Raw genomic sequence first — 57,671 nt, forward strand, 5'->3', positions numbered from 1 at the left:
GGATACTTTTTCGAGAGTTTTCGCGAAGATCTTTTGGAAAGCGCCAGTAGAAGATTCCATTGGGTCCAAGACAACGAATCAAAGTCAAACAAAGGTGTTTTACGCGGATTGCATTATCAACTCCCTCCATTTGCTCAAACAAAATTGGTGCGAGTGATCAAGGGTAGGGTTTTGGATGTAGCCGTGGATATTCGAAAAGATTCAAAGCAATTTGGAAAACATGTCTCAATTGAACTTTCTGAAGAAAATAAGAAACAATTGCTGATTCCAAGGGGTTTTGCACACGGCTTTTTAGTGTTAAGCGAAGAAGCTATATTCTCTTATAAAGTCGACAATTATTATTCAAAGGAATCGGAGAGGTCCATTATTTGGAACGATCCTTCCATTGGAATCGATTGGCAGATACCTGATACCGACTTGATTCTTTCTGATAAAGATAAAATTGGAAAAACTATTCAAGAGGCGGACGTATTTTTGACGAGTCACCTTTATGATTAAAGTATTAGTTACTGGAGCTAGCGGTCAACTGGGCTCTGAAATTAGAGAAGTTTCATCCAGATTTCGAGACCAAATTGAGATTGTTTATTTGAAACGCGAGGATTTGTCTCTCGATGATGAATCATCTGTCTCTGCATTCTTAAAGGAAAACCAAATCCAAACTATCATTAATGCGGCCGCATACACTGCTGTCGATTTAGCAGAAAAGGAAATAGAGAGTGCAGAACTAGGGAATGCATTGATACCAGAAGTTTTGGCAAAGGTATGTGCTAAACTTAACTTAAGACTCATTCATATCTCGACTGATTTTGTATTCAACGGTGAGTCAAACAGACCGTTAAAAGAAACAGAGAAAATTTCGCCAGTTTCCATCTATGGCAAAAGCAAAGCCAAGGGTGAGGAGTTAGTTTTAGCACATCTATCAAATGCAGTTGTCATAAGAACGTCTTGGCTCTATTCCAAATTTGGCAATAATTTTATGAAAACCATGATGCGGCTTTCTAAGGAAAGAAAAGAATTAAGAGTTATTTATGACCAAATTGGTACACCCACTTGGGCTCGTGATTTAGCGGTTGTTTGTTTATGTGTAGTAGTTAATCCTGCAGTATCAGGGATTTATCATTATTCTAATGAAGGAGTAGCAAGTTGGTATGATTTTGCATTCGATATTGTGCAAGCTGTTAACCCTTCTGTGAAAGTTTTCCCTATTGAAACAAAAGACTATCCAACTCCCGCTAGAAGACCAGCTTATTCAGTTTTAGATAAGTCAAAAATTAAAGAGCACTTAAAGATAGAAATTCCTCATTGGCGTAAGAGTTTAGAACTCTGTTTGAAAGAAATAAATTGATTTGAGGGAAAGGATAAAGTTTTTGTGAGTTCTTATTATTCGCTTAAAAAAAGAAAAAATCCTAACTTACTAAGCCTAGTAATTCCTTGTTACAATGAAGAGAAAGCTCTACCTTTTTTAAGGAGTTCTTTAGAGAAAGTAATTCCTACCTTTCCGTGTAAGTCAGAAATAATTTTAATCAATGACGGAAGTACGGATCGTACGATTGAAGAGCTCGTAAAATGGGCATCTAGTGATAAGAAGGTCAAAATAATAAATTTTGCCAGAAATTTTGGACATCAAATTGCTGTTACAGCGGGAATGGATTTTGCTACAGGAGATGCTGTTGTGATCATGGATGCTGACCTCCAGGATCCTCCTGAAGTCATTTGGGAGATGTTGGCAAAATACCGTGAAGGTTTTGATGTAGTTTATGGAAAAAGAGAAGAGAGAGTCGGCGAGTCGTGGTTTAAGTTAGCGAGTGCCTGGTTGTTCTATCGCTTGATGAAGATCCTTGTCCATAAAGATCTTCCACTAGATTCAGGAGACTTCCGTTTGATTTCGAGACCCTGCCTTGATGCAATCAAACTTATGCGCGAAAAACATCGGTTTTTAAGAGGTATGGGCGCATGGGTGGGATTTCCCCAAACACCTGTTATCTACAAACGAGCTGCCAGATCAGCTGGTGAAACCAAATATCCTCTTAGAAAAATGTTGACCCTGGCAATGAATGCTGCTATATCCTTTTCTCCGCTTCCTTTGAGACTTAGTCTATCGCTTGGTATTATAATTGCAATCACCGGCTTTATAATTGGATTAACTGCTGTGATAAAGGCTTGGATGCACTACTCTGGATTATATCCTAATTTAGTCTACAATCCTGGGTGGGCAACAATTGTAGCCCTCTTATGTATTATTGGAGGTTCGATTCTTATCTCCATTGGTATATTAGGTGAATACATCGCAAGGATTTTCGAAGAAGTAAAAAGTCGGCCACTGTATATAATCGAATCTACTTATAATTTTAATCAAAGAAAGGAAAAGAAGTAATGCCTCAAGTCATATTAGTAACGGGTGGAGCAGGATTCATCGGATCAAATTTTATTCCCTATTTTCTAGAAACTAATCCAGAAACACACCTAATAAATCTGGATCTACTAACCTACGCAGGTAAGATAGAAAATTTAGCTGAAATAAAGAATCATCCCAGATATACTTTTGTGCAAGGCGATATAAAAGATAAATCTCTAGTCGCAAAACTGTTTTCCGAATATGATATCAAAGGTGTGATCCATTTCGCAGCAGAGAGTCATGTCGACAATTCTATTGCAGACCCAGAAATATTTTTACAAACAAACGTTATAGGTACATTTGTTTTGATACACCAGGCCTATATTCATTGGATGGAAAAACCTTTTCATATAAAGAAAGGTTATGAGTCAAGCCGGTTCCACCATGTCTCTACAGATGAGGTTTATGGTAGTTTGGGAGAAACTGGTTTGTTCGAGGAAACTACGCCTTACGCACCAAATTCCCCCTATAGTGCCAGTAAGGCAGGAAGTGATTTTGTTGTGAGAAGTTACCACCACACTTATGGTATGAATACAATAATTACGAATTGTTCCAACAACTATGGACCAAAACAACATGCTGAAAAGTTGATTCCTACCATAATGCGAAAATCCTTAGCTGAAGAACCAATCCCAATCTATGGTCAAGGTACAAACGTTAGAGACTGGCTTTATGTTTTAGATCACGCAAAAGGGATCGATCTTGCTTTCCGAAAAGGACGATCCGGCGAGACATATAACATAGGTGGTCGTAACGAGCGAAACAATAATTATATTGTGAATAAAATATGTGAGATTCTTGATAAAAAGAAACCTCGATCAAATGGAAAGTCATACAAAGATTTGATAACTTATGTAGCTGATCGACCTGGGCATGATAAACGATACGCGATTGATGCAAATAAAATCGAAACAGAGTTAAGCTGGAAAGCAGAAGAGAATTTTGAAACGGGAATTGAAAAGACCATCGATTGGTATTTAGAAAGACTTAAATAAATAGGTATAGTTTTATATAAAAGGTTTCCCAAACGCCTTGCCGGATTGATTTAAGATTTCATAGAGGATGAATATTCTTTCTTGTTCAATGACTTATTTTGCAATTATTAATATTAAATTTCGAATAACTATAATTTTCCCCAAAAAAAATCTAAGATTCGCGAGTATCGTTTTACCGTGACATTGCGATTTTTAACTGTACCCGTGATTGAAGATAAAAAATACAGAATACTAAAACTATTAGAGGAAAATCCTTATCTTTCGCAAAGGGAGGTTTCCGATTTGATGGGCTTGAGTTTAGGGAAAACCAATTATGTAATCAATGCCCTCATCGAAAAAGGTTTACTCAAGATAAAGAATTTTAGGAATAACAAGAATAAAATTGCCTATGCTTATCTATTAACGCCTCAAGGGCTTGAAGAAAAAGCGAGATTGACCCTTGAATTCTTTGAAGTGAAGAAAAGGGAGTATGAAGAGTTGAAAAATGAAGTAGAAAATATTAGAAAAAATAAACAAAACTTTGAAACAGGAATAGGACCTCATGAAACTGATTTCTGATATTCATGATTTCTTTCTGTTTCTTGCAGATCTTGTTAAGAATAGAAATCTTATTTTTGAATTGGCAAGACAAGACTTTAAGCAAAGATTTGCGAGCAACATACTTGGCGTAATCTGGGCGTTCGTCAATCCGTTGATTCAAGTATCGATCCTCTGGTTTGTGTTTAGCCTTGGCTTTAGGGCGCAACCAGTGGAGGATATACCTTATATATACTGGCTATTGGCTGGTTTTTTTCCTTGGTTGCATTTAAGCGAACTGATATTGTATGGAACAAACTCCATCGTGGAAAAGCCGTATCTAGTTAAGAAGATCGTATTTCGAGTCAGCACCCTTCCCATTATTAAGATAATCTCCATTTCTTTCATTCATTTATTTTTTATTACATTTCTTAGTTTGCTCTTTGTCTGGATTAATGCGGGCGATAATCACATTTATAAAATACAAATAATATATTTCATTTTTTGCACGATGGTTTTTAGTTTAGCTATTATCTGGATAACCTCGGCCGTAGTTGTGTTTGTGAGAGATATGAGTCAAATTGTTGCAATTTCTATACAATTTGGCTTTTGGATTACGCCAATATTTTGGAGCCAAAAAATTTTACCTGAGAAATACCAATTCATCATTAGTTTAAATCCGGCAGCCTATATAGTCCAAGGCTATCGCGATTCTCTAATAGGCAGTGTATGGTTTTTTGAAAGGCAATTTGAAACCGTTTTTTTCTGGGGAATTACTTCCGTTTTACTCATCTTCGGTATGATTTTATTCAGAAGGATGAGAACTCACTTTGCGGATGTTATGTAAATGCAAGAAGTTATAAAAATCGAAAATATATCAAAGATGTTCAAGTTGTATCTTTCCAACTTGGATAGACTCAAAGAATCCTTAAATATATTTGGTAAAAAATATCACAAAGAATTCTTTGCTTTAAATGATATAAACCTTTCCATCAAAAAGGGAGAAGCCGTTGCCATTATAGGTCAAAATGGTAGTGGTAAATCTACTCTCCTGAAGATTATCACTGGCATACTCTCGCCGAGTGCTGGCAATGTATCCGTAAAAGGACGTATATCCTCTCTTCTTGAACTCGGAACTGGATTTAATCCGGATTTAACAGGCCGAGAAAACATTTATTTTTATGGTACGATAAACGGTATACCGAAAGATAAAATGTCCGAAAAAATAAATGATATTATTGAGTTTGCGGATATCGGAAAGTTCTTAGACCAGCCCGTTCGTTCCTATTCAAGTGGAATGTTTGTTAGATTGGCTTTTGCCTGTGCGATTCAAATAGATCCAGAGATTTTAATTGTAGATGAGGCTCTGGCAGTAGGTGATATGCGATTCGTTCAAAAATGTTTTCGAAAAATGCTTAGTTTCAAGGAGCGTGAGAAAACATTGATCTTAGTTACACATGATATGCCTTCAGTGATCGCCTTTTCATCGCGCGTTATATGGATCGAAGATGGAAAGATAATTAAAGATGGAGAGCCGAACTTAGTTGTAAGAGATTATGTGTCCAAAATGAGTTACTCACAAAAGTCAAATGTTGAGAATTCATTGATAAATGTGCATGGAGATCTTAAAATTGAGGAGTGTGAGTCATTTGGAGAAAAAGGAGCTGTCTTCACTTATGTTCATTTGGAGTTTGGTGATAGACCATACGATAGTCTAACAGAAGGTAATGAAATACTAAGATTTAGATTAAAATTGAAATCGCATAGTGAGCTTCCGAATCCTGGGATAGGTATACTTCTAAAAGATGAAAAAGGATATCCAGTCTTTGGAGTTAACAATTATGTTTACAATAGAAAAATCAGTCCGCTTAAAAATGGTGATGAAATAGAAGTAGTTTATGAAGTATTGCTTCCTCGACTGAGAGTGGGTAAATATAGTTTTACGATAGCTCTATCAGATGGCGACCAGGAAAACCACGTTCAACATCACTTCATACATGATCTAATCACAATCAATTATATTTCCAAAGAGGATAGATACAAATTGGGAAGTTTACTTATACTCTCAGATGATGATTTTAGGATTAAGGTAGAGAAAAAATGAAATATGATCTTACAGCTATAAATATTATCCCAAAAAGATTAGTTAGTCCTGAATCATGGGTTAAACATCTACCCTTTGCTTATTATCTGATGCAACACGTCAGACCAGGTGTCCTTGTGGAGCTTGGAGTTCATACAGGAAATTCATTTTGTGCCTTCGCCGAAGCAGCAAGGATCTTTAACATAGATACAAAGTTTTACGGTGTCGATACTTTTGAAGGTGAAAAGCATGCAGGATTTTATGATACTTCCGTTTACGATGAGCTCAGCCATTATACAAAGCTAAACTTCAATGAATCAGTGTCCCTATTGAAAATGAGATTTGAAGAGGCTGTCCATTATTTTACAGACAAATCTATCGATGTGCTTCATATCGATGGTCTGCATACTTATGAGGCGGTAAAATCTGATTTTGATACTTGGTTACCAAAAATGAAACCCAATGGGATCATTTTATTTCATGATACACTTGTGAGAAGAGATGAATTTGGAGTCTGGAAACTTTGGTCCGAAATCAAAGATAATTATTACCATTCCTATGAATTTTCTTTCGGACACGGCTTAGGTGTTCTATTTTTGGGAGAAATACCCTTCGCGGATCATCTAAAAGAATTGGATAGAGATTTGAATATTCAAAATCTTTTTTTGCCAGCTGGTGAACGGAATGAATGGCATTTTCAATTTAAAAGGTGTGACATATTATACAAGGATCTCAAAAGAGAACACGAACAATTAAGGGATGTTGAACATGTCGAGGTAAGGGCCCAAAGAGATGAGGCGCAGGCAGTGATTAAGGAATTAAGAAGTCGCATATCATTTAAGATATACTATATTCCATTTATTATTTCCGCAAAGGTAAAGAAATTTTTCGGACTCAAGTAACTCCTAGTTGGCTTTTAAGATGTTAAAGATAGTTAAGAAATTATTTGCCTTCATATTTAAGTTGGGTTTTTTGAAATCGCTTTGGTTTCGTTTGAGCGATTTAATGGCATCTAATGTAAGTTATCATAGTAGACAACATCTTGATTTGAATGCAGTCGTTTTTCAGAGTTATGATGTCTTTGAGCAGTTCATTAAAAAGGTATTCTTCCCAGAGCATAAGAATATTTTATTTAATTTAAAACCCTTTTTTTTAAATCTAATCGGTATCTATTCTAGGGAAGCGAAGAGTCCACTTCAATTGCATAAAGATTTAGTAAGTCTATTGCTTGGAAACGAATCCAAAATTGGGAAGAAATTTTCAATTCCTGATGTGGTGACATCTGATCCAGTGAAGAGAAAGAAGATTCTCTTTGTCTCCAATATGTTTCCTTCTGTGTTACATGGTGGAGGCCTAAGAATCTTCGATATCATTTTCCACCTATCAAAGGATCACGACATCTATTTGCTCTCTAGCTTTTTCCCGGAAAACGATAAAGAATCATTTTCATATATCAAAGATAAGCTCAAAGGCCACTTTTTCTTTCATATTGGAGACATTAAAGTTGAGTATTTTCGAAAATGGGTAAAACAGAATCCCAATGAGATCAAAGATTTTGACGCAATTTTTTTAGAGTATCATAAATCTTTAGATCTACTAGAGACCTTAAGACCTTACGGAAAACGGATCATATTTACTTATATGGAGTGTTTATCGTTATCGTACTATTTAAGGTTCGTGCAAACAGAAAATTGGTCAAAACGTTACTTTGCAGATGATTTAGAATTGTTTATTCGGTATGCCCTGCTTGAGAAGTATGCACTTGAGGTCTGTGACGAAGCCATTGCAGTAACGGACCATGATGCCGATTTTATTGCAAAATTTTCTCCCTTACGTCCCAAGGTAATAAATCATTGCGTTTCCGATTTTTCGATTTGGAATCGATTGGAGACTGCGAAGTTTACACCAATAAATAATTCTGTCTTATTTTTAGGAAATTTCTTTCATCCTCCAAATGTAGACGGAATTTTTTGGTATATACAGAATGTCCATCCAATTGTAAAAAGATATATACCCGATTATAAGCTGTTAGTCGTCGGTGCTGGTAAAATTGAAAACTTAGCTGAAAAATGTAAAGATGATGCGTCTATTAAATTTACAGGTTATGTTGAGGATATCGTTCCAGAGATACTTTCATCCACAATTTGTATCTCACCTCTTATTTCCGGTGCAGGCTTGCGTGGAAAGGTAAACCAATATTCAGCATGCAAAAAAGCTTCGGTCAATACTTCTATAGGATTGAAAGGTCTGCCATATACTCATAATAAGGATACGCTCATGGCCGATACCCCAGATGATTTTGCAAAGGGAGTTGTGAAACTGCTGAGCGATGCTGATTTCAGAATATTTATCCAGACCCATGCATACAAAATCGCGAAAGAACACTTTTCATGGGAGAGTAAAATCCGAGAAATAGAGAGCTTAATTTCGTAATGAGTATTTACGGAATTTATTTGCAATATGCAAATAAAAACAAAGAGTCGGGTGAGGATATTTTTCGAAATCTCTTATACAAGATTACTGGCTCAGTCGTTCCAGTTATAGTCGTCGATAACCAGCTAACGAAATCAAGTAAAGATTTTCGAATAATTAAAGGAAATAATAAATTTCGAGAGTTTTCTGGTTACCAAGTCGGATTAGAATACTTAAGATCAGAAAACCGTCTCAATGATGAGACGGTTTTATTTTTTGCGAATGATACTTTTAATGTTAATTATTCAGGCTCAGAGTATTTGAATTTGTTTCTGCATAAAAGTAGCATAAGAAGCTGTCTACGAGGTGATTTTGTCGGTTACGTTGACAGACTGGATCAAGATGTTGCCATCGGAGAATGGAAAGGAAAGTATTGGGTTCGAACGAGTCTTTTTTCCATTGGCTATCAAAATCTTAAGAAAATTTTACCATTTGGTAAAGGGTTCATGATAGAAAACGTATTTTCTCTGAAAAACCTAGAGTTTTTTTCAGAGAACAAAACCATATCAGAGAATTATAAAAAGTTTTTGTTGAGATGGTTGTTTGGTGAGGAAACTGATTTTCCATTTCAGGACAAATGGCACTCTGCAAAAAGATTAAATAAAGAGAACAAGGCCGCTTTTATAGAAAAGGCTAAATGTATTTTTTCTGAATTTATTTTAACTCAAAATGCAAAGGCTATGGGTGTTCCAATATGGGACATCAGAAGTATTTCGAAATAGTATATGTTATTTAGCTCAATTTACTTTTTGTTCAGGTATTTGCCGATCGTCGTATTCTTTTATTTTACAACGAAGAAATCGTTTCAGAATATTTTTCTTTTGTTGGCAAGTCTCTTTTTTTATGCTTGGGGTGGGCCAAAATTTGCACTCTTGATGGTTGCATCCATTGTAGGAAATTACTTTTTTGGTTTGTTGCTTGGTCGAAAAAAAAGCAGAGCAATTCTTATTCTGGCGGTCGCTACAAATTTGTTATTACTTTTCTTCTTTAAATACCTAAGCTTTTTTACATCCCAATTAAATTCGCTGATACCTCTCCCAGATAGATTTTATGCATTTAGCCAAGCAATTATTTTACCCATAGGAATTTCATTTTTTACATTCCAAGCAATGTCGTATTGCATCGACATTTACCAAGACAAAGTAGTACCGCAGAAAAATTTCATCAACTTGGCTCTTTATATTTCGTTTTTTCCTCAGTTGATCGCAGGTCCAATCGTCCGATACATAGATATTAACAAAGAGATAGAGGAAAGAGAGGAGACGTTCAAAGATTTTCAAGAAGGCTTAGAACGATTTATCATCGGTCTCTCGAAAAAAGTTTTGATTGCGAATGTATTTGCAAAGGTAGCAGATAGAGCCTTCGGAATACCTCTTGGAGAGCAAGAATTTCTCTATTCTTTAATAGGGGCCTTTGCTTATACTTTTCAGATATTTTTTGATTTTTCAGGTTACTCAGATATGGCGATCGGCTTAGGCCGGATGTTCGGTTTTCATTTTCAAGAGAACTTTCGTTATCCTTATTCTGCTTTAAGCATGAAGGAATTTTGGAGAAGATGGCACATTTCGCTGTCTACCTGGTTTAGAGATTACCTCTACATTCCCTTAGGTGGAAATCGCGGAAATATAGTTTCTACAGGTTTTAATCTGCTATTAGTCTTTACACTTTGCGGTTTATGGCACGGTGCAAATTGGACCTTCCTCATATGGGGTCTTTGGCACGGTTTGTTTTTAGTTCTGGAGAGATCTACTTTTGGTGAGCTAATCACGAGAGCACCATTTTTTATCCAAAAAGTTTATACTATGTTTGTTATTGTCGTTGGTTGGATTTTCTTTAGAGCAGAGTCATTAAGGTTGGCCATGGACTTTTTCTCTTCTTTTGGAATTTTCTCCAATAGTAGTTCAAGTTATACTCTCAGATATTTAGTTAGCAATGAAGTTGTGTTTATTTTTTTGATTTCAGTTTGTATATCAAGTGAAAGAATTGTGGAGAAAATACGAACGATTCTGGCAACTAGATTGAGCGAATCTCTGGCATCCTTCTTAAGGTCAGCTTTTTTACTTGTACTATTATATCTTTCCTCAGCAAAACTAGCATTGGGAACTTATAATCCATTTATTTATTTTAGATTTTAAGTCTAACTTTATGATTCAGAAATTCTTTGTTACTCTTGTTTGTGCATTTTTGACGTTGCCGTTGATCAATGAATTTATAAGCATTGAGCCTCAGATTGTGCTTACTGAAAATAGACAAACGGCGGATGTACCCAAATTTAACGGAAGCTATACTCAGTATATTCGAGAAATTGAATCTTATTATAATGATCATTTCGGATTTCGTAATTTTTTGGTTTTCTCAGCAAATCTGATAACCTTAAAAGTTTTTAACGAATCTTCGACTGATAAAGTAATCATTGGTAAATCTGGTTGGATTTTTTTTGCAGGAGAGCAGGAAGAATTTCACAAAAAAGAGAAAATTATAAATATTGAAAACATTTTACAAGGTTTGCTTCACTGGAAAAATAAATTCGAAAATCTTAATATTCCTTTTATTTTCTTCATTGCTCCAGACAAACAAACAGTGTATCCAGAGTATCTGAAGTATCCTCAAGCAGAGTGGAAACAAGTAAAAAGTTTAGAAATCTATAATACCCAAATCCAAAAAGAGCTTGGAAGCACGTTTATAAACACACTTCCCTTGTTGAATGATGCAAAAGGAAAGGGAAAAAAATTATATTTCAAAGCTGATTCCCACTGGAATGATATTGCAGCATTCGAGGTATACGAGAGAGTCATGGATGCCTTATTGTTAGATAAAAACCTAGCAAATATTCAAAAACTCAAGTTGCAGGATTGTAAAGTAGAGAGAAGATTGTACACAGGTGATCTTGTTCGCATTTTTTGGGGAATTGGAAGGCTTTATGATGAATTTGAATTCTTTATTGATGTGCCATCTAAAGATTTCATTAAAGTTACTCCTTTTATTGATCACTACAAAGATGTTCCCATTACAAAAGAATTCTATGTAGCGGAGAATCATTCGAAATTAAATACACGAAACCAAAAAACACTATTGGCGGTTAGAGACTCCCAATTTATCCCCATGATTCCCTTGTTTGCTGAATCGTTTTCAAAGGTTATACTCATCAATGTGTGGGAAGACAATGCATCGATAGAAAGAATAATAGCATTGGAAAAGCCAGATGCAGTACTGTTTGAAAGCGTAGAGAGAGGTCTTATACCTTTCCTAAAAAAGTTATAAGTTTAAATTTTTGATTCAACCATGAGCTTTAGTAAAAATATCTTAAATCAAAGGGTTTCCCTGATCTTACTTGGAATTTTCCTTTTTGGTATGATCATTAAGTTATTTTTACTTTTAGATTTTCCTGGTCCTTTTATCATGCAAGATGAGTTTGAATTTAAACAAAATGCTTTTCTTTTATTTTCGAAATGGTCTTACTTTGATTTTCACCTAACTCCATTTTATTCTATTTTTCTTATCCCATCTTTCTTATTTAATAACTTTTACCTTGTAATGAAAATAAGTAATATTTTCATTACATCTCTCGTTGTATATCCAGTATATTCGATTGCCAACCAAGTAGGAACCCGGAATAGCGCAATTTTAACAGCATTTTTATCACAGTGTTTACCATTTCAATTTGTCTTCCCTAATTTGATAATGAGTGAAAATCTCTTTTTGTTTCTTTTTTTGTTAACAGTCTACTTTTTGCTGAAATCAATTGAAAACGATCTAATTTTGTATGATATCATATTCGCTTTTTTATTAGGATTTTGTTACTTAACACGTTACTTTGCGATAGTGCTTTTCCCTGTTTTCCTTTTAGCCTGGTGGTTGAGGGTATATCCCTTTGACTTCGACAATTTAAAAAGTTTGGAATTCTGGAAACCGAGATTACTTAGATTTTCTTTAGTTTGTTTTATCTCTTTTAGTTTTTTTCTATTTTGGACTGTCATATCGTTCAGGGAAATTTCCTATTTAGCAAAGGATTATTTTAACCCTGCTCTCTTAAGTCAGGCGAGACATTTAACGATTCATCCCTTGTTGAATTTATCTGCCTGGTTTCTAAGATATTTTCTTTATTTCGTTTTAATGGTTCTTCCATTCGGCACACTAATTTTGATGCAACTTTTCACAAAACATAAAAGTCCTCAGCACAAACGTTTCCTTTTTTTAATCCTATTGATTTCCTTCGGAATGATTGGGTTGGCCACCTGGCACATGCGAGAGACAAATTTAGAAACCTCTGGTTTGAGAGGGAGGTATATCATTTATTTATCTTTTCTGTGGCTTCTGTATGCGTTTTCAGGAGAGGTTTTTAAATCTAAGGTTTTTGGATTAAAAATAGGATTACCTATCACCATTATTTTGTTATTCCTAATGTTTCAGCAATTAATACTCGTTAAAGGTAAGTGGTTCGCAATCGATTCTGGAGTATTCTTTCAATCATTCAATGTGCCAGAATTGTATCTTTTTTACTCCTTTCCCAACTTATATCCAACTCTCGTAATATTTGCAAATTTATGGATCTTCCTCCCTATCGCGAGACAGAAGTTTGGAGTTGCACTGATCACCTTACCCGCACTAATCTTTTCATCTTTAGGTCTCGTGGGATCAATGGATATCTTCTTGAACAAGACTTACATAGCAAATTTAGATGTTTTTAGAAGAATAGAAAAAGTGGAATCTGGACTCATCCGAATTTATAACAATTCATCTGATATGAACCATCGTTTTTTTATCGAAAGGTATTTCCCCTTCTTCAATATTTCTTCTGATCGTGCTGAAATTGTGGAAATAAACGATGTATATAATGTAAAGAAAGCCGGTTTTCTAGTGAGCGAGTTGAGATTTCCCAACCAGAAAGAATTATTGACAACTCATGGTCGTTTTGTTTATTCTCTTCCGTTCCCAAAAGAAAAAGAAACTCCCTTCATTGATTTGTATTCGAAATTTCCTGAGGCAAAACTCTACGGTTTAAAAGACTTTGAAGCTCCCTGGGGAAAGTCAATATTCCAATTGCCAAACCGAATTTTATTTATGAGTCCAGAAACTAAAATTGAATATCAACTCAACTTTCCAAAGAGAAAAATGATAGAGTTTGAAAGTTTTGTAGAATACCATACTCTTTCCAAAAATTGGAATGTTAGTGATGGAGCATTTGTAAAGGTTCTGATCAAGAAGAATAAAGAAATCTTACTTGAAAGATCAATAGAGATAAAACCAGAAGATAACTCTAGGAAATTCAGCTTCGCATTTCAGAATGAAACATCTAGTAGCTTAACTTTTAGCATAGAAACGACAAACTTGCCTGGAAAGAATACTGATGGCGACTGGATTATGGTTCGAGAACCCATGATTCGATAGATATGTTTTCTTTCCTTATTTAATTATTTTTAAAGTTAAAAGAAAAAGTTTAGGATTTTTCCAATGAATCAATACCAAGAAAAATTATTTCAAAAAATCGAATCTTCTGAATTGGCTATTTCCGTAATTGGACTTGGCTATGTAGGCTTACCATTAGCTCTTCGATTTTTAGAAGTAGGTTTCCAGGTGTACGGTATAGACTCGGATGAGAGAAAGATACAGGCGATATCAACTGGAAAGACTTATATAAAACATATCCCAAGCGATAAATATGATGTTTATCGCAAGAATGGTAAATTCCAAGCTACTTCAAATTATGAATTTGTCGGAAAATCGGATGTTATCATAATCTGTGTTCCAACACCTCTGACTCTTTATCGAGAACCTGACCTTACATATATTCTTCAGACTATGGAATCTTTATTTCCCCATCTGAAAAAAGGGCAATTTATTTGTTTAGAAAGTACTACATATCCTGGTACTACCGAAGAGGTGCTACAACCATATTTAACCAAGTCCAAACTCACCTGTGGGTTGGATGCATTTTTGGCATTTTCACCAGAAAGAGAAGATCCTGGAAACCAAAAGTTTACTACACAAAACATTCCTAAGGTTGTTAGTGGAGTTACAAGCAGCTGTAGAGAAATAGCAGCCCGATTGTACACTAAAATTGTTGACCAAGTTGTTGAAGTTTCATCCACAAGAACTGCAGAGATGACTAAACTTTTGGAAAATATACATAGAGCCGTAAATATTGGTTTAGTGAATGAAATGAAAGTTGTCGCTGATAAAATGGGTATAGATATCTATGAAGTGATTCGTGCTGCTGCAACGAAACCATTTGGTTTTGTGCCGTATTATCCTGGTCCCGGTTTAGGAGGACATTGTATTCCCATAGACCCTTTTTATCTTACTTGGAAGGCGAGAGAGTATGGTGTTCATACAAAGTTTATTGAGCTTGCCGGAGATATTAATAGTTCGATGCCAAATTATGTAATTGAAAAGATAATTTATGGATTGAACAAGTCTGAAAAATCATTAAAGAAAAGCAAGATCATCGTTATCGGTGTTGCTTATAAAAAAAATATAGATGATTTGCGTGAATCCCCGTCACTTTTCGTTATACAAAAATTATTAGAATTGGGGGCAGAGGTATTTTATCATGATCCTTATATTTCTGAATTTAATGAACATGGCATTCAGTTAAAAAATTCTGATTTAAGTACCCAATTGATTGATGAATCCGATTGTGTAGTAGTAATCACGGATCATGATTCAATTGACTATAATCTTTTACTAGAAAGATCAAAGTTGATTATCGATACCCGTGGTAGGTATAAGTCAGCTTTAGAAAAGGTTATCAGGGCGTAAATATGTTAAACGGTAAACTTGTCGCGGTTGTCATTCCAGCTTATAACGAAGAAACACAAATTGTAGGTGTCCTAAATACGATGCCTAAATTCGTAGATAATATTTTAGTAATTAATGATTGTTCTACTGATAAAACAAAAGACGTAGTCCAAAATTATATAAAAAATAAAAAATTACCTGACAACTCAAATCGATTGAATGCCAAAATTGGCGATCTTGTTATGAGTAATGAGGAGATTCATCGGTTTGTACCGTTTGAATTAATTTTCGAGCCCAAACAAAAGGTAATTCTTGTTAACTTAAAGAAAAATTCCGGTGCAGGTGCTGCAGTGGGATTAGGTTATAAAATTTCCGCTATTTTAGGCTTTTCCTGTGTAGGGAAAATGGACGGTGACGGTCAGATGGATCCTTCTGAGCTAGAATCTCTATGTCTTCCCATAGTAAATGGAGAGGTAGATTTTGTAAAAGGGAACCGACTAATTCATAGCAGTGCGTGGTTGATTATTCCGAAAATTAGGTATATAGGAAACTCAATTCTATCAATTCTTACCAAAATTGCATCAGGATATTGGCATGTCTCGGATACCCAGACAGGTTATGTGGCGATTTCCGAAAAGGCACTGAAATCTCTCAGATTGTTTGATATATACCCTAGATATGGTTACCCTAATGATCTATTAGTCAAATTGAATATTGCTTTCTGTAAAATTAGAGAAGTTGAGATTCGACCCGTCTACAATGTCGGTGAAAAATCAAAAATGAAAATTCATAAAGTGATTCCCAAAATTAGTATATTATTGATCCGTTCTTTTTTTAAGAGATTATGGTTGAAATACTTTTTTCGAGATTTTCATCCATTGTTTTTGCTATATCATTTCTCCTTTTTCTTGGCAATTATGGATATCCCATTTATCTACAGAATTGTTAAGGCAGTTATCTACGGAGAGGAATGGTCTTTTGGGACTTTATTATTTTTCACCTTCTTATCTATAAGTTCTTTTCAATCTCTATTGTTTGCGATGTGGATGGATATACAAGACAATGAGAGACTTTATAAATAAATGGAGACTCGATGAGTTTTTTTCAACGATTTTGGGGTCAAATTCCAATCAGTGAAAAATCAAAAGGACTAAAAATCTTTCGAGCATTTTTCAATCGTGTTTTACATCAATTTGCTCGGCTAGTTCCTTTAACACCTGGGCTTAGAGTTTTCATTCATCGATTGCGTGGAGTGAAGATTGGAAAAAATGTATTCATTGGAACTGATGTTTTTATCGATGATGCAGAGCCTGATCTAGTCATCATTGAAGACGAAGTAACCATCATTGCTCAAACTACAATTTTAGCTCATTCCTATTATCCATTTCATCTTCAGAGATTTCTGACGAGTGCATCACAAAAGAAAGGCGTTCGTTTAGAGAAGGGATGTTATCTAGGCTTAAGATCCACTGTATTGCCAGGGATTGTCATTGGAAGCAATGCAATAGTAGCAGCTGGAAGTGTTGTTACGAAAGATGTGAAACCTGGCACTTTAGTAGCGGGTGTTCCTGCAAAGCAGATTAAACGTTTTTAATAAGATCAATCTGCCTGGTGTTTAAAAATAAGATTTAATATTTTTTATCTAAGGAAAATTAAAAGTAAAAAGCGTATGAAAGTATTGGTAACAGGTGCTGAAGGATTTATTGGCTCTCATTTGGTAGAGGGGCTTGTGAAAGAAGGCTTTGAAGTAAAAGCATTTAATTTATATAATTTCTCGAATTCTTGGGGTTGGTTAGAGACACTCAGTAAAGATACTTTAAAATCAGTTGAGATATTTTCAGGTGATATTCGAGATCCGTATGGTATCAAACAAGCAATGAAAGGTTGTGATTCGGTATTCCATTTAGCCGCATTGATCGCGATTCCATTTTCTTATCATTCACCCGATACCTATGTAGATACGAATATCAAGGGAACCTTGAATGTGATACAAGCCGCAAAAGAGTTAGGTATTAATAAAGTGATTCATACTTCAACGAGCGAAGTATACGGGACTGCGAAATATGTTCCTATAGATGAGGATCATCCATTGCAAGGACAGTCACCTTATTCAGCGAGTAAGATCGGCGCCGACCAGCTAGCTCTCTCTTTTTTTGCATCTTTTGGAACACCCATTTCAGTAGTACGCCCATTTAATACTTATGGCCCAAGGCAATCTGCACGTGCAGTTATTCCAACAATCATCACACAGATAGCAAATGGTAAAAAAGAAATTAAGCTTGGTAAGATTAGCCCTACAAGGGATTTTAATTTTGTTAAGGACACTGTTAGAGGATTCATTGCCGCTCATAAAAGTCAGAAGTCAATCGGTGAAGTGATCAATATTGGAAGCAACTTTGAAATCAGCGTTGGAGATACTGCGCTCTTGATTGCTGAGCTGATGGGAACCCAAATAAATATTATAACAGATGAAGATCGACTTAGGCCAGAGAAAAGTGAAGTGGAACGTCTGTGGGCTGACAATCGTAAGGCATTAAATTTATTAGATTGGAAACCACAATATGGTGGATTGGATGGTTTCAAAAGGGGACTCAAGGAAACCATAGAGTGGTTTAGTTCTAAAGAAAATTTATCTCGTTACAAAGCAGATATTTATAACCTCTAAACATTCAATTTTCAGAGTAATTTCATTTGGAAAAAAAAATAGAATCACTTATAAGAGATTATTACCAATCAAATGGTGATATTCCTCTCCATGCACCAATCTTTCAAGGAAACGAGAAGGCATATACTACCCAGGCAATTGATTCTACATTTGTATCGAGTGTGGGAGTCTTTGTAAATGAATTTGAAAACAAAATTGCTACTTATACAAACTCGCAATCGGCAGTCGCAACTGTAAATGGTACTGCCGCTCTTCATGCTTCTCTAGTTTTATCAGGCGTTAAATCAGGTGATTATGTTATCTCGCAAGCACTGACATTCGTTGCAACGTGTAATGCGATTACTTATTTGGAAGCTGAGCCGATCTTTATTGATGTAGATATAGAAACCCTTGGATTGTCTCCTATTGCTCTCGTTAATTGGTTGAATGAAAATGCTGAGATTCGTGACTCAAATTGCATATATAAGAAGAATGGCAGAAAGATCGCAGCCTGTGTGCCGATGCATACCTTTGGTCATCCTTGTAAGATAGATGAGATTCAAAAAATTTGTTATGATTGGAAGATCGAATTGGTGGAGGATGCTGCTGAGTCACTAGGAAGTTTTTATAAAGGGCAACATACAGGAACATTCGCTCGATTTGGAACACTATCTTTTAATGGAAATAAGATCATCACTACTGGTGGGGGTGGTATGATTCTTTCAAAACTCGAGGATGGTAAGTTAGCAAAGCATATAACAACTACTGCAAAAGTACCACATAAATATGATTTTTTCCATGATCAAATCGGCTATAATTATAGAATGCCGAATCTGAATGCAGCTTTGGGTCTTGCTCAATTGGAACAATTGGAATCATTTTTAATACAAAAAAGACATTTAGCTACGATCTATGAGACTTTCTTTAAAGGTACAGAGTTTACATTTATTAAAGAACCAACGCATGCAAAGAGCAATTATTGGTTGAATGCAATTCTCTGCGAGAATGAAGAGAAAAAAAAACATTTACTCATCACATTGAATCAGTCGGGTATTTTTTGTAGACCAGCTTGGAAATTAATGAGTTCATTGCCAATGTTTCAAAACTGTATCTCCGATGGATTAAGAAACTCGAAATGGATAGAAGAGCGTCTCGTGAATCTTCCTAGTTCTGTAAAGTAAGATGGTGTAAAACATTGATGGAATCTCAATTAACTCAGACATTTATTATTGCTGAAGCCGGAGTGAATCACAATGGCTCATTAGAAAAGGCAAAGGATCTTGTGAAAATAGCCAAAGATTCTGGTGCCAATGCTGTCAAATTTCAAACCTTTAAAGCTGATTTATTGGTAACAAAGAGCGCAAGAAAAGCTGAATATCAAGTTAACAATACAGGAAAGGATAACTCTCAGTACCAGATGTTAAAGGAACTTGAGTTAAGCGAAGATGATCATTTTGTACTTTTTGAACTAGCCAATTCTCTAGGGATAGAGTTTCTCTCTACTCCTTTTGATCAGGAAAGTCTTTATTTTTTGATTCATAAACTTGGGCTAAAACGGATCAAGATATCATCGGGAGATCTGATCAACGCACCTTTTTTGTTCGAGGTCGGAAAATTTGCTGAAACAGTGATTCTTTCTTCGGGTATGGGAAACTTAGCTGAGATAGAAGAGGCATTATCAATATTGACTCTTGGTTTTTTAAAAGATTCTTCTGTGGGAATTAATAGAACTTCTCTTATGCATGCGCTTGCTTCTGAAATTGGCTATGCGGAGTTAAAAAGGAGAGTTACAATTTTACACGCAACTACAGACTATCCTGCTAAATTTAGCGATGTAAATTTAAAGGCGATGCAAACTATCCAAAGAGCTTTCGGTTTGGATGTTGGTTATTCAGACCATACAGAAGGGATTCATGTTTCAGTTGCAGCTGTTGCTATGGGAGCGAAAGTAATTGAAAAACATTTCACGGCTGATAAAACGCAAGAAGGGCCAGATCATTTAGCATCTTTGGAACCTAAAGAACTAAAATCCTTAGTTGATTCTATCCGAGACATTGAGTTATCTCTTGGAACGGGAATGAAACTCCCTGCTCCTTCAGAAGCTCAAAATGCTGAAGTGGTTCGGAAAAGTATTGTTGCCAAAAAGGCAATCCGAAGAGGGGAACGGTTCTCCTCTGAAAACCTAACAATAAAAAGACCCGGCACAGGCATTCGGCCGATCGAGTTTTGGAATCTTATAGGTAAAGAATCAAATCAAGACTATATAGAGGATGATCTGATTTGAATCTAAAAAAGGAAAGAGAGACTCTTTTGGTAGCTTGCGGAGGACACGGAAGAGTTGTGTTGGATAGTTTACTGCAGGCAGGGATTCCTGTTTCCGGGATTATAGATAGAGACCTACCGAAAGGAACCGAGGTATTTGGAATCAAGGTTTTAGGTGATGATAGTGAGCTATCGAAATTCTCCAAAGACAATCTACAAGTAGCCAACGGATTTGGATTTACAAAATCTCTTTCTCTACGAGTAAAAAAATTCGAAGAATGGGAATGTTCCTTAATCTCCGTACAAGGAATCATTCATCCTCAATCGATTATCAGCTCTTTTGTTCAGATAGATCGATCTGCTCAGGTTTTGGCTGGAGTGATTATACAAAATTCGGTTTCGATCGGAAAGAATGTCGTAGTCAATACAGGATCAATTGTTGAGCACGATGTTGTCCTTGGTGATCATTCCTTTGTTTCACCTGGAGTAACGATATGTGGTGGGGCAAAAATAGGGATCTCTTCCTTTATCGGGGCAGGTTCTGTCGTACTTCCTGGCGTGGCAATAGGAAATGATTGTATTATAGGCGCAGGCTCTATTGTAAATCGTGATGTAGAGAATGGAACGATTGCTTTTGGAAATCCAGCCCGAAGCCGTAGATCCGCGCCAAAAGGATAGCCTCCCTGAATTCAAAAGAATATCTCACCTTTGTTAATGAAATCGAAGATAAATTTCCTGTGAGCAACTGGAAGTATGATGGGTTTCATATCTGGCCAATCGTCCGTGTAGGTATGATATCTTATCTAGATGACATTTCAAGATCGATACACTCCCTTAGTCTTTTCAAAAATTTTTTATATATATTGAAGGACTTCATTGGGTATTTTAAGATTAAAATCTTTGATAGAAGAAACGAACAAATGAACGTTTCTGTAAATCCTCCCTCAATTTCATTTTTTACAAGTGCGACATTTCGCACGGAAACTATCGACCAGAGAAAATTTGATAAGTTTACTGATTCACTAGGTTATTTTTTAAAAAGGAAACAAATTTCATATTCTGTATTTGAAACTGGATATCGCGGAGATTTTCGCTACCCTCGTTACTTTCCATCAAAAATTTTGTCTCCTTTTATCCTTCATTGGATCGCAATCAAATCATTGTTCCTTGCAAAGTTTCCGAAAGAATTGAATGAACTCAAAGGTTTGGATGATCTTTATTCCTATTTAAAAAAATACTCCGATTTAATGAGTATAAATGATTTTCGCTCCTTACTAAAACGGGCACTTTTGATTAAAAATTGGTCTGAGTACTTGAAAGAAATTTTAAAAAAGGAAAAACCTAAACTCGTGTTTTTGAATGCTAGTTATGGTCCTTTTGGAATGGCGATCTGTTTGGCTTCCCGTGAATTGGGAATAACTAGCGTTGATGTGCAACATGGGGTTTCCGGTAAATACCATTTTGGATATGGTTCTTGGCACAATGTGCCGCAAAATACAGGTTATGAGGTTTTGCCAAGAGTATTTTGGACTTGGACGAAATTCGACTATGATGCCATTCGAGAGTGGACCGAAGCTTCTGCAAATGTTCATGAACCGATTGTTGGTGGAAATCCATTCCTTAGTCTTTTTAAAATTGAATCAAGTTTATCCTTGGTTGAAGACGCAAGAGTGAAGCTAAAAGAGAACTTCAAATCCCAATGGAAAAATGTTTTGATTACTCTTCAACCTCACGATAAACTTCATCCTATCCAAAAAAAGATCATTGAGTTTAGGATACCAAACGTTCGCTTCTGGATACGTTTGCATCCTGATATGAAACGAGAAGAGAAAGAAATTTTACGCACCCTTAGTGAATTGTCGGGAGAAATCGAGACTGACCTGGCAAATAGTCTACCGCTTTACACGTTACTCGAATGTATGAACCTTCATATAACTAGTTCGTCGGCTACAGTTTTTGAGGCACAGCAATTTGGCGTGCACACCCTTATCTGTGATTCAAATTCATCTTATTTCTTTGAGGATGTAATTAAAGAGGGAATGGCAAGCGTAATTAAAGAAGATGAAATCTCTGAAATCAAAATCAAAGAATATTTGAATATAAAAAGTGATCAAAAGCAAAAATCTACAGATATCGAAACAGCGATAAATACTCTCGTAAAAAAATTTGTTTAACACCGTAATTAAATGATAGCAATAGCAGAAAACCACACCGTCACGAAGAATGAAACTCTAAAGTCAGCTTTAGCTAAGATCGACGCAAATACTTTGGGTATAGTTTTTGTAGTCGAAAATCAAGTATTGATTGGTTCATTAACTGACGGTGATATTCGACGAGCTCTTTTGAAAGGAATAGATCTTAACCAATCCATAGCAGAATCAATGAATCATCATCCCATTACTTTTCATGAGATGGATTATGACAAAGATAAGTTGAAGGAATATGCAAATCGCCATGTTATAAGTGTAATCCCAATCGTAAATGAAGCGGGAAAGTTGGTTGGAATCTATGTAAATCGAGAGAAAGAAGAGACCCACTTTACTGTGAAAAACGCTTACGTGTTTATTTTGGCAGGAGGGTTTGGTACTCGCCTAGACCCGTTCACAAAAATTCTTCCAAAACCACTGATACCATTTGGCGACAAACCAATTCTTGAGCATATCATGGATGAGTTTGCAAAGTATGGTTTTTCAAAATTTATTCTTTCGTTGTTTTATAAAGGGAATATCATAAAAAACTATTTTAGCGATATCCAATCTTTTTCAGAGATAAGCTACGTAGAGGAACAAACTCCTTTAGGAACAGGTGGTAGCCTTCAGCTGATTAAAGATAAGGATATTAAGACCCCTATAATAGTTGCTAATTGTGACAACATTATAAATATAAATTTTGAAGAGTTCTACAACTATCATCTAAAAAATAATTTTTCCGTAACTATTTTAGGACTTCGAAAAAATTTCAAAATTCCCTATGGTGTTATCAAATCCAATGGTGTTGATTACCTCAGCATGGAAGAAAAACCCTCTTATGAACTTGTTATCAATACAGGTTTTTATATCATTAATCCAGAAGTGATTGATTTGATTAGAGATGGGGAGGCAGTTGATATGCCAAGTTTGATAGACCGTGCAAAGACTAAGGGTGCCAAAGTAGGGGTCTATTACTCTGATTCAAATTGGTTTGATCTTGGCCAATGGGAAGAATATAGACAAACTGTTGAGCATTTTAAGAAACTAGGTATATAAGAACCTATGGCGCTAAATCAGGAAAAAAGCGATATTCTTGTAATTGGCTGTGGCTATATGGCTCTCGAATACCATAAGGTTTTGCAAACCTTGGGATATTCGGCTACTTATCTTGGAAGAGGGAAGTCAAAAGCTGATTTATTTTTCGAAAAAACTGGAGTTCATCCTCTACTTGGTGGCATTGAATCGGTTCCGGTAGCTGAGCTAACAAAATATAAATTTGCGATAAACTCAGTAAACATAGAGAATTTGTACACCAGTTCTGTACAACTCTTAAAGGCAGGTATAAAGTTTCTTTTAATTGAAAAGCCCGGAGCTTTAGAACTGACTGAGTTGAAAGAATTGCAAAGCCTTGCAACTGCAATGAATGCTAAAGTTTTCATTGCCTATAATAGGCGTTTTTATTCCTCAGTTGCTTTTATTCAGAATTACATTCGATCTGTAGAGCCAGTCGAATCTTTTCATTTTGAATTCACTGAGTGGACGCATTTGATCAATCCTGAAGATTATTCACCCTCAGTGATGAAACATTGGCTGCTATCTAATTCAAGTCATGTTATTGATCTTGCATTCCATTTAGGAGGGTGGCCAAGTCAAATGGCTGCTTTTTCTAAAGAAACAAGTGTTAATTGGGCTGATCAATCTAATTTTGTTGGATCAGGTATCTCGGAAAAAGGTGCTTTATTTAGCTACCAAGCAAATTGGATTGGACCCGGACGATGGTCAGTCGAGATCATAACAAAATCAAAACGATTTTTTCTGAAACCCATGGAAAAACTATTCGTGCAAAACTCTGGGTCTGTGAACTTAGAAGAAATTACTATTGATAATCAAAAAGACTTAGATTATAAACCGGGATTGTATCAAATGGTACAATCTTTTTTATCTTTAAACGAGAGCGAGCTCTGCACTTTAGAGAATCAAATCAAACATTTTGAAATATATTCGATGATTATGACAGGAAAACATAGATTAAACGAGGAAAAATATGGCATCTAAGAAAATAGATAGATGTAGAATTTGTTCATCAACTGATTTGGTTGGTATTTTGGATCTAGGAGAGCAGTATTTTACAGGTATATTCCCAAAATCAAGAGAAGAAGATATTCCTAAAGGGAGATTGAAATTAGTAAAGTGTAACCATTGTGGTTTAGTTCAATTGGAAGACTCCTTTGATCTAGATTTACTTTATGGTAAGAATTATGGTTACCGCTCTGGCTTGAATCAGTCTATGATTGCCCATTTAAATAATACCGTTAAGAAAATTAGTGAGTTTATCTCTTTGACTCCTGGTGATCTTGTGCTTGATATCGGGAGCAACGATAGTACATTACTGCAAGCATACCCGAAAAATGTTGATTTAGTTGGGATTGATCCTACTGGAATTAAGTTTAAAAATTTCTATCCAGATTACATTAGATTGATACCTGAATTTTTCAGTAAAAAAGCATTCACAAACCATTATCCTGATCGAAAGGCAAAGATAGTTACCTCCATTGCTATGTTCTACGATTTAGATAATCCAACACAATTTATGCAGGATATTTATGATATTTTAGAAGATAATGGTGTTTGGTATTTTGAACAAAGTTACCTACTTTCAATGCTTGAAACTAACTCATATGATACGATCTGCCATGAACATTTGGAATACTATGCCCTAAAACAAATCAAATGGATGACCGATAAAGTTGGATTCAGAATTATCAGCATCGAAATGAACAAGGTAAACGGTGGAAGTTTTTCAATTTTAGTTTGTAAAAATAATGCTAGTTTCCCAGATAATTCTTCGGTAGTAAATCAAATCCTAGCCAATGAGGAAGCAAAAGGAATCAACGGTTTTCAGGTTTATAAAGAATTCAATCAGAGGATTGAAGAGTACAGGGAAAAATTAAAATCGTTTTTAATAGAAAAAAAGAAAGAAGGGAAATTAGTAATCGGTTACGGAGCTTCTACAAAAGGCAATGTGATTTTGCAATATTGCAATATTACAGAGGAGGAGCTCCCATTTATTGCAGAAGTGAATCCCGATAAATTTGGAAGTTTCACACCGGGAACTAAGATCCCAATCATTTCGGAAAAGGAAGCGCGTGAGATGAATCCAGATATATTTTTGGTTCTTCCTTGGCATTTTAAAGATTCAATCGTTGTTCGTGAAAGAGAGTTTCTCCAATCAGGTGGAAGGCTTCTATTCCCTTTACCATACCTAGAGCTACTGTATTAAAAAAGATGAAAGATCACTCAGATAAATATAATACAATTTTTAGAAAGTATTATAAGGAGCATCAGCTTGTGGATCGATTTTTAGATGATCCAGAGCATGCAATTGATGTCATTATTCCGATTATGCATACCAATGAACTTTGGGAGGCAAATCTACATTCTATTTATAGGGAAGTACCGGTGAATCGTTTGTTACTTGGTGATGGAGGAGCAATTGATGATTCACTAGATATAGCCAAAAAATTTCCTAGAGTCGTTGTGTTAGATCAAAAGAACTTCAAATCTTTGGGATATTGCATTCGCAATCTAATCGAAAATGTAGAGACGGAATGGTTTGCTTATTTTCACTCGGACGTCTATTTGCCGGAGCAATGGTTCGATAAAATGTTGCCATACCAGAAATCTTTTGATTGGTATGGTTGTCCTATGCGGCATACGATCATGGTTGATTATCCTGGCGAAAATAATATTCGTCCCTATGCCGGCACCCAAATAGGCCGCAAAGAAGCTTTCCGAGAGAATTTACATACGATTGATGATGACTATGTGTACAGACAAGAGGATTTCGTGTTTGAAAGTCTTGTGGAAAAAGGTGGTTATAAGAATGGAAAAGTCGAAGATACCTTTCACTATCACCAAACCATGTTTCGTCCTTCCAAATGGATGGATCTCAAGGTAAAGAATGTTTCCATAGATGTGAATAGGAAAAAAGAAGAAATCATTCGTTCTGCCGACATGCAAGTAAGAGGAGTGATAAAATATCTCAAACCAAATCGCTTCTATGCATTTTGGATTATTCCTAACTTTGTAGAACTTCTAGAACATGGGGAATTGAACTGGTCTGAATTCAAAGCTTGGACCAAAAAAACCAATCCAGAATGGTTGCCATACTTAAGTTATTTTAAGATCAGACTTGTCCATCTTTGGTTTAGCCCATCGATCCGGAAAAACATTAGGGATTGGATTACAAAAGTCTTTTTTAGACAAAAGATTCAATAGCCTCACTATTATATATTAATTTAAATAAGGAAAGTTATGAAAGTATTAGATGTCGGTTGTGGCGATGCAAAAGTTGAAGGAGCTATAGGAATGGATATTGCTCCATTGCCTGGAGTTGATGTTGTGCATGACTTGTCGAAGTTTCCATGGCCTTTTGAAGAAAATTCTTTCGATAAGATATATCTATTGAATATTATTGAACATCTAAATTCTCCAATAAAGGTGATGGAAGAAGTCCATAGGCTTTTGAAGAAAGGTGGAGAGGTTCACATCGAGGTTGTATACTGGAATCATAGGCATTCTGTTAGTGATCCTCAACATGTTACGTTCTACAATGAGACTACCTGGGACTTTTTTTTAGGAAAGAGGAAAACATATTATACCTCAGCAGTTTTTGAAATGGTTAAACTAGAGTTTATCTATGACAAGATTGCCAAAATTGTCTTTTTGTATCAAAAATGGCTAATGAATTTAGCATCTTACTTTCTATGTAATGTAAAACAAGGTATGATCGTTACTTTAAGAAAGTAAAATAACGTCCGATTTATTTTTTTATGAGAAAAAGAGCCTTCATTTTTGTTCAGTTCCTGAATTTAGCTTTGGTTTCGTACTTTTGCCTAGTTGAAGATTTTACTGAAATTAAATTTTTGCAATACTTTGCTATCTCTTGTATCACTTTAATATCAGTTAGTCTGTTTCTATATGCCGCAAACTTTTTCGAGCAAAATTTAGAAAATTTAGCCTTAATAACATTTTCTACTTTTTTTGTAATTTCATTCTTTGAGATTACTTTTGGGATTCTTCCCTCATTGATTCCCACTCATTTAAACTTTCTGTTAAAAAATGATAGGTCAAAAACGCAAAAGTCCAGTGAAAGCATTTTAGAATATTTTGAAGAGACACCCTTTGTTAAATTTAAAGGGAACACGATTGTTAGGTCAGCTGGAAATTACGGCCCAGACACAGACTTTGAGTACAGCTGGAAAACGGACTCTCTAGGATTCAAGAACGAGGAGAGACTCGTAGAAGAGAAAAGAATCGATGCTATTTCGCTCGGAGATTCTTTCACCGAGGGAATGGGAGTCAAATTAGAGGAAACGTATCCATACCTGCTTAACAGAAAAGGCTTAAAAACTTATAATTTAGGCGTACAAGGTAGTGCGCCTGTTCAATGGCTAGGTTACTTTCGCAAATTTGGTATACAAATGAAACCTAAGCTTGTTTTGATAGGTTATTTACCTACGGTTTATGAAAGAGAATCAATTTTTTTTCATAGAACGAACCAGGAGCTTCCCTCCGCGATTGGCAGGATTGCAAAAAGGAATAGAAGATTCGAAATTAGAAATCAGGTACATTTCGTAACTACCGCTATTATTTATTATACAACTTCCATTATCTTGCCAGATCTATTGAACCAATATGGTAATATAGCTTGTATGGTGGATCCTCGGTTATCAGACGATCCTCGCTGTTTATCTAATACACAAGTAGAAGGAAATACCGAATTTACGATACCGTATTTCTCTCGGTATAAGTCAGAATATGATCGAGTAAAGAAACTTGATGATCCTAATATTATTATAAATTCCAGAGAATGGAAGAGTATGTTGGATCAATTTCTATTGGTTAAGAGAGAAAGCGATAAAATTGGAGCCAAAGTATATATAATCTTTTTCCCACATCGAGAGATAGTCTACTTTGAAAGGGCCCTGAATAAACCACTACCATCTCCAAATTTTTCATCAGTGGAAGAAGAGCATTTGCAGCGTTTTGCCGTTGAAAATAATATATTTTTTCTCAATAGTATTCCTATTTTTCGTGAGTATATCAAAACGGTTGACTCAAAAACTCCTTTAGAAAACTACCCCTTTCTTACAGTTGATGGACATTTGTCGAAACTGGGCAATAGCTTATTAGCTGACTTTATTTTTAATAATATTAAAGATAGAAAATGAGATATGCTAATCGGATACTAAATGGATGGAGACAGTATGATAGATTTACTGAATCTCTCTATGGTCGATATGAAAGCAAAACCATTCAATATATTTCTTTTTGCAGGAACTTATATGTTGCCTTTTTAGAATTCAAAAGAACCTCTGAAATATTAGAATTTGGATATTTTATGATCCTTTTGTTAAGATCTATAATTTATCATTTTTGTTTCAATCCAATCCTAAGTGATAAAGCTAAAGTAGTGATAATCGAGGTTAATGCTAGTCAGGATTCCGAGCTTGCCGCACATGCAGGCATCTCTTTAGTCAGAATAGAATGGAAATTTGATTCCGCTAGAGAAATATTATCGAAAATTCGAATTTTCTTTGAATGGATACTCTGTGCGCGCCTGCTACTTTTGGGGAATGATTTAAAAAAGTTTTATTCCTTTAAAACTCTTCCAGAATTATTACTAGGAATAAATTTATATAATAGAATAGATCTTTCTGGAATCGAAAAAATAGTTACGCAACGAGATCGCTATCCAGAAGAAATTGGAATATTGAAAAAAGCAAAAGAGCTTGGGATCAAAACATTCAAATTTGATCATTTTTTAGCGTTGGGAACTGTAAATCAAAACCGGATTTTTTGTGAATATTATCTGTATCCGAATCAAATTAATGCAAGCCACTTTAAAAAGTTTGAGGCCAACAAGGATATAAAATACTATGAAGTTGGTTTTCCCTATTGGGATGCATTTGCAAAATTTCGATGGAAACCCGAAAGAAATCCAAAGATCATTACCTTTTTTTCTCAGTATGGCAATAGTTTAGGGATTTTTGGACCCAAAGGACCGTACTTTTATATCCAAGAGATTCTAGAAACAATTGATGATTCATTTTTGCTCCTGGTTAAACCACATCCGATTGAGTTGAAAAACGGCTTTCCTACATTTAAATCTAATCGAATACAAATAGTCGATGGTAAAACTGTCTCAAATCCAGAGCTAATTTCAAAGTCTTGTTTTGTGCTTTCTTTAGCTTCGCAAGCTCTGATAGAGGCAAAACATATTAATCCTCAGTCAGCCTATATCAATTATGAACCAGAACATTCGCTTGATTGGGATTATAGTTTGTTAAATGGTAAGCTTGAATTGATTCGATCACGTAAGGAACTACGAGAATTTTTATATGAAAAAAAGGATTTTATATCTTGTGAAGAATTTATTGATTTCTTTCATCCAAGTTTTCCAAATTCTCTCGAAAAAATCACAAAAGCAATTCATTCGATATAACTCTTTATGAAAGTCGCCGTTGTTACAGCAAGCAGAGCCGAATATGGCCTATTATTACCTCTTTTGCATCGCTTAAAAAATGATCCATTTTTTACCTTACAGCTGATTGTCACTGGGATGCATTTGTCTCATGAGTTTGGCTTAACTTACAAGGAAATCGAGAAAGATGGTTTCACCATTCAAAAGAAAATAGAAATGGTGCTCTCATCCGACACACCGACAGGTATTGCAAAATCAATGGGTTTAGCAACGATTAGTGCTTCGGAATGCTTTGAGGAATTGAAGCCAGATATATTAATTCTTTTAGGTGATCGCTATGAGATTCTGTCGTTTGCATCAGCTGCAGTAGTGGCAAGGATACCAATTGCTCATATCCATGGTGGAGAACTTACAGAAGGTCTAATAGATGATCCTTTTCGTCACGCGATTACAAAAATGTCCTATCTACATTTTTGTGCCATGGAGACTTACAAAAAGAGAATCATCCAAATGGGTGAGGAGCCCAATAGAGTGCATGTGGTTGGAGCACTAGGTTTAGATACTATCTACTCAATGGATTTTTTAAACCAAAATGAATTGGAAGAAAAATTAGGCATTCGCTTTAAAAGTCAAAATGCAATCGTGACATTTCATCCTGTTACTCTTGAAGACCAATCTGCCGAGAAGCAATTTAGTGAGCTATTAAAGGCAATCGAGACATTAGATGATACATTTATAGTCTTTACAAAACCAAACTCGGATACCGATGGCCGTATCATTATTGATATGATAGATAGATTTGTAGGTCGTTTCCCAGAAAGATCGGCAGGGTTTACTTCCTTAGGCCAAAAAAATTATCTTAGTCTGATGAACTTTGTGGATTTGGTGATCGGTAATTCTTCTAGTGGGCTTTTAGAAGCGCCCTATTTTAGAAAACCAACAATTAATATAGGTGATAGACAAACTGGAAGATTCAAACCTGAATCTGTGATTGATTGTTTGCCTGAATGTGAATCCATTTTATCTGCGATCAAAAAATCGAAAAGTCCAGAATTCAAAGCAGTTCTAAAAAGTTTTAAAAATCCTTTGGGTGATGGGAAGGCTACTGATCGTATCATTTCTCATCTGAAAGTTACTAGCTTACAAACAAAAAAGAAATTTTTTGACTTAACATGAAAATTATATTCATTGGTTCCGTAATTTTTTCTAAGTCGGCATTAGAAGCTATCATTGAATTAGGTGGTAATGTTGTTGGTATCGTAACAAAAAATGAAGCAGGCATCAATGCAGACTACGCTGACTTAACGAATGTAAAATCATCGATACCATTTCATTTTACCAAAGATGTAAATAGTGTAGAAACAATTGGATGGATCCGAGACAAATCAGCGGATGTAATCTTTTGTTTTGGTTGGTCCTCACTGATAAAGACTGAACTTTTACAACTGGCCCCACTTGGTGTTGTTGGATTTCATCCTGCAGAGTTACCTCGCAATAGGGGACGTCACCCCATCATTTGGGCCTTAGTTTTGGGCTTAACAAAAACTGCTTCTACATTTTTCTTTATGGATGAGGGAGCAGACAGCGGTGATATCCTAAACCAAAGGATGATCAAGATAGAGTATGAAGACGATGCTCTTTCCTTATACAATAAGATCACACAAGTAGCTATTTCTCAAATAAAGGAATTTCTACCTCAATTAAGCTCTGGAAATTTTCCACGTGTAAAACAAGATGCTTCCGTAGCAAACACATGGAGGAAAAGGGGTCCGAATGACGGTAAGATTGACTTTCGAATGGGATCAAATGCGATTTACAATTTAGTAAGAGCGCTAAGTCGGCCTTATGTGGGTTCTCATGTGGAAATACTAGAGCAACAGTATAAGGTTTGGAAAGTTAAAGAATTAGCAAATTCTAACTTAAACATAGAACCCGGCAAAGTTTTGGAGCGCTCAAATAATACTTTAATCATAAAGACGGGGGATGGGGCAATAGAACTTATTGAACATGAATTGCCTGTCGATTTAAAAGTGGGAGATTACATTAGATGAAATCACTGTTAGTTGTCTCTCCTCACCCTGACGATGAGACTTTAGGTGCAGGTGGGACTCTCTTAAAAATGAAGTCCCAAGGTAAGCCTATTTATTGGTTAAATATTACTAATGCCTCGATAGAATACGGCTGGCCAAAAGACTTTGTAGAGAAAAGACAAAAGGAAATCCAAGAAGTGGTGGATCAATACAACTTTGATGGATGGGAGAGTTTGGATTTAAAACCGGTAGAGCTTGACCAATATCCGACATCAACAATAGTAAGTAAGATTTCGGAGAAGATTAAACTTTGGGAACCTGAATCGATCGCAATACCTTGGAAAGACGATCCTCATTCTGATCATAAAATAGTTTATAATGCGCTAATATCTGCCACAAAATCATTTCGCTACCCATTCATAAAACGTGTTATGGCAATGGAAATTCTCTCCGAAACAAATTTCAGTGACGAAGATTCATTTTCAGCTAACTACTTTCATGATATCTCGGGATTCTTGGAAAAAAAAATTGAGATCATGAATCTCTTTAAATCTGAAATGGGAATACATCCTTTCCCGAGAAGTGAAGACGCAATCAGATCGCTAGCAATTCTTAGGGGTAGCCAGTGTGGGTTCAGATATGCGGAAGCTTTTAAAATATTGAAGTTAATTGAAGACTAAGGATTGGTTTTTAAATCATATATGATACGGAGAGTCATTGCAAGACTAGATATAAAAGGACCCAATCTAGTAAAAGGAATCCACCTTGAGGGATTAAGGGTCCTCGGTAGCCCAGAACAGTTCGCTGATTATTATTATGAGTCTGGTGCTGATGAGCTACTATATATGGATGTAGTTGCGAGTCTTTACAACCGAAATAGCCTCAAAGATATCATTACAAAAACAGCAAAGCAGGTTTTTATCCCCTTAACTGTCGGTGGTGGTTTAAGATCTCTCGATGACATCAACGATGTCCTGAGGGCGGGAGCTGACAAGGTTTGTATCAACACAGCAGCTATTAAAAATCCTGAGATGATAAGCCAAGCATCGAGGAAATTTGGTAGCTCTACAATTGTGATCGCCATTGAGGCGATTAAGCAACCTGATGGGCGTTATCTAGCCTATACTGATAACGGTCGTGAATATACTGGAGTGGAAGTCTTGGAATGGGCTAGAAAAGTGGAAAGCCTCGGGGCAGGAGAGATTCTCATCACGTCTGTCGATAAGGAAGGAACAGGAACGGGTTTTGATATTCAACTAACAAATTCTATATGCAAAGAAGTAGGCATACCAGTAATTGCGCATGGTGGATGTGGGAAGAGGGAGCATATTGCTGAAGTATTGAACTCGACAAATGTAAGTTCAGTTGCTATTGCAAGCCTCTTGCATTATTCGTACATTGAAAAGCATAGTGCTACATATAAAATTGAATCCGAAGGAAATCTAGATTTTCTCAAAAGTGGTCGGACATATAAAAACTTTGAGAAAACTCGGATTAGTGAAATCAAAGAGTATCTAATCGAAAAAAATATTGAATGCAGAAAAACATGAATCAAGTTAATGCAAAGACGATAATAGTTGATTATGACATGGGAAACTTATTTAGCGTTGAACATGCTTGCAATAAGGTCGGTCTACCCGTCGCTATCTCTTCTGATCCAAAAGAAATCCTAAATGCACCAGCCCTTATTCTTCCAGGAGTCGGCGCATTCGCTGATGCGATGCAAAACCTAATGAAATTCAATTTGGTGGAAGTGATCCGTGATTTTGCTGCCTCTGGTAAACCTTTGATGGGAATTTGTCTGGGAATGCAGCTACTGTTTACAGAAAGCGAGGAATTTGGCCATACGAAAGGACTCGGAATCATTGATGGGAGAGTCACAAAATTTCCCAAGATATCCCCAACTGGAAAGCATTTACCAATTCCGCAGATTAACTGGAATCAAATTATCAAGCCGGAATCTGATTCCGATGCTTGGGAAAACTCTCCCCTCTTTCAGAATGAGAATGGCGATTATATGTATTTTATACATTCTTTTTATACAATTCCGGAGAGGCAGTCTGACATACTTACCCTTACAAATTACGAAGGATTTGAATATTGTTCGGCAATACATCGCGAGAACGTATTTGCCCTACAATTTCACCCTGAAAAGAGTGGAGAAAAAGGTATACTAATTTATCGGTCATTCAGAGATATGGTTATGGAAAGGGTGCACAACTAATATGGAAGTAAAACCAAAGAACACAAAAGAGAGATATAATCTACCAGATGAGATTAAATTTTGCAAACGATGCACAATGTCTAACCAAAGACCCAGGATCACTTTTGACGAAAAAGGTGTATGCTCTGCATGCAATTATGCTGATTATAAAGACACCAAAGTCGACTGGAAACAAAGAGAAAGTGAATTAAAAGCATTATTGGATCGCTATCGTAGAGATGATGGAACTTACGATGTGATTGTGCCTTCTAGCGGTGGTAAAGATAGCGCCTTTGTTGCGCATGAACTCAAACACAAATACGGAATGAACCCTTTAACAGTAACCTGGTCGCCGCATTTGTATACGGACATAGGTTTTAAGAACCATCAAAATATGATTCATGTTGGTGACTTAGCCAATGTAAACGGTGCTCCTCCTGGTGCAACTCATCGTAAGCTAACCAAGTTATCCTTTGAAATATTGGGGGATCCGTTCCAACCGTTTATTTTTGGTCAGGCGAACTTCCCTCTGCAAATCGCCGTGAGATATAAGATTCCTTTGATTATGTACGGTGAAAATGGGGAAGTTGAGTATGGCGGTGATTTAAAGAATGCCTTTGTCCCAACGCGTGATTACCGTTCCGATCATAAGAAGCACTATTTTTCAAACTTGGGTCCCGAGGATTATGTAAATTACGGAATTAGTCCTAAGGAACTTGTTCCTTATATGGCTCCCTCGAACGAGGAGTTAGATGCAATCGGCACTACGATTCATTTTTACGGTTACTATAGAAAATGGATCCCGCAAGAAAATTATTACTACTGTGTGGAAAACACTGGTTTCAGTGCAAACCCTGTCCGTAGTGAAGGAACCTATTCTAAGTATGCATCTTTAGATGATAGATTGGATGGATTTCATTATTACTTGAGCTTCATTAAATTTGGAATTGGTAGAGCTACATCGGATTCTGCTCATGAAATTAGAGATAAACACTTAACGAGAGAAGAGGGTGTTACTCTTGTTAGAAAGTATGACGGCGAGTTTCCAGCTCGTTACTTCCAAGAATTCTTGGAATATTGCGATATAACAGAAGAATACTTTTGGGAAGTTGTTGATAGTTGGAGATCATCCCATATCTGGTCAAAAGAAAATGGGGAGTGGAAGATAAAAGCTCAGGTTGAATGATCAGTGAAATATTTAGTTGTAGGATTTGGATCGATCGGATCTAGGCATGCGCAATCTCTAATTTCCGGAGGTAAGGATGTCTACATTTTTGATCCTTCTGATGAGAGTTACAGGCAAGGACTGGAGCGAATTCAAGCGCTCCCGTCCGTAGCCAAGAGAATAACCTCCTTAGAACAAAGTGCCTCTCTGGGAATCGATCGGGTCGTTCTATCCTCTTCTGCCAGGGAGCGCTTTTCGATATTTCAAAAACTTGTTCAACTCGGAATCAAAAACTTTCTTTTAGAAAAGATAGTCTTCCAATCTGGCGAACAGTTTAAGCAAGCAATCCACCTCGTTGAACAGAAAGATATCAAAACGTACTGTAATTTTCCCAACCGTTATTTTCCTAAATATGTGAACATTCTTAACCAGGGATCTGTTCACAACCTCCGCATGAGTGTTGTGGCTGGAGATATTGGGATGGTTACCAGTGCTGTCCATTATATGGATCTTTTTGAATATCTTTCAGGAGAGAAAATCCAGTCGTCATCTGGTTCTCTTGTTCGATCACCGAAGGACAATAAGCGAGGGAATCATTACCAAGAATACTTCGGAAGTATGAAATTCCTAACAAAGAGCAAGCAATCTTTGCATTTGTTTTTCGATTCTGGCCATGCAGCAGCACCCAGCATTGTGCTGGATGCTGATGAAATACAATTACAGATCAGTGAGAGTAGTGGACGTTGTGTTTCTGTGAAAGAGAATCAGTATCATTGGGATGAATTCGAAATCATACCCAATAGCAGGCTCACAAATCAAATTTTCCAGGACATCCAAGAGGAAAAATGCAAATTGCCCTCCATCATAGATGTCGAAAATATCCATAGGCATATCTTTCATTTGATAAGCGCCTCTGAAGGAAAAGAGTTTAAAGAAGATACTTTGTTTCCTATTACCTGAATATTAATGCGAAATTTTTTGTCTAAGAAGTAACACAATTAAATGATAAGGAGACTATATGGATAAGGACATTTTGAAAGGAAATTTTAAAACCAAGAAAGAGGTGGATCTGGACAAGGTTAAAACTCAAGGTGATGCAAACCTTCAAGAAGAACTTAAGCAAAAAGTTCTAGCCACCTTAGGTGGTAGTATGGTCTACGTTGAGCGCAATAAATTGACTTGGGATGGAGAAGAAGAAAAATAGATTCTCTATTTTCGCGATAATATGACAGATCCCATCAGTAGCAAATTTGATTCTCTTGTAAATGAAATTACAGTCATTGGTCTTGAATATCACCTAACAAGCTTAGATGACCATGTTCAAGCAAATATTCCTTATGTTAAGAAGTCGATTAAAGATCTTCCTCCTCCTACATCGGATACTGGAATTGTAATATCAGCAGGGCCAAGTCTTCAGAGGCAAAATTCTCTCCAAAAAATTGTCGATTCTGGTTACTCGAAAATCACGATTTCTACTGATGGCTCATACATTGCCTCAATCAAAAAAGGCATTGTTCCTGAGTATGTCCTCACATTAGATCCACATCCCACTCGAATCGTCCGTTGGTTCGGGGATCCTGATATCCAGAAAAATCTAGAAAATGATGATTATTTTGAACGCCAAGATCTCAATGTGGATTTTCGAACCAATACCCTGAAACAAAACGAAGAGAATATACGCATCGTAAATGAAAACGCGGGCAAAACGAAGGCCATTGTAGCGACGACAGTACATCCTTCCGTTACAAAACGCTTAATAGAGGCAGGATTTGATATTTATTGGTGGCATCCACTCGTAGATGACCCTAATAAACCCGATAGCCTCACGAGAAATTTTTACCAAAAAATCAAATTGCCCTGTCTAAATACGGGGGGAACCGTAGGCACCACTTCCTGGTTGTTTGCTGAGTTGATCCTCAAATTGAAGAACATAGCAGTGATAGGTATGGATTACGGATATTATGACGACCTCCCAATCGAGAAAACACAAACCTATTATGAGCTTGTCATGAAAGAAGGAAAGGAAGGTGTGGAGCAGTATTTTGTTCCACACAAGAACTCCCTAACGGGACAGGGCTTCTACATTGACCCAACTTACTACTGGTACCGAAGAAATTTTTACGAATTGCTCGAGCGGTCAGAGGCAACACTAATCAACTGTACTGAGGGAGGAACTTTGGAACACCCTCAGATCAAAAATATAAATTTCACCGAATTTTTAACACAGCACAAATAAAGGAGAAACAAACACATGGCAAAGATTCTTTTGATTAACCCAATCATCCGAGAAGAAGACAAACCCAAACACATTCCATACGGTCTGTCACTAATGGCTGCTATTGCCATGGAAAAAGGGCATGAAGTTCAGTTTTACGATGCAAATGCATGGCGACTGGGATACGATGTCATTGAGGAAGTTGCGACTGCTGATGACTGGGATGTCATTGGAATCGGTGGATTGACAACTGCCTATTCTTCTATCAAAAAGATAGTGGGGATTTGTAAGAAAGTTTCTCCTAAAAGTTTCATAATCGCTGGTGGCGGGTTCATTACCAGTATGCCGCTTGATATCATGAATTGGTTGAAAGAGATAGATTTGGGTGTAATAGGGGAAGCCTTTTTAACCTGGCCAGAAATTTTGGAAAAAATTGATAGGAAAGATTTTGATTTCAGCGAATGCCTTGGTGTTTGTTACCGAGATGAAGAAGGTAATCCTGTCTTAACGGATGTTAGGCCAAATATAGCCGACCTAGACATATTGCCTTATCCAGCATGGGATCTGTTGCCCATGGAAATCTATTTTGAAAATTCACAGTTGTTGTATAGCGAGTCCGCTTACCTAGCAAAGCGCCGGATAGACGTTAATGGAAGTCTAGGTTGCAGCTTAGTTTGTAAATACTGTTGGCACCTAGGAATCATTGGTGATATGACAGTCGAGAAGAACGAAAACGGAGTGAAAGACGTTAGATTTTCTTATGGTCGAAACATCAGGTACCATAGTCCGCGCTATATAGTGGACATGGTCAAAACCTTAGTAGAAAAGTATAACATTGATTTTGTTTCGTTCATAGATGAAAACATGATGACCATGGATGCGGCAAGTGGACGAAAATGGCTATTCGAACTTTGCGACCTATGGATTGCAGAAGGACTGCAGCCAACTAGCCGAAGGGACGGAGTTCCCGATAGTGAGAACAAAGGTGGTGTTTTCTGGGGAGGGACAAGCCATGCGACCTTGCATACAGAGGAAGTCCTCAAAGCGATGTTCAAAGCAGGCTGCTCACACCTTGTTTATGGAATCGAATCTTTTGACCCTACAATCTTAAAAAACTTAGGCAAGGGATCTACGCAGAAAAATAATTTGGAAGCAGTTCCAAAATGTCTCTCTACTGGTATTATCCCATTACCGAATATCATCATTGGATTCCCAGAAGAATCGTTTGATAGCATTCGAACAACGATTGAATGTATGATCAAAATTGGAATGTATTCAAGACCGCACTTTGCAACCCCGTATCCAGGCTCAGAATGGTACTACACTTACAAAAATGCGATTTTAGAACAGTACAATGGCGATCTGGAAGCATACATTGAAGATTTGGGTGATGCCTCTAAGATTACTGCTGTTATCTCGCACAATTTCAGCCCGGTTGAATTACTAGGATTGCAGGAAATTGTGGCGAAGAGAGACTTAAGACTTTTAGAGCACACCATTGCTTACTATGAAAGTATAGGAAGGGTAAAGATGGCGCCTGAAAACCCATATGTCTTACCAAATGCAACTTTCAATATTATCAAAAAGAAAGTTACAACGCCTATTTCGGAAGTAGTTAGCATTTGATAGAAAACAAGCGAATTCTCTCTTTCATAGGAGCGAGAGAAGGTTCGAAAGGTTTACCTGGCAAAAACGTAAAAGATTTTGCTGGTAAACCTTTGATTGCTTGGACGATAGGTTCTTCGATCGCATCGACTTGCATAGACTTTACATTCGTTTCAACAGACGGTGAAGAGATAGCTGAGATAGCAAAGAAGTATGGTGCACACGTTCCATTTTTTAGGCCCAAAGAACTAGCTAGTGACACCAGTAACATCTACGACGCGATTCGCCATTCCATCCTGGCACTTGAAAACATAGGGGAATCTTTTGATTACGTAGTCCTATTGCAACCGACTCAGCCTCTGAGAACCAAAAACTTTTTGGACAATTTTATCAGATCCTATTTTTCTAAGGCAAAATCCGAATTCGATTCAATGATAACAGTTAAAGAAGTAGACCCTAAATACAATCTAATCATGCGATTGCAAGATGGGGAGTACCTAAAGTATTTTCTTGAGCGGGACCAAAAGATTGTAAACCGACAAGATCTACAAAGCCTTTTTCTCGTTTCAGGTGTAGCATACATAGCATCTGTCAAAAAAATTCTATCAGGAAAACGCTATGATGATGAACCGGTTTTGCATTATTTAACTGATGAACTAGAGTCTTCTGATATTGATACTATAGAAGATTTCCATGAAGCTCTCAAAAATTTTGAAATATTAAAAAGTCAGGATAGGATATAGTTATGGCACATATTATCACTTCTAAATGTAAAGAAAACCGTTATACTGATTGTGTGGAAGTCTGTCCTGTAGATGCCTTCCATCTTTTGGAAAATATGCTTGTGATCAATCCAGAGACTTGCATTGACTGTAGCGCCTGTGTCGCAGAATGTCCTGTTAGTGCAATTTATTCTGATCAACTGATTCCTGAAGAAGAAAAACCATTCATTGAATTCAATGAGAGAGAATCAAAAACAAGCCCGGTTATCGCAAAAAAGATTCCGCCATTAGCTAAATAAGCCAAGTTGAAAATAATAATTAGGCAGTTGGTTGAGAGAGATCTCTTCGAACTTTCTCGATTTTTTAGAAATGCTTACGGAGAAAAGTCTGCGTTTGCAAACCAAGATTTTTTATCATTCTACTTTTCTAACTCTAGTCAAAATGAAGGTAAGTTCAATGAAATGGGCTTCGCTGCATTTTTTGGGGAAACAATTGTAAGCTATTACGGAATTTTACACTCAAATTTAGTTTTAAATCAAGGAGTTCTGCCAATCAAATGGATGGTAAATGCTTTCACACTTTCTGAATATCGTGGGAAGGGATTGAATACCGCAATCATTGAAAATTTAAAAAAGAGATATGATACACTAGGAGTCATTAGTTTTCCCAAAGAATCGCTTGGATTTTATGAGTCATTAGGATTCAACACATTTCAACGATCAACTCTCTCTCGATATATTTATAATTTAAATGAAGATACTTTTGAAGTAGTAAAAGCAATTAACCAAGATGTTGGTAGTGCAAAAATCTTACTTCCCGTAAAAGTTTCTCCTAGTGCCCAGAAGATTGATACAATAACTAGTTTAAGGGACTTTACTGGAAGGAGCTTTAATTTCCATCACTTTCCAGAAATACTCACAACTTACCGAACCAAGAATCATTTTACATCACGGTACCTAAATAATCCATATATAACTTATCTAATTACTTACTCGAATGAATATGATTCTGATGCTTCCATTATAGTGGTTCGTAAAGAAAAATTATATCCTACTCAATACTTTGTATATCGTATCGTGGATCTCTATGGCAATTGTGACTCACTGGGTCCTCATATAGATTCTTTGATTGCAAAAGCGTATGAAGATGGAGCCTTGTATTTAGATTTTTCTTGCTTCGGGGTATTGTATGAGGATCTTTTTAAAGCAAAAGGATTTTCTATGCTTAAAGCAGATCATATAGAAATTCTACCGCAGGTTACCTATCCTATCGAAAATCGCAAAAATTTGGAATTTGTCGCTCTTTTTTCAAAAACTATCAATGTAAATGATCTTTCTGAGAGGAATGTTTATTTTACGCGCGGTGATTCGGACAGGGATAGAATAAATAAACTGGAACAAATCAATATATGAATAAAGTTACTATAATTTCCTATCATTATGTAAGGGATCTAAAGAATTCGCGATTCCCCGAAATGAAAGCCCTGGATCTGAAAAATTTTATCGGTCAAATCGATTATTTATCGAAATATTATCATTATATTACGATGGAAGATTTTATTGAATCCATTGAAGGAAGAAAATCTCTGCCGAAGAATTCCTTACTTCTTACTTTTGACGATGGTTATTCAGATCATTACCTCAATGCATTCCCAGTATTATTTAACAAAGGCATCCAAGGTTCCTTTTTTATTCCTTCTGCACCTGTGCAGGAGAAAAAAATATTGGATGTCAATAAAATTCATCTTTTATTAGCAAAGTCTCTAGCTGATTCAAGTTTTCAGAAGTTATATAAAGATATTTGGAAGTTGATAGAAAAATACCAAAAGACGTATGAGTTAAAATCTTTAGAATATTATAGAAATATAAAATTTCCAGGAAATGGCTTAGATACTGAAGAAGTCATATTCATCAAGAGGATGTTACAATCTGAATTGCCTTATTCATGTAGGAAGGTGATCTTGGACGAGCTATTCGAAGAGTATTTAGGAGTCTCGGAGAGAGTTATTAATAATGAATTGTATGTAAATCAAGATCAGATATCAACAATGCTAAAGTCAGGTATGCATATAGGAAGTCATGGTCATGAGCATTTCTGGTTACATACTTTAACTTATGAGGAGCAAGAGCAAGACTTAAGAAAATCTCTCTCTTTCCTTATTGAGTCCGGTGTGAATCCTGATACCCTTACTATTTGTTATCCTTATGGCAGTTATAATGAGACCACAATAGAAATTCTAAAAAAAATGAATTTTAAACTAGGTTTTATAGACCCATCTGTGACAGGGATAGCTGAGCTAACAGAGAAAAATAGGTTTGAATTTCCTCGGATAGATACTATTGATTTTCCATACAGTGGCGATTCGGATAGCAGTAAGTGGACTTTGGAGTTGCTAAAAAATTGATGCAGGCTCTGAAAGTTATTTTCAATTTAAATGAAAAACTCTGGGATCTTATTAAACATTCTTCTACCTATTTTTTGGGAAATGCGCTTATTGCGTCTTTAACATTCTTCGGGACAGCGTTTTTAACAAGAATTCTTTCTCCACAAGGTTATGCGATAGTGAATCTTGTGGAAAGTTATAAATCATTCTTTATTGTTTTGGTAACTCTCAATGGGTATACATCATTAGGTAGATATCTTTATGAGTCTTATGATGATAAAAAGGAGTTTATCGGCACATTACTTATTTTTTGCCTGCTCATGCTTTTTCTATTTCAGCTCTTTGTTTGTATATCTACGGATTATTTTTCCGAACTACTTAGCCTACCTAAGGAGGTAAGTCTATTACTCGGTTTTTTTGTTTTTATTTATTTAATAACATCTTTTTACGAACAAACTTTCATCCCTTTGAAAGAGAGTAATAGGATTATAACCAGAAAAGTGATCATTTCCTTTGGTTCATTTTTTTTAGGAATAGCATTTGCATTAATGTCAAAGAATAATGAATACTTAGCTTACCTTTATGGTGTACTCGTTGTAGGAATTTTTTGCTCTCTAGCTTTTTTGTTCGAACTTAGAAACCATATAAAATTGAAATTCGAACTAAAACATCTAAAGTATATGATTTCTTACTCAATTCCTCTTTTGCCATACTCTTTGAGTGGTGTTATTTTAGCACAGTTTGATAAAGTGATGATCAATGACATTATTGGGAAAATGGAAACTGCATTTTATAGCTTAGCAGGAAATATTGCGATGGCGATTCCTCTTTTAAACAGTTCATTTGCTATGGCATGGACTCCTAACTTTTACAACTATATGGAGAAAAATGACACAAATTCTCTCATTTATGAGTTTAGGCTTTTGTTAAGAGTCCTTTTTATAGCTTCATTTGTGTTAGTATTGTTTGCGAAAGAGGTAGTAACTTTGCTTTCTACAAAGACATACGGTGAGTCGATAGAGGTATTACCAATCCTGATTTTAGGCTATTTTATTTATATTTCGTTCACTTACTATTCTTGGATTTTTTCGTTTTATAAAAGAAATTTATTTCTTTCATCGGTAGTTTTATTAGGTGGTGTGCTAAACATAGTTCTTAATTATTTTTTTATCACATTTTATGGTTATACTGCAGCTGCCTTTACCACAATGTTTGCTTATGGATTCATGCTGTTGTTGACTTATGGTGTGATAAGATTCTACTTTAAAGTCTTTTATTTTCCATTAAATCAAATTTTATTTTCCCTTCTATTATTATCGCTTTTGGTATTAGTCGTGCGATATTTAAATATGATTCATTACTTTACACTATGGCAAATGTTCTTTTTTAAGCTCATTATCCTCGCAAGTGTCCTAGGGTATGCCTTCTATAAGTACTTTTATCCAGAATTGAGAAAAAAACATTTTGTATAGGAATATTATTTAAAACTAATGTGTGGAATATTTGGGATTGTACTGAATGAGACTTCGCGTATATCAAACAAGGATATCAGGAAGTTGACTAATGAGCTTTTTTTGCTTTCGGAAACGAGAGGAAAAGAGTCTGCCGGTTTGGCAATAAAATCAAATGTAGAAAGGGAAATTGGAGTTTATAAAGATTCTTTACCTGCCTCCGAACTCATCAAAACAAAGGGGTTCAATGAGTTCTGGAACCAATATTTTAAAAATTGGGAAAAACATAAATCGGGACCCAATTATATACAATTGTTGGGCCACACTAGATTAGTAACGAATGGATTTTCTTCCAATAATGAAAATAATCAGCCTGTCACAAAAAGCGGTGGAGTAGCTGTTCACAATGGAATCATTGTTAATGTAGATAAAGCGTGGACAAAGCACAAGGACTTAACTCGTGTTTATGAAGTAGATACCGAGTTTCTTTTGGACCTTTATATGCAAAGACTCAAGACTGAGGATGCTTTGAGTGCTCTGAAGAATACCTTACCTGAAATAGAAGGTTCGGTGTCAACGGGTATCATAACTGATAAGTCGGATTTATTGTTATTATATACGAATACAGGGTCATTGTATTACTACTCAGATACATCCCTAGGAATTTTTATTTTTTCCTCTGAGCGATTCATATTGAATCATTTGTTGGAAAGTTATGGCATACAAAAAAATGATGGTGAAATAGATGTTAAATGGTTGCATCCAGGATCTGTGTTGGTTTTAGATCCTAACAATCTTAATTTTAAACTTCTAAAATTTACCGAAGGTTCGATTGACCAAAAAGTCTTCCAAGTAGGCTCTCAAAAGAAATTTCAAATCAAGAATTTTAGTCCATCTAACACATCAACTGCGGTTATACCTCATGTTTCTGAGAATCAGAAAGAGCGATTACTCGAATTTAATCTCGAAAAAATTCGATTATTGAAAAGATGTACACGCTGTGTATTGCCGGAGACATTTCCCTTTATTTATTTCGACAAAGATGGAGTGTGTAACTATTGCAAGCACTATAAAAAGCAAGAATATTTAGGTATAGAAAAGTTAAATAAGTATGCAGATGAAATTCGCAATCCCAAGGCAGAGCCGGATTGTTTGGTTGCCTTTAGCGGCGGACGTGATAGCAGTTATAGCTTGCACTATGTAAAAAATATTTTAAAGCTAAATCCGATAGCATATACATACGATTGGGGTATGGTAACCGATCTTGCACGAAGGAATCAGGCGAGGATTTGCGGAAAATTAGGCATAGAGCATATACTTGTTTCTGCTGATATAAAAATGAAACGAGAATATATTCGTAAAAACGTCGCCGCATGGTTAAAAAGACCATCGCTAGGAACGATCCCTTTGTTCATGGCAGGCGATAAGCAGTTCTTTTATTATGCTTACTACTTGAGAAAGATAAATTCTCTGCGCGAAACAATTCTTTGTGAAAATCTTTTAGAACGTACGAACTTTAAAAGTGGATTTTGTGGAATAGAACCTTATTTTGACGATGAGCATAATTTTACACTTACGACTTCAGGTAAATTAAAGATGCTTCTCTTTTATGGTAAGGAATTTTTATCAAATCCATCCTACTTAAATTCTTCTTTGTATGATTCTGCGAAGGCATTCTTAACTTATTATTTTATACCACATTCTTATTTCAACTTATTTGATTATCTTCCATGGAATGAAAAAGAAATTGAAACAACCTTGATTAATGAATATGACTGGGAGTTATCTCCAGATACAACGACTACTTGGAGAATTGGTGATGGTACTGCCAGTTTTTACAATTATATTTATTACAATGTGGCTGGTTTTTCGGAATTTGAAACTTTTAGGAGCAATCAGATTCGAGAGGGTATGATCGATCGTAAGTTGGCATTGGAAAAAATTGAAGAGGAAAATCGTCCTAGATTCGAGTCAATTTTATGGTATTTAAATACGATTCATTTGGACTTCGATAATACAATTAACACAATTAACAAGATTCCCAAATTGTATTCTTAAATCAGGCTGAAATACGTTTAGTAAAGAAGTGAAGAAAAAATATGAAATCTTTTTATGTTCATCCACAAGCTATCTGTGAAAGCGAGACTATCGGTGAGAAAACTCGCATTTGGGCGTTTGCTCATATATTACCAAAGGCTAGCCTTGGAAGTGATTGTAATATTTGTGACCATGTCTTTATCGAAAACGATGTACGTATTGGAGATCGTGTTACGATCAAATGCGGTGTTCAGATATGGGATGGTATCGTACTGGAAGATGACGTTTTCATTGGTCCCAATGTATCTTTCACAAATGACCTATTTCCTAGAAGCAAAGTATACCCAGAAAAATTCCTAAAAACGATTGTTAAGCGGGGTGCATCCATTGGTGCCAATGCGACTATTTTACCTGGTATTGAAATTGGAGAGGGTAGTTTAATTGCAGCTGGTTCTGTTGTGACAAGAGATGTTCCTGCCTTTTCACTTGTAAAGGGAAATCCAGGCAGAGTAGTTGGTATGGTTGACAAAGAAAAGATTATTAAAAAATATTTTGAAGGCGATACTTCCTATCGAAAAGAATTTATGGAAGTATCGGTTGTAGTGCCTGTTTACTATAATGCACCTTCCTTGGTTGAATTATATGATCGCATAGAAAAAGCGATGTTAGAAGCATCCGTTAAACATTGGGATATTACCTTTGTGGATGATGGTTCAAAAGACGAATCACGTTTAGTATTGTCTAGATTAGTAAACGAAAAAACAAATGTACGATTCGTTGCCATGTCTAGAAATTTTGGAAGTTTTGATGCGATCACAGCTGGCCTAGGATACACTTCAGGGAAGTGCGTAGCAGTTATATCTGCAGATCTTCAGGATCCTCCAGAATTATTTCCTAAGATGATTGAGGATTGGAGGAATGGTGTAAAGATAGTTATGGCGGCACGTGAATCTAGGGAAGATCCATGGACGTCTAGGATCTTTTCCTTCTTATTTTATAGAGTCTTTAGAAGCTTTGTTTCTAAGGAAATGCCTCCAGGCGGATTTGATTTCTTTCTTCTAGATAGACAGGTGGCAGAATTATTAATAAAGCATTCGGAAAAAAATACAATGATGCCAGCTGCACTTCTTCACTTCGGGTTTAAGAAAACATTGCATTTTTATCATCGAGCAAAGCGTGCACACGGTACCTCAAAATGGACATTTTGGAGAAAATTTAAACTTATGTATGATGCGATTTTATCCAATTCTTTTGTTCCATTGAGGATCATCACAGGGGCTGGAAGTATTGGAGTTTTCGGTGCCATTGTGTATGCTGTCATCATCACCGTTCAAAAATTTTTAAATCCAACGATTCCTCAGGGTTGGACAGCCTTGATGCTGGTAATACTTTTTTTTAATAGCTTAGTATTAATTTCCTTAGGTATAGTAGGAGAATATGTTTGGAGAACATTTGATGCGGCAAGAAAGCGACCCCAGTTCGTTGTTGATAGTGTTGTCGCGTCTAAAGGTTTACCTACCGAGTTGAATATCTAATCGTTTTATGACAAAGTTATTTATACGTTTGAGTTTTAAGGACAAAATCGTTTGTTTCCTATTAACATTGATTTTTTTTCTCCTAACATACAATAGCTCTCTACAATGGATCCACTCGTTTGGCGATACAGCCTTCTTGTCAGAATTATTGGAGAATATCGCTAATAAAGGACATGCATCTTCCCATTTATTAAGTTCCTCACATGAAATGGAGGTAAAGACCAAAGTCTATGCTAGTAAAGCGGAAGACATTAAAAAGAAAAGTTTAAAAGCGACTGACTACCAAGATGAATATGTATTAAAATATCATACATATTATATTTTATTCTTTCTTGCACCTTTCGTTAAGTTAATTCCGATCTATATCTTGCTTCCTAGCCTTACTTGCTTTTCCTTTGTGGGCCTTTGCTTTTTATGCTATTTATATTTACGAAAGATAGGAGTCTCTGAATATTTCTCATTTATTTTTGTGGTTCTAGTCTCAGTTCATCCGGTTTGGAATTATGGATTGCAAGGAGAAATTTACGTTGATCGCTTTTTTTTGTTTTGTGGTCTCTTATTCATTTTTACTGTTACTAAGAAAAGATTAAATTATTTTCACTTAGGCCTAGTCGCATTGCTTTGCCTATTATTGAATGATCGAATTGGATTGTTTACAGGAGCTTTTGCAATTTCTTATTCTTTTTTATATTTCACTAAACATACAAAAGAAAGAATTTTTTCCTTATTCTTTATAGGTTCTGTTTCGATCATCTATTCCATATTTGCCATCAAAGTTCTTCTCTCAAAAGTAGGTGCTGGCGGCACTTATGATGCTTGGTTTACTACATCAATACTTGAAAATTTCATCAATTATTTACAAAATTATACGAATGCTATGGTGAATTTTAAGCTATTTATGTTCGTGAACTTTAGTTTGATTGTATTGATTGCTATTTTTGATTGGAGAGCTAGCCTGATTGCATTTGGTTCAATGATTCCGAATATTTTAGGAAACATTGGAGGAGCAGAAAAAACTGGCTGGACCACACATTACCATTCGAATTACTTTCCCATTCTAGTTTGGGCTGCGATAACAGCTTACGTAAAATTTTACCTTAGAGTTAAAGGTAAGATTTTATCTTCGATTTTTTTCAGTTGTATCTTCTTTGGATTTATAATCCACTATACTTTCTTTAATCCTTTTACTTGGGAAAATCCTCACTATAAATTCGATAGAATTAATTCGAACGTTATGGTAACTGCATGGAGAACTCTAAGAGAGGGTTTCAAGCATCCATCATATGAGTTGTATAGGTCTTCTAAACTTATGAAGGATTATATCCCAGAAGGTTCTATAGTCTCTACAGTTAATATCGCGACAGCGATGATATATGAGAATAGAAGAGCATACTATTATCCTTTGGCAATTGATGATGCTGATTTTGTCATCTTACCGTATGGGAATATTGATTCAAAGAATCCTTATTATCCAGTTTGGGTAAATTATGATGTCAATGAAAATGAAAAAATGAATCAAATGTTAAATAATAGGCTGAAAGAGCGAGGATACAATTTGTCCAATCCAAAGTTATTTCCCGGAAATTTTGCAGTTTTTAAGAGAGAAATGTCACATGCTGATTGATTATAAAGAAGAGTATCAAAAGAAGAGAGTATTGATAACTGGAGGACTCGGGTTCATAGGTAGTAATCTAGCTATTAGTCTGGTAGAGCTAGGAGCTGAAGTTCAATTAGTGGACGCCATGATTCCTGAATATGGTGGAAATCTCTTCAATATCGAGGCTATAAGAAATAAAGTTTCTATAAATTTTTGCAATATAACAGACATCAATGCTATCAATTATCTCGTCAAAGATGTGGATTATATCTTTCATCTGGCCGGTCAGGGAAGTCATAGTGTAAGTATCGTTGACCCATTTCTAGATATTGAATGCAATATGATGGCTACACTAAACGTCTTGGAAGCATGTAAGAAGAATAATAGAAATGCAAAGATCATTTTTACAGGCACTAGAGGGCAATATAAGCCGAAAATTTCTTTGCCTGCTAAAGAAGATTCCGATATGACTCCTAACACAATTTATGGTGTTACAAATTTGGCTGCTGAAAAGTTACTTTTAATTTACCACAATCTCTTTGGTTTAAAGTCAGTAATGACTAGAATCAGCAATGTTTATGGCCCTAGAGCACAAATGCGTAACAATAAATATGGAGTACCAAATTGGTTCCTACGTTTAGCTATTGATGATCAAGAAATTCCCATTTACGGATCTGGAAAAATTAAACGCGATTTTCTTTTCGTAGAAGATTTGATAGATGCATTATTGATGTTGCCTTTAAAGGAAGAATGTTTTGGTGAAGTTTTTAATCTTGGTGTCCCTGAGCCTTCCAATTATTTGGATTATGCGAATTTAGCAATACAGCATTCCAATTCAGGAAGGATTCGCATGGTGCCTTTCCCAAAAGAATCAGAGGATCAAGAGGCAGGAGATTATTACCCCGACATATCCAAAGCAAAACAATTTTTAGGATGGGAGCCGAAAGTTTCCTTAGCTGAAGGGATCGAGAAAACGATAGCCTATTATAAGAAATATCGAACAAATTATTGGAATCATCAATAGGTAGGAACCATGATCCCGTTTTACGATTTTAAGAAGGTATATAAGGAATACGAGAATGAGATACAAGATTCCATTAAACGAGTCATAAATAGAGGTTATTTTATATTGGGACCGGAGTTAGAAAGTTTCGAATCCGAATTTGCATCATACTGCGGTGTCAAACATTGTATAGGTGTGGGCAATGGATTAGATGCTCTTGTGATAATTCTCAAAGCAAGAGGATATGAAGAATCTTCTGAAATCTTGGTGCCCGCAAATACTTTTTTTGCATCGGTTCAATCAATCACAATGGCAAACCTAAAACCAGTATTAGTTGAACCAAATATAGACACATATAATTTAAATCCGGATTTGATAGAAAAAGCAATTACCAAACATACGAAAGCAATAATGGCCGTACATTTATACGGTCAGCTCGCTGAAATTGAAAAGATAATTGAGATTGCCGATCGACATAAATTGATTGTTATTGAGGATTCAGCACAAGCACATGGAGCAAGTTGGAATGGTAGGAGAGCGGGTGGATTCGGATTTGCTGGAGGCTTTAGTTTTTACCCGGGAAAAAATCTTGGTTGTTTTGGTGATGGGGGGGCAATTGTAACAAACGATGATGATTTGATGAAAATATCCAAGGCACTTCGTAATTATGGATCCAATCAGAAATACGTACATGAGAAAATCGGATTCAATAGTCGCCTTGACGAAATCCAAGCAGCCATTCTTCGAGTTAGGCTACGATATCTAGATGCGGAAAATACCAAAAGACGAACTATCGCTAAATTCTATAGAGAAAATATAAAGAACGAGAAAATTGTTTTGCCGAAAGTTGAACATGAGGATTCCCATGTTTGGCATCTATTTGTAATAAGAACCAATGAAAGAGACAATCTAATGAGTCATTTGAATCATCAGGGAATTATGCCGCTCATTCATTACCCGATACCCCCACACAAGCAAAATGCTTATTCTGAGTTAGCGACACTGTCTTTGCCGATTACAGAAAAAATTCACAGGGAAGTGGTAAGTCTACCAATGAGTCCAGCCTTAACTGAAGAGGAATTGGAAAAGATTGTAATGGCTGTAAACAGTTATTAAGAAAGAAGAATTTTAGTGTTACAAAGACAACTACAATCTTGGCTAATATTTGCATGTACTTTCTGTATTGCAATTTTTAGATTTCATTTGTACCCAATTCCGCACCTTCCGAATCTATTATTTCATTTTTCTCAATTTTTATTTTACACTCTCTTTTTATGTATAGCTTTCGATGGTCTGGGAAAATGGATTAGGAAAATCTTTACTATACGAACAGAGGGCTTGGATATTGCATTTGGTTTGGGTATTTTTGCTTGGATTTTACAGTTTATTCAAAAAATTTCCATCTCATATACAATCCCTTTTATCATTCTTATTGTTGGTTTTTTCATTCGCATTAAGTATACACTTCGGGAGATAAAAAGTAATTCTGTACGATTCGCCCATGATTTACTGTTCCTTTTCTCTTTTATTTTGCTACTTATTAGTTTTGGTCATTATGATGGTCTATTAGAATATTCAAATGATTTTGATAGTAACTTCCATCATATTGTCCTTGCACAAAATTATGTAAATCATGGGAGCTTTTTTGCCCCTCTCTGGTTAAGAGCACCCTTTATTCCGCAACTAAATCATTCCCTATATGCTTTTCTACTGTCATACTTTCAAAATGACATGCTTTATTTAAAGGTTCTGAATGCAGTAGCGTTTATCCAAATATACTTTCTTTTTGTGCGAATTGGCACTCCAAAATGGCGAATCATAGGTGTCCTTTTTGCTTTCGTTGTCGCAAATGTATCCGAGCTAGGTTATCTATTTAATACGAATATGGATGCTCTTTTAGGTCTGTTTATCTTAGCTATTTTTTACCTCTTTTATAAAAGTGTTAGGGATCAATTTACGTATTCAAATCTTTTGTTGATCATAATCTTTTCTGGTTTTGCGGCAGGACAAAAACACTTCGGATTGATGTTTTCCTTTCCCATTCTTTTTTTATCTGGTTTGCTCGCTTTCATTGAAAAATTTAGATCAACGCATTCGGAGATTCAAGTGTCTGCGATTTCTGTTTTTTTTCTATCCAAAGATTTTTTAAAATTAACTTCTATATTTTCTGTCTTTTTTTTAATTTTCATTCCATTCTATATGCATAACTTGTACTACAGTAAAGATTTGCTTTTTCCTTTTTTGGGTGGTGTAGAGAATAAGTATGGCTGGAAGAAGGAGGAGTTAATCGATTTTTTAGGTCCAACAATCAACCATTGGGGTCATAGAAAGGATTTGTTGGGTTTTTTTCATATTCCGAAAGATTTAATTTTATATCCCTATGATTTCCAATTTTTTCAACAGGGAGGATTGGAAGATTTCTATGTAAGCACAATATTGGGATGCATTCTTATAATTGCTGTGGTATCACTGCTTTTCTACAGAAAATTAAAGCAATTTTTTTTTCCTGCAATCCTCCTTTTAATTTCTACCTTTTTATGGTATAAAGGTAGTCAGGTAATACGATATCTTTTTCCAATTTCATTGTCGGGTTTACTTTTAGGATTCCTATTTTCTTATGAAAACGTCCGTATCAAAACTGTTTGGCTGCGGAATAACATTCCCACTTTTCTTATCGTGTGCTTCTATTGTTTACTATTCACAAAAATTGAAGCGATTCGCGAAAGAATTCCAATTAATGCAATGGAACACTTTGAACTGCGATCAAAGATTTATGGAAATCTATTCTCCGGTAATTTAAGAATCCAGGCAGAAGCATCGAACCCAACTATTTTAGAGTTTGGTCCACAGTCTGCTGCTGTACGCTCTTTTTTCCCGAATTTCTTATTTTGCGGAGATTGGTTTGGAGGTTGCGCCTATAACTTATTTACTCATTCTTTAGGTCCCTTACGATTCCGTGAATGGGATGAGATCAAGAAAAATGTCCCATTACAGAAAGTTGACTATATTTCTATCTACTGGACTCAGTTTAGTGGAGGGAGATTCCCTAAAACAAAGGAAGAGTATAAAGAGGCTTTTCCAAATTCAGTTTCGGTTTGTTTGATCCCGTTTTACGAAAGTGAGTATGAATATTCGATATATAAAGTGAAAAAAGAGTGCCAATGAAAGTATTGATAACAGGCATAAACAGCTTCGTTGGTAGTCATCTTGCAGAGGTAGCAAAAGAAAGGGGATATGAAGTATGCGGTACCGTATCATCCTCCGAAAAATTATCGGTCCTAGGACAAATTGTTCGAAAAAATTATGTATTTAATTTAAATGATGATCACCTTCCAGAAATACTTGAGAAGTTTGATATTGTAATTCACTGTGCATTGGATCTCAAAGCAGCAGGGCATACTATTGAAAAGACCTGTACATTTGATCGTAACCTACGTAAAAATCAATCATTGCGATCTATATTCATTAGTTCGATGTCCGTCAATGATGCTAATCAGAGTCAATACAGCGAAATCAAAAGGAAATCAGAAGATTATTTCTTAGCTAAAGAAGATAGTATTGTTATCCGTCCAGGATTAATATTAGGCAACGGAGGTTTGTATAGTAAAATGGAGGGCTTTGTAAGAAAAGGCACTTTCATACCACTCCCAGATTCTGGAAAATATCCCATGCCTGTTATTCAGATTTTTGCATTCTGTAATTTTTTATTTGATTCTGTTCAAGAAAATAGGAAGGGTCTTTTGGTGGTCTACCAAGAGAATTTGCTATCTCTAAAAGAAATTGTACTGTCTATCGCAAATAGATATCAGAAAAAGATTTGGATACTTCCGATTCCCATAGGACTTGTGGAAATTCTCAGCCCATTAGTAAAAGTAATTTTAGGTCTTTTTAAAATTGAAATTAATTTTGATAGCATTTTAGGATATAAGTCGTATAAAACGCTAACAATTCCTCCAAGTGATTTTAAAGAAAAATGAAGATTAGTGATATTTTTAAAAAATTTTCCTTAATGGAAATTTTCTATCTAGAGTTTGAACAATATGTTTACTTCCTTGTAAAATATTTCCCAGGGGCAGTGGGATTTTTGCTAAGATTTTTAATCGTTAAAATCTTCTCAAAAGAATTACATGGTATGGTTTGGATACAGCCTGGAGTTGAATTGATTCATTTAAAGAACATCGTGTTCGGAAAAGGAGTTGGGATCAATACAGGAACATACATAAATGGTGTAGGAGGGATTCTCTTCGAAGACAATGTATTGATCGGAAGCAATGTGACAATATCATCGGGAAAGCATCCAACATACCTGAGTGAAAGAGACATCATAGAATTACCAAGTGAGAGACTCCCAATTAAAATCAGAAAAGGAGTTTGGATTGCTGCTGGTGTAGTAGTAAACCCTGGAGTTGAAATTGGGAAAGGCACTGTAGTCGGAGCAAATTCGGTAGTTACAAGGAGTCTAAGCGAAGAAGGTATTTATGTAGGATCGCCAGCCCGCCTTATGAAAAAGAGAGTCGTGCGAAATGGATAAGTCTGATATTCTCTTTGGCGAAGCAGAGTATTTTTTACATTCCTGTTTTCAAATTCAAGATGACCGAGCAATCTGCGAGTTATACGTTAAAGCACACGATTTTGTATTTGTGTCTTCGGAAATTGATATTAAGAACATAGATATTCTCGCCATAGTTGATAAAAAATTGCATGTGGAAGCGATAGAGTATTACCTTCGTCGACATATTCCTAATAACCTACTTAGCAAAAAGCTCCATATTTTGATTTACCTCTTGGAATCGCAGGCCTGTTACCAAAGATTTTTCAATAACCATAAACAGGCTTTTTTGTTTGGTTTTCTATCCTTATCACTATATACAGTTCGGTCTATTTTCCTCTTGATTTGGGGTAAATACTTGGTCCAAAGACATCATTTAGTTTTATAATTTATATGTACTCTATCTTAAGTAAATCCTTTCAACTAATACCTGTATTGCTGTTTATTGTCATCTTGGGGTTTATCACTCCAGAATTGTACGGTTCACTAAAACTATCAATTCAGGAGTTTTCTGGACTTACTGAATATGTCTTTTTTATCTTCATTTCATTTATATTGTATTTGGTATTATTCATCTGTGTTCGAGGAAAATATACACTAGCTATTTTTCTATTTTTCGCTTTCAGCTTGATTCAAAATTCAATCATAAATCATTATTTTGTCAGTTTGGTATACTTAGTATTTTTTTTGTTAGGTTTGTACTTGGGAACTGCAAATTTATTGAAACGAATCCTTGAACGGATGAGTTCAGAAGATATAGTATTTGTTAGCATGCTCTTTTTGTTTTTGTTAGTCAATCTATGCCTCCTTTTTGGAGTAAAGATCAGTTTGTTTACTAAGTTTGTTTCCTGCTTAGGAATATTTTTTGTTTTTAGGAGGGTGTTCCATAAGTGGAAAGATATTGAGGTCCATTATTACCAATATCTCAGGTGGTCGGTAGCAAGATTTCGTTTTGTAGACGTTATGTTAGGTTTAGCTACGGTTCTTGTTGTAACAAATGTTTTGATACTCATAAACCAACCAATTCTGGAATGGGATAGTAATGTCGGTCATATTCCAACGATGAATTATTTTTTGGAATCCAATGCTTTAAAACCTAATCCTTATTTATTGCAGTCCTATTTTATCAATTTTCACCATCTCTCTGCTTTGCCTCTTCATCAAATCTTTGGCCAATTTGGTTTGAAGCTGTACAATCTTATTCAACTTTGTTTGTTTATTTTTTTCTTCATCAAGATAATTTTTAAGATTGGGAATAGAAGTACGATTTCTCAGCTAGATCTTTTATTAGTATTTGGAACTATCTCAACGCCTATTTTAATGAGTCAATTGTCAACATTTCAGTATGATTTGTCCTGTGGAACTATTTTGGCTATATCAATATTTTATTATTTAAGAATTCGTGAAGAATCGGGAGAGCAAAGGACGATAAATGGGATTTTCTTTGCATTTTCAGTGCTCGCTGGTTTTTACAATAAGCCAAATTTTATTTTCGCAACATTTGCTCTTTCTTTACTCTTACTGCCATTCTTTTGGCAAGAAAAAGAGTCTCTTTGGAGGAGAATTGCTCTTTTTGTTTCTATATTTATAGCAGGTATAGTCATTATTCTTTTGAAATCAAAAATATATTCAGGGGAATGGTTTATGCCTTACTCTAAGGTACTTGCTGCGAATTCCGATTGGAATGACTATGGGATCCCAGGGGTGAATTACTTTTTCAGAGGCTTAATTTATCTATATGGGATTACGTTCACAGATTTATATGGGAGTACGTATAAGTTTGGGAATGGCTTCATCTTGTTTTTTTCCTTTCTATCTGCACCATTTTTTTTGAATCGGAGAAATTGGTTCATTCTCGTTTTCATCATTATGACAATTTATCTTTCGCTATTCAGCACGCAATATGTCCGTTATTTTATATTCTTTCTTGGATTTCTTCCTTTGGTTTTTATTGAGCAGGAACAGGATCGCAATCATAAAGTTGTTCTGAGCCTCCAGTTTATTTTATTGCTAATTATTGTTTTACAAGTGCTATCCATGAACCGTATGAACTGGTGGGTTAAGATGAATGCCGCGAGTTTATATCCAGGTTTTCGATCGGATATTTTGGAAGAATCTCTGAGAGGTGAAGACTATGTTTTATTTAAAGAGATAATTTCTGATTTAAAGAGTGAACAAACATTAGCTATCCATCCTGATTTCTCTTGGCGTTTTTACTATATTGCCAAAGAGCCTAATACAAAAATAATTCCATTAACTTGGCAAACAGATGTAAGGCCATTGCTAGAAGATAAAGGAAATATCGTAAGTCGTCTACTTAGTGCTGGTTTTAAATATGTCCTTGTACCTACCTTAAAAGAATGGAATAAAGATAGTTCAGAATATGAATATATAAAAGAAATCGATCAAAGATCTAAAGTAGTAAAAGAAAATTCGATTTTTAGAATTTACCAATTAGATATAAAGAAAATGGAGAAAGCTGAATGAAAGTAATCGGAATACATGATGGCCATTGTGCAACTGCATGCTATCTGAAGGATGGAAAAATTATTTCATTGGTATCGGAAGAACGATTTACAAATGTAAAAAATCAAGGTGGATTTCCAATTCACTCTCTGAAATGGATTCTAACAGAGAATAAACTTTCGATAGAGGAAATAGACAAAATTGCTCTTGGAAGTTATGCTATGTGGGATTGGGGACATGAAGATGAAATTGTGTATAACAATCGGCTTCGGTCTAGTATTTTACGTCTCTCTAAATTTTTCCCAAAAAGTATATTGGGTTCTAATTTTGCCATAGATTTCTTTCTGTTTGTTATGAAGCGATCTAGAAGGAAAATGATCAATCGTTACTGTTCAAAATATAATCTGGACGTTAAAAAAATTGAAATTGTAGAACATCATTCTGCTCATGCCTTGTCGGCTCTCTACGGTTCAGGGTTTACTAATTCTGTGGATTCTGTACTTATCTTTACTTCCGACGCGTCCGGTGATGGTTTATCAAATACAGTTTCGACATGGAAAAAAAGTGAGGGTTATAAAAGAATCCAATTTAGATCGGCATTTCATTCGCTCGGTATGATATACGCTGAGGTTACCAAATTCTTAGGAATGCGTGCAAATGAGCATGAATATAAAATTATGGGAATGGCGCCATATGTTCCCTTAGAGTATTCAGAAAGAGCATTTAAGAAATTTAAAGAATATATAGATTTTGATCCAGAAAGCGGAGAAATTATAAATAAAAAAGGTAGTGGAAATTTATTTTTAGAAAGTTTTAAAGAAGATTTTTACAGAGAGAGGTTTGACAATATTTGTGCAGGTATTCAGAGGCATTTTGAATACATTATTATTAGCTGGATAAAGTATTGGGTAGAAAAAACTGGAATTCAAT

General features: G+C 35.7%; 54 protein-coding genes (2 of these 54 only partly in view). All 54 read left to right on the top strand.

Annotated features, from left to right (window positions below):
• On the top strand, positions 1–498 hold the 3' portion of the coding sequence (gene rfbC, locus DI060_RS01470; RefSeq protein ID WP_108972963.1) for a dTDP-4-dehydrorhamnose 3,5-epimerase. 69 nt of this gene lie to the left of the window's left edge; the window shows 498 of its 567 coding nt (coding positions 70–567); its start codon lies off the left edge, out of view; the stop codon is at positions 496–498.
• Positions 491–1,345, top strand: a complete 855-nt coding sequence (gene rfbD, locus DI060_RS01475) for a dTDP-4-dehydrorhamnose reductase (protein ID WP_209451969.1) — start codon at positions 491–493, stop codon at positions 1,343–1,345. The genes rfbC and rfbD overlap by 8 nt, the downstream gene beginning before the upstream one ends.
• 24 nt (positions 1,346–1,369) lie before the next feature.
• Entirely contained in the window at positions 1,370–2,374 is a 1,005-nt protein-coding gene (locus DI060_RS01480; RefSeq protein ID WP_108972965.1) for a glycosyltransferase family 2 protein, read from the top strand.
• Complete coding sequence (gene rfbB / locus DI060_RS01485) at positions 2,374–3,390, top strand: dTDP-glucose 4,6-dehydratase (RefSeq protein ID WP_108972967.1); 1,017 nt, start codon at positions 2,374–2,376, stop codon at positions 3,388–3,390. Before DI060_RS01480 ends, rfbB begins: the two co-directional genes overlap by 1 nt.
• Positions 3,391–3,594: 204 nt before the next feature.
• The gene (locus tag DI060_RS01490) at positions 3,595–3,948 is read left to right on the top strand and encodes a MarR family EPS-associated transcriptional regulator (RefSeq protein WP_108973983.1); all 354 of its coding nucleotides are present in this window, start codon (positions 3,595–3,597) and stop codon (positions 3,946–3,948) included.
• Positions 3,932–4,753 carry an ABC transporter permease gene (locus DI060_RS01495; protein ID WP_108972969.1) on the top strand — a complete coding sequence of 274 codons (822 nt, stop codon included), beginning with the start codon at positions 3,932–3,934 and terminating at the stop codon, positions 4,751–4,753. Before DI060_RS01490 ends, DI060_RS01495 begins: the two co-directional genes overlap by 17 nt.
• A 36-nt stretch (positions 4,754–4,789) precedes the next feature.
• A complete protein-coding gene (locus DI060_RS01500; protein ID WP_209451970.1) occupies positions 4,790–6,010 on the top strand; it encodes an ABC transporter ATP-binding protein in 1,221 nt (406 codons plus the stop codon).
• Positions 6,007–6,891: a class I SAM-dependent methyltransferase gene (locus tag DI060_RS01505; RefSeq protein WP_108972975.1), complete on the top strand. Its 885-nt coding sequence runs from the start codon at positions 6,007–6,009 to the stop codon at positions 6,889–6,891. The genes DI060_RS01500 and DI060_RS01505 overlap by 4 nt, the downstream gene beginning before the upstream one ends.
• A gap of 19 nt (positions 6,892–6,910) precedes the next feature.
• Positions 6,911–8,422, top strand: a complete 1,512-nt coding sequence (locus tag DI060_RS01510; protein ID WP_135354967.1) for a glycosyltransferase family 4 protein — start codon at positions 6,911–6,913, stop codon at positions 8,420–8,422.
• Positions 8,422–9,183 (top strand): hypothetical protein, encoded by a 762-nt coding sequence (locus DI060_RS01515; RefSeq protein WP_108972979.1) that lies wholly within the window; start codon positions 8,422–8,424, stop codon positions 9,181–9,183. The genes DI060_RS01510 and DI060_RS01515 overlap by 1 nt, the downstream gene beginning before the upstream one ends.
• 3 nt (positions 9,184–9,186) lie before the next feature.
• Positions 9,187–10,596, top strand: coding sequence for an MBOAT family O-acyltransferase (locus DI060_RS01520; protein ID WP_108972981.1), 1,410 nt, complete (start codon positions 9,187–9,189; stop codon positions 10,594–10,596).
• A 10-nt stretch (positions 10,597–10,606) separates the two neighbouring features.
• Positions 10,607–11,722 (top strand): alginate O-acetyltransferase AlgX-related protein, encoded by a 1,116-nt coding sequence (locus DI060_RS01525; protein WP_108972983.1) that lies wholly within the window; start codon positions 10,607–10,609, stop codon positions 11,720–11,722.
• A 90-nt stretch (positions 11,723–11,812) separates the two neighbouring features.
• The gene (locus tag DI060_RS01530) at positions 11,813–13,849 is read left to right on the top strand and encodes an LTA synthase family protein (protein WP_167836876.1); all 2,037 of its coding nucleotides are present in this window, start codon (positions 11,813–11,815) and stop codon (positions 13,847–13,849) included.
• Between the two features lie 63 nt (positions 13,850–13,912).
• A complete protein-coding gene (locus tag DI060_RS01535; protein ID WP_108972987.1) occupies positions 13,913–15,220 on the top strand; it encodes a nucleotide sugar dehydrogenase in 1,308 nt (435 codons plus the stop codon).
• Between the two features lie 2 nt (positions 15,221–15,222).
• Complete coding sequence (locus tag DI060_RS01540) at positions 15,223–16,281, top strand: glycosyltransferase family 2 protein (protein WP_108972989.1); 1,059 nt, start codon at positions 15,223–15,225, stop codon at positions 16,279–16,281.
• An 11-nt stretch (positions 16,282–16,292) separates the two neighbouring features.
• Positions 16,293–16,793: an acyltransferase gene (locus tag DI060_RS01545; RefSeq protein ID WP_108972991.1), complete on the top strand. Its 501-nt coding sequence runs from the start codon at positions 16,293–16,295 to the stop codon at positions 16,791–16,793.
• A 75-nt stretch (positions 16,794–16,868) separates the two neighbouring features.
• The gene (locus DI060_RS01550; RefSeq protein ID WP_108972993.1) at positions 16,869–17,864 is read left to right on the top strand and encodes an NAD-dependent 4,6-dehydratase LegB; all 996 of its coding nucleotides are present in this window, start codon (positions 16,869–16,871) and stop codon (positions 17,862–17,864) included.
• Positions 17,865–17,890: 26 nt separating this feature from the next.
• Positions 17,891–19,024 carry a LegC family aminotransferase gene (locus tag DI060_RS01555; protein ID WP_244594247.1) on the top strand — a complete coding sequence of 378 codons (1,134 nt, stop codon included), beginning with the start codon at positions 17,891–17,893 and terminating at the stop codon, positions 19,022–19,024.
• Between the two features lie 17 nt (positions 19,025–19,041).
• Complete coding sequence (gene neuB / locus DI060_RS01560; RefSeq protein ID WP_108972995.1) at positions 19,042–20,127, top strand: N-acetylneuraminate synthase; 1,086 nt, start codon at positions 19,042–19,044, stop codon at positions 20,125–20,127.
• Complete coding sequence (locus DI060_RS01565) at positions 20,124–20,783, top strand: acetyltransferase (protein WP_108972998.1); 660 nt, start codon at positions 20,124–20,126, stop codon at positions 20,781–20,783. The genes neuB and DI060_RS01565 overlap by 4 nt, the downstream gene beginning before the upstream one ends.
• Before the next feature lie 59 nt (positions 20,784–20,842).
• Positions 20,843–22,279, top strand: coding sequence for a hypothetical protein (locus tag DI060_RS01570; RefSeq protein ID WP_108973000.1), 1,437 nt, complete (start codon positions 20,843–20,845; stop codon positions 22,277–22,279).
• A gap of 12 nt (positions 22,280–22,291) precedes the next feature.
• Positions 22,292–23,350 (top strand): nucleotidyltransferase family protein, encoded by a 1,059-nt coding sequence (locus tag DI060_RS01575; RefSeq protein ID WP_108973003.1) that lies wholly within the window; start codon positions 22,292–22,294, stop codon positions 23,348–23,350.
• Between the two features lie 6 nt (positions 23,351–23,356).
• A complete protein-coding gene (locus tag DI060_RS01580) occupies positions 23,357–24,349 on the top strand; it encodes a Gfo/Idh/MocA family oxidoreductase (protein WP_108973005.1) in 993 nt (330 codons plus the stop codon).
• Positions 24,339–25,574 carry a class I SAM-dependent methyltransferase gene (locus tag DI060_RS01585; RefSeq protein WP_108973007.1) on the top strand — a complete coding sequence of 412 codons (1,236 nt, stop codon included), beginning with the start codon at positions 24,339–24,341 and terminating at the stop codon, positions 25,572–25,574. Before DI060_RS01580 ends, DI060_RS01585 begins: the two co-directional genes overlap by 11 nt.
• A 5-nt stretch (positions 25,575–25,579) precedes the next feature.
• Positions 25,580–26,572, top strand: a complete 993-nt coding sequence (locus tag DI060_RS01590) for a glycosyltransferase family A protein (protein WP_108973009.1) — start codon at positions 25,580–25,582, stop codon at positions 26,570–26,572.
• Between the two features lie 36 nt (positions 26,573–26,608).
• The gene (locus DI060_RS01595) at positions 26,609–27,103 is read left to right on the top strand and encodes a class I SAM-dependent methyltransferase (protein ID WP_108973011.1); all 495 of its coding nucleotides are present in this window, start codon (positions 26,609–26,611) and stop codon (positions 27,101–27,103) included.
• A 545-nt stretch (positions 27,104–27,648) separates the two neighbouring features.
• The gene (locus DI060_RS18845; RefSeq protein ID WP_135354968.1) at positions 27,649–28,527 is read left to right on the top strand and encodes a hypothetical protein; all 879 of its coding nucleotides are present in this window, start codon (positions 27,649–27,651) and stop codon (positions 28,525–28,527) included.
• Positions 28,524–29,801, top strand: coding sequence for a hypothetical protein (locus tag DI060_RS01605; protein ID WP_108973015.1), 1,278 nt, complete (start codon positions 28,524–28,526; stop codon positions 29,799–29,801). The genes DI060_RS18845 and DI060_RS01605 overlap by 4 nt, the downstream gene beginning before the upstream one ends.
• 6 nt (positions 29,802–29,807) lie before the next feature.
• Positions 29,808–30,956: a UDP-N-acetylglucosamine 2-epimerase gene (neuC, locus tag DI060_RS01610; protein ID WP_108973017.1), complete on the top strand. Its 1,149-nt coding sequence runs from the start codon at positions 29,808–29,810 to the stop codon at positions 30,954–30,956.
• A complete protein-coding gene (locus DI060_RS01615) occupies positions 30,953–31,831 on the top strand; it encodes a formyltransferase family protein (protein ID WP_108973020.1) in 879 nt (292 codons plus the stop codon). The genes neuC and DI060_RS01615 overlap by 4 nt, the downstream gene beginning before the upstream one ends.
• Positions 31,828–32,490: a PIG-L deacetylase family protein gene (locus DI060_RS01620; RefSeq protein ID WP_108973022.1), complete on the top strand. Its 663-nt coding sequence runs from the start codon at positions 31,828–31,830 to the stop codon at positions 32,488–32,490. Before DI060_RS01615 ends, DI060_RS01620 begins: the two co-directional genes overlap by 4 nt.
• Before the next feature lie 3 nt (positions 32,491–32,493).
• Complete coding sequence (gene hisF, locus DI060_RS01625; RefSeq protein ID WP_209451971.1) at positions 32,494–33,360, top strand: imidazole glycerol phosphate synthase subunit HisF; 867 nt, start codon at positions 32,494–32,496, stop codon at positions 33,358–33,360.
• Positions 33,357–34,034, top strand: a complete 678-nt coding sequence (hisH, locus tag DI060_RS01630; RefSeq protein WP_108973987.1) for an imidazole glycerol phosphate synthase subunit HisH — start codon at positions 33,357–33,359, stop codon at positions 34,032–34,034. Before hisF ends, hisH begins: the two co-directional genes overlap by 4 nt.
• A 1-nt stretch (position 34,035) precedes the next feature.
• On the top strand, positions 34,036–35,199 hold the full coding sequence (locus DI060_RS01635; RefSeq protein ID WP_108973026.1) for an N-acetyl sugar amidotransferase: 1,164 nt from the start codon (positions 34,036–34,038) through the stop codon (positions 35,197–35,199).
• A gap of 3 nt (positions 35,200–35,202) precedes the next feature.
• The gene (locus DI060_RS01640; RefSeq protein WP_108973028.1) at positions 35,203–36,138 is read left to right on the top strand and encodes a Gfo/Idh/MocA family oxidoreductase; all 936 of its coding nucleotides are present in this window, start codon (positions 35,203–35,205) and stop codon (positions 36,136–36,138) included.
• 58 nt (positions 36,139–36,196) lie between these two features.
• Positions 36,197–36,382, top strand: a complete 186-nt coding sequence (locus DI060_RS01645; RefSeq protein WP_108973030.1) for a hypothetical protein — start codon at positions 36,197–36,199, stop codon at positions 36,380–36,382.
• A gap of 21 nt (positions 36,383–36,403) precedes the next feature.
• On the top strand, positions 36,404–37,414 hold the full coding sequence (locus DI060_RS01650) for a 6-hydroxymethylpterin diphosphokinase MptE-like protein (RefSeq protein ID WP_108973032.1): 1,011 nt from the start codon (positions 36,404–36,406) through the stop codon (positions 37,412–37,414).
• 15 nt (positions 37,415–37,429) lie between these two features.
• Complete coding sequence (locus tag DI060_RS01655) at positions 37,430–39,019, top strand: B12-binding domain-containing radical SAM protein (protein ID WP_108973034.1); 1,590 nt, start codon at positions 37,430–37,432, stop codon at positions 39,017–39,019.
• On the top strand, positions 39,016–39,741 hold the full coding sequence (locus DI060_RS01660) for an acylneuraminate cytidylyltransferase family protein (protein ID WP_108973037.1): 726 nt from the start codon (positions 39,016–39,018) through the stop codon (positions 39,739–39,741). Before DI060_RS01655 ends, DI060_RS01660 begins: the two co-directional genes overlap by 4 nt.
• A gap of 2 nt (positions 39,742–39,743) precedes the next feature.
• Positions 39,744–40,019 (top strand): 4Fe-4S dicluster domain-containing protein, encoded by a 276-nt coding sequence (locus DI060_RS01665; protein WP_108973039.1) that lies wholly within the window; start codon positions 39,744–39,746, stop codon positions 40,017–40,019.
• 6 nt (positions 40,020–40,025) lie between these two features.
• Positions 40,026–41,132: a GNAT family N-acetyltransferase gene (locus tag DI060_RS01670; protein WP_135354969.1), complete on the top strand. Its 1,107-nt coding sequence runs from the start codon at positions 40,026–40,028 to the stop codon at positions 41,130–41,132.
• A 62-nt stretch (positions 41,133–41,194) separates the two neighbouring features.
• Positions 41,195–42,124 (top strand): polysaccharide deacetylase family protein, encoded by a 930-nt coding sequence (locus DI060_RS01675; RefSeq protein WP_209451972.1) that lies wholly within the window; start codon positions 41,195–41,197, stop codon positions 42,122–42,124.
• Positions 42,124–43,575 (top strand): oligosaccharide flippase family protein, encoded by a 1,452-nt coding sequence (locus tag DI060_RS01680; protein ID WP_108973045.1) that lies wholly within the window; start codon positions 42,124–42,126, stop codon positions 43,573–43,575. The genes DI060_RS01675 and DI060_RS01680 overlap by 1 nt, the downstream gene beginning before the upstream one ends.
• A gap of 84 nt (positions 43,576–43,659) precedes the next feature.
• Positions 43,660–45,612, top strand: coding sequence for a hypothetical protein (locus DI060_RS01685; RefSeq protein WP_167836878.1), 1,953 nt, complete (start codon positions 43,660–43,662; stop codon positions 45,610–45,612).
• A 41-nt stretch (positions 45,613–45,653) separates the two neighbouring features.
• Positions 45,654–47,126 carry a glycosyltransferase gene (locus DI060_RS19240; protein WP_167836879.1) on the top strand — a complete coding sequence of 491 codons (1,473 nt, stop codon included), beginning with the start codon at positions 45,654–45,656 and terminating at the stop codon, positions 47,124–47,126.
• Positions 47,127–47,133: 7 nt separating this feature from the next.
• On the top strand, positions 47,134–48,750 hold the full coding sequence (locus DI060_RS01695) for a glycosyltransferase family protein (protein ID WP_108973049.1): 1,617 nt from the start codon (positions 47,134–47,136) through the stop codon (positions 48,748–48,750).
• Entirely contained in the window at positions 48,740–49,747 is a 1,008-nt protein-coding gene (locus tag DI060_RS01700; RefSeq protein ID WP_108973052.1) for an NAD-dependent epimerase/dehydratase family protein, read from the top strand. Before DI060_RS01695 ends, DI060_RS01700 begins: the two co-directional genes overlap by 11 nt.
• Positions 49,748–49,756: 9 nt before the next feature.
• On the top strand, positions 49,757–50,842 hold the full coding sequence (locus tag DI060_RS01705; protein WP_108973054.1) for a DegT/DnrJ/EryC1/StrS family aminotransferase: 1,086 nt from the start codon (positions 49,757–49,759) through the stop codon (positions 50,840–50,842).
• A 222-nt stretch (positions 50,843–51,064) separates the two neighbouring features.
• Positions 51,065–52,891 (top strand): hypothetical protein, encoded by a 1,827-nt coding sequence (locus DI060_RS01710; protein WP_135354971.1) that lies wholly within the window; start codon positions 51,065–51,067, stop codon positions 52,889–52,891.
• Positions 52,888–53,703, top strand: coding sequence for an NAD-dependent epimerase/dehydratase family protein (locus DI060_RS01715; protein ID WP_108973058.1), 816 nt, complete (start codon positions 52,888–52,890; stop codon positions 53,701–53,703). The genes DI060_RS01710 and DI060_RS01715 overlap by 4 nt, the downstream gene beginning before the upstream one ends.
• Positions 53,700–54,257, top strand: a complete 558-nt coding sequence (locus DI060_RS01720; RefSeq protein WP_108973060.1) for an acyltransferase — start codon at positions 53,700–53,702, stop codon at positions 54,255–54,257. The genes DI060_RS01715 and DI060_RS01720 overlap by 4 nt, the downstream gene beginning before the upstream one ends.
• Positions 54,250–54,663, top strand: a complete 414-nt coding sequence (locus DI060_RS01725; protein ID WP_108973062.1) for a hypothetical protein — start codon at positions 54,250–54,252, stop codon at positions 54,661–54,663. Before DI060_RS01720 ends, DI060_RS01725 begins: the two co-directional genes overlap by 8 nt.
• Positions 54,664–54,668: 5 nt before the next feature.
• The gene (locus DI060_RS01730; RefSeq protein ID WP_108973064.1) at positions 54,669–56,762 is read left to right on the top strand and encodes a hypothetical protein; all 2,094 of its coding nucleotides are present in this window, start codon (positions 54,669–54,671) and stop codon (positions 56,760–56,762) included.
• On the top strand, positions 56,759–57,671 hold the 5' portion of the coding sequence (locus DI060_RS01735; RefSeq protein WP_108973066.1) for a carbamoyltransferase C-terminal domain-containing protein. 830 nt of this gene lie beyond the right edge of the window; only the first 913 of its 1,743 coding nucleotides appear in the window; the start codon lies at positions 56,759–56,761; the stop codon falls past the right edge of the window. The genes DI060_RS01730 and DI060_RS01735 overlap by 4 nt, the downstream gene beginning before the upstream one ends.

It is taken from the genome of Leptospira ryugenii (genome assembly GCF_003114855.1).
GTDB classification, from domain to species: domain Bacteria; phylum Spirochaetota; class Leptospiria; order Leptospirales; family Leptospiraceae; genus Leptospira_A; species Leptospira_A ryugenii.

What these genes read in the sequence shown, in the direction of transcription:
- DI060_RS18845 (WP_135354968.1), top strand. Translation starts at nt 27,649, where the DNA reads ATGGGAGTCAAATTAGAGGAAACGTATCCATACCTGCTTAACAGAAAA.
- DI060_RS01520 (WP_108972981.1), top strand. Translation starts at nt 9,187, where the DNA reads ATGTTATTTAGCTCAATTTACTTTTTGTTCAGGTATTTGCCGATCGTC.
- DI060_RS01540 (WP_108972989.1), top strand. Translation starts at nt 15,223, where the DNA reads ATGTTAAACGGTAAACTTGTCGCGGTTGTCATTCCAGCTTATAACGAA.
- DI060_RS01585 (WP_108973007.1), top strand. Translation starts at nt 24,339, where the DNA reads ATGGCATCTAAGAAAATAGATAGATGTAGAATTTGTTCATCAACTGAT.
- DI060_RS01700 (WP_108973052.1), top strand. Translation starts at nt 48,740, where the DNA reads ATGCTGATTGATTATAAAGAAGAGTATCAAAAGAAGAGAGTATTGATA.
- DI060_RS01620 (WP_108973022.1), top strand. Translation starts at nt 31,828, where the DNA reads ATGAAATCACTGTTAGTTGTCTCTCCTCACCCTGACGATGAGACTTTA.
- rfbD (WP_209451969.1), top strand. Translation starts at nt 491, where the DNA reads ATGATTAAAGTATTAGTTACTGGAGCTAGCGGTCAACTGGGCTCTGAA.
- rfbB (WP_108972967.1), top strand. Translation starts at nt 2,374, where the DNA reads ATGCCTCAAGTCATATTAGTAACGGGTGGAGCAGGATTCATCGGATCA.
- DI060_RS01575 (WP_108973003.1), top strand. Translation starts at nt 22,292, where the DNA reads ATGATAGCAATAGCAGAAAACCACACCGTCACGAAGAATGAAACTCTA.
- DI060_RS01655 (WP_108973034.1), top strand. Translation starts at nt 37,430, where the DNA reads ATGGCAAAGATTCTTTTGATTAACCCAATCATCCGAGAAGAAGACAAA.
- DI060_RS01680 (WP_108973045.1), top strand. Translation starts at nt 42,124, where the DNA reads ATGCAGGCTCTGAAAGTTATTTTCAATTTAAATGAAAAACTCTGGGAT.
- DI060_RS01515 (WP_108972979.1), top strand. Translation starts at nt 8,422, where the DNA reads ATGAGTATTTACGGAATTTATTTGCAATATGCAAATAAAAACAAAGAG.
- DI060_RS01550 (WP_108972993.1), top strand. Translation starts at nt 16,869, where the DNA reads ATGAAAGTATTGGTAACAGGTGCTGAAGGATTTATTGGCTCTCATTTG.
- DI060_RS19240 (WP_167836879.1), top strand. Translation starts at nt 45,654, where the DNA reads ATGAAATCTTTTTATGTTCATCCACAAGCTATCTGTGAAAGCGAGACT.
- DI060_RS01605 (WP_108973015.1), top strand. Translation starts at nt 28,524, where the DNA reads ATGAGATATGCTAATCGGATACTAAATGGATGGAGACAGTATGATAGA.
- neuC (WP_108973017.1), top strand. Translation starts at nt 29,808, where the DNA reads ATGAAAGTCGCCGTTGTTACAGCAAGCAGAGCCGAATATGGCCTATTA.
- DI060_RS01715 (WP_108973058.1), top strand. Translation starts at nt 52,888, where the DNA reads ATGAAAGTATTGATAACAGGCATAAACAGCTTCGTTGGTAGTCATCTT.
- hisH (WP_108973987.1), top strand. Translation starts at nt 33,357, where the DNA reads ATGAATCAAGTTAATGCAAAGACGATAATAGTTGATTATGACATGGGA.
- DI060_RS01615 (WP_108973020.1), top strand. Translation starts at nt 30,953, where the DNA reads ATGAAAATTATATTCATTGGTTCCGTAATTTTTTCTAAGTCGGCATTA.
- DI060_RS01530 (WP_167836876.1), top strand. Translation starts at nt 11,813, where the DNA reads ATGATCATTAAGTTATTTTTACTTTTAGATTTTCCTGGTCCTTTTATC.
- neuB (WP_108972995.1), top strand. Translation starts at nt 19,042, where the DNA reads ATGGAATCTCAATTAACTCAGACATTTATTATTGCTGAAGCCGGAGTG.
- DI060_RS01705 (WP_108973054.1), top strand. Translation starts at nt 49,757, where the DNA reads ATGATCCCGTTTTACGATTTTAAGAAGGTATATAAGGAATACGAGAAT.
- DI060_RS01510 (WP_135354967.1), top strand. Translation starts at nt 6,911, where the DNA reads ATGTTAAAGATAGTTAAGAAATTATTTGCCTTCATATTTAAGTTGGGT.
- DI060_RS01650 (WP_108973032.1), top strand. Translation starts at nt 36,404, where the DNA reads ATGACAGATCCCATCAGTAGCAAATTTGATTCTCTTGTAAATGAAATT.
- DI060_RS01695 (WP_108973049.1), top strand. Translation starts at nt 47,134, where the DNA reads ATGACAAAGTTATTTATACGTTTGAGTTTTAAGGACAAAATCGTTTGT.
- DI060_RS01505 (WP_108972975.1), top strand. Translation starts at nt 6,007, where the DNA reads ATGAAATATGATCTTACAGCTATAAATATTATCCCAAAAAGATTAGTT.
- DI060_RS01500 (WP_209451970.1), top strand. Translation starts at nt 4,790, where the DNA reads ATGTTCAAGTTGTATCTTTCCAACTTGGATAGACTCAAAGAATCCTTA.
- DI060_RS01595 (WP_108973011.1), top strand. Translation starts at nt 26,609, where the DNA reads ATGAAAGTATTAGATGTCGGTTGTGGCGATGCAAAAGTTGAAGGAGCT.
- DI060_RS01635 (WP_108973026.1), top strand. Translation starts at nt 34,036, where the DNA reads ATGGAAGTAAAACCAAAGAACACAAAAGAGAGATATAATCTACCAGAT.
- DI060_RS01580 (WP_108973005.1), top strand. Translation starts at nt 23,357, where the DNA reads ATGGCGCTAAATCAGGAAAAAAGCGATATTCTTGTAATTGGCTGTGGC.
- DI060_RS01535 (WP_108972987.1), top strand. Translation starts at nt 13,913, where the DNA reads ATGAATCAATACCAAGAAAAATTATTTCAAAAAATCGAATCTTCTGAA.
- DI060_RS01730 (WP_108973064.1), top strand. Translation starts at nt 54,669, where the DNA reads ATGTACTCTATCTTAAGTAAATCCTTTCAACTAATACCTGTATTGCTG.
- DI060_RS01725 (WP_108973062.1), top strand. Translation starts at nt 54,250, where the DNA reads ATGGATAAGTCTGATATTCTCTTTGGCGAAGCAGAGTATTTTTTACAT.
- DI060_RS01665 (WP_108973039.1), top strand. Translation starts at nt 39,744, where the DNA reads ATGGCACATATTATCACTTCTAAATGTAAAGAAAACCGTTATACTGAT.
- DI060_RS01545 (WP_108972991.1), top strand. Translation starts at nt 16,293, where the DNA reads ATGAGTTTTTTTCAACGATTTTGGGGTCAAATTCCAATCAGTGAAAAA.
- DI060_RS01720 (WP_108973060.1), top strand. Translation starts at nt 53,700, where the DNA reads ATGAAGATTAGTGATATTTTTAAAAAATTTTCCTTAATGGAAATTTTC.
- DI060_RS01590 (WP_108973009.1), top strand. Translation starts at nt 25,580, where the DNA reads ATGAAAGATCACTCAGATAAATATAATACAATTTTTAGAAAGTATTAT.
- DI060_RS01675 (WP_209451972.1), top strand. Translation starts at nt 41,195, where the DNA reads ATGAAAGCCCTGGATCTGAAAAATTTTATCGGTCAAATCGATTATTTA.
- DI060_RS01495 (WP_108972969.1), top strand. Translation starts at nt 3,932, where the DNA reads ATGAAACTGATTTCTGATATTCATGATTTCTTTCTGTTTCTTGCAGAT.
- DI060_RS01645 (WP_108973030.1), top strand. Translation starts at nt 36,197, where the DNA reads ATGGATAAGGACATTTTGAAAGGAAATTTTAAAACCAAGAAAGAGGTG.
- DI060_RS01525 (WP_108972983.1), top strand. Translation starts at nt 10,607, where the DNA reads ATGATTCAGAAATTCTTTGTTACTCTTGTTTGTGCATTTTTGACGTTG.